Below are 57671 nucleotides of genomic sequence, written 5' to 3' on the forward strand. Positions count from 1 at the left end.
AAGCAAAGTTCATAAGAATTTATTCACAGACGACCGTTCGCGTAGCGTGCGGTCATTTGTACGTTATTAGAAAGAGAGGAAATATTGTAGTGGTTCATCAGTACAAAAACAACGGCTATAATATTGTTCTGGATGTAAACAGCGGAGCAATTCATGTTGTAGATGATGTGATGTATGATGTCATCGAGATGTTTGAAGGACATTCCGCAGAAGAGATTGTAACAGCATTATCAGGAAAATATAAGAAAACAGAGATAGAAGAAGCGATTGAGGAAGTGAATTCCTTAAAAGACGAAGGTGAGTTATTCACAAAAGACAGTTATGAGAACTACATCATGGACTTTAAGAAACGACCTACTGTCGTAAAAGCACTTTGCTTACATATTGCACATGACTGTAACTTAGCCTGTCGTTACTGCTTTGCAGAAGAGGGAGAGTATCATGGAAGAAGAGCGCTGATGTCTTATGAGACAGGAAAAGCAGCACTTGACTTTTTGATTGCAAACTCCGGTAACAGAAGAAACTTAGAGGTTGACTTTTTCGGAGGAGAGCCTCTTATGAACTGGCAGGTTGTAAAAGACCTTGTGGCATACGGAAGAGAGCAGGAGAAGATTCACGACAAGAATTTCCGTTTTACATTGACGACAAACGGTGTTCTTTTAGATGATGAGATCATGGAGTTTGCCAACAAAGAGATGGCAAATGTTGTCCTTAGTATCGACGGAAGAAAAGAAGTTCATGACCATATGAGACCATTCCGCAGAGGCGATGGAAGCTATGATCTGATTGTTCCGAAATTCCAGAAATTTGCCGAGAGCAGAAATCAGGAAAAATACTATGTGCGAGGAACGTTTACACATCATAATCTTGACTTTTCAGAGGATGTCCTTCATCTTGCAGATCTTGGATTCAAACAGATTTCAGTGGAGCCTGTTGTGGCACAGCCGGAAGAAGAGTATGCGCTTCGGGAAGAAGATTTGCCAAAGCTTTTCGAAGAATATGACAAGCTTGCAGCGCAGATGGTTGAGAGAAAGAAAGCGGGAGAAGATTTCAACTTTTTCCATTTCATGATAGATTTAGAGGGAGGTCCATGTGTGGCAAAACGTCTGTCCGGATGTGGTTCCGGTACGGAATACCTTGCAGTGACACCATGGGGAGACCTTTATCCATGTCATCAATTTGTCGGCAACGAGAAGTTTTTGATGGGAAATGTGAAGGATGGCATCACAAGAACTGACATCCGCGATGAGTTTAAATGTTGTAATGTCTATGCAAAAGAAAAATGCCGCAACTGTTTTGCAAAATTCTATTGCAGTGGTGGATGTGCAGCAAACTCATACAATTTCCACGGTGACATCAAAGATGCTTATGATCTTGGATGTGAGCTTCAGAAAAAACGTATCGAGTGCGCAATTATGATAAAAGCCGCAGAAGCGGAAGCATAACACAAAACGATATCAAAAGTTAGAAGGTTTTTTGACATCGGGAGTGGACAAGACGAAAAGAAACAGGAAGGAAGAAAAAAATGAAAAAGGGTAAAGCCGCAGTCATATTGATTGCAATTGTAGCTGCATTAGCAGGATTGATTTATTATGCATCCATTATTCTTTCATCCACTGGAGCGGGGGAGAATATGAACATTCCTCTTGGACTTGATTTGTCTGGTGGTGTTTCGATTACTTATCAGGTAATGGACGACGATCCAAGTGCAGAAGACATGAGTGACACAATCTACAAACTTCAGAAACGTGTGGAAAGTTACAGTACAGAATCTTCTGTCTATCAGGTCGGAGATGACCGTATCACAGTTGAAATCCCAGGTGTAACCGATGCAAACTCTATTTTAGAGGAACTTGGTAATCCGGGATCTTTGGAATTCCAGAAGGCAGACGGAACTGTTTATATGACAGGTGATCAGGTAGCAGACGCCAAAGCCGTAACCACACAGGATGATTATGGGAATAAGAAATTCGTCGTTCAGCTTACTTTAACAGACGAAGGAGCAAAGACATTCGCTGAGGTTACTTCTGAAAACGTTGGAAATTATCTTCCAATCGTTTACGATGGAGAGACCATCAGTTACCCAAGAGTTCAGAATGCAATCACAGGTGGAAACGCTGAGATTACCGGAATGAGCAGCTATGCAGAGGCAGAAGAACTTGCAACACAGATTCGTATCGGTTCTCTTTCCTTAGAGTTAAAAGAGTTAGAGTCTAACGTGGTTGGTGCACAGTTAGGAAGCCAGGCTCTTGCAACCAGTTTAAAAGCAGCCGTAATCGGTCTTGCAATTGTCATCATTTTTATGATTGTAATGTATGCAGTACCAGGTATTGCATCTGCAATTGGTCTTGCAGTTTATACTACACTTGTAGTTGCAATTATCTATTTATTTGAAATTACACTTACCCTGCCAGGTATCGCAGGTATTATCCTGGGTATTGGTATGGCGGTGGATGCGAACGTTATTATTTTCGCCCGTATCCGTGAAGAAATTGCAGCCGGAAAAAGTGTAAGAACTGCGATGCAGACAGGTTTCCAGAAGGCATTATCTGCAATCTTAGATGGTAACATTACAACCTTTATCGCAGCACTTGTACTTATGATGTTAGGTTCTGGTACAGTAAAAGGTTTTGCTTATACCTTAATGATTAGTATTTTGGTATCCATGTTCTCTGCACTTGCAGTTACAAGATGGGTATTATATTCTTTCTACGCACTTGGTATCCGCGATGAGAAATTCTACGGAAGAGCCAAAGAGAGAAAGAGCATCAACTTCATTGGAAAGAAAGCCGTATTCTTTACTGTTTCAGCAGCTGTTATTGCAGCAGGATTTATTACCATGGCAGTCAATAAGGCAAACGGAAAAGGTGCTTTAAACTTCGGTCTTGATTTCATGGGTGGTACCTCTACAACCGTTGATTTTGGAAAAGATTACACCATCGAAGAAATTGAAAAAGACATCGTTCCTTACGTTGCAGATGTTGTTGGCGATAATGACATCGTGGCAAGTAAAGTAGAAGGAACAACTCAGATTACAATTAAGACACGTACACTGAACTTAGATGAGCGTGAGTCACTCAACAGCATGTTTGTTGACCAGTTTGGAATCAAAGAAGATACCATCCAGTCACAGAGTATCAGTTCTACCATCAGTGGCGAAATGCGTTCGGATGCAATTATTGCGGTACTCATTTCTTCTATTTGTATGTTGATTTATATCTGGTTCAGATTTAAAGATATCCGTTTTGCAACAAGTGCGATCGCGGCATTGTTACATGACGTGTTAGTTGTTTTGACCGTGTATGCGGTACTGCGAATTTCAGTTGGTAATACGTTCATTGCATGTATGTTGACCATTATCGGTTACTCCATCAATGATACCATCGTTATCTTTGACCGTATCCGTGAGAACATGTCAAAAGTGAAGATTCAGAACAAAGACGACTTGAAAGAAGTGGCAAACAAGAGTTTGACCCAGACCTTGTCAAGAAGTATCAATACTTCCATCACAACCTTTGTCATGGTATTCTTACTCTACTTATTAGGAGTATCCAGCATCCGTGACTTTGCGCTGCCAATGATTGCAGGTCTTGTATGTGGTGCATATTCCTCAATCTGTATTGCAACACAGTTATGGTATGTCATGAAAGTACATTTAGGAAAACACAAAGTTCAGAATTAATGAAAAAGCGAAGAGGCTGCCGGGTGACTGGCAGCCTTTTTTGGATTTTGCTTGTATTGGAGGGAAAAGCAGCCGAAATCCCAAACGTTATCGAAAGGAAATCAGATGGAAAAAATAGTCGCAGCATATTTGATAATCATGAATATCACAGGAATTCTTGTGATGGGAATCGACAAACAAAAAGCAAGAATGCACCGGTGGAGAATCCCGGAAAAGGTTCTTTTTCTGGTGAGCCTGCTTGGTGGAAGTGCAGGAACATGGGCTGGAATGTATCTGTTTCGTCATAAGACAAAACACTGGTATTTTGTAGTTGGAATGCCGCTGATTTTCATTCTCCAGGTGCTGGTTATAATATTTATAAGAAAAAGTTATAGCTAAAACGATAAGTTATAATTGAAATTAATAAATCCATTCGCTATAATAGGCGATAACAAATGAGCCGCCGGATAAGATTTGACGGAAGAGGGAAAAGGAGAATACGATTATGTTCACAATAGGAGATATTAGAGCCGTTGACCCTGATGTGGCACAGGCGATTACAGAGGAATTTGATAGACAGAACAGTCATATTGAACTGATTGCATCCGAGAACTGGGTAAGTCCAGCTGTTATGTCTGCAATGGGAAGTGTTTTGACCAATAAATACGCAGAAGGATATCCTGGAAAAAGATATTATGGCGGATGTGAGTGCGTTGATGTTGTGGAAAATCTGGCAATTGAGCGTGCAAAAGAATTGTTTGGATGCGATTATGTAAATGTGCAGCCACATTCCGGCGCACAGGCAAACATGGCAGTACAGTTCGCAATCTTAAAACCAGGCGATACCGTAATGGGTATGAACCTTGACCATGGCGGACACTTAACACATGGTTCACCTGTAAACTTTTCCGGAACCTATTTCCACATTGTGCCATATGGCGTAAATGATGAGGGATTTATCGATTATGATGAAGTGATGAGAATTGCAATGGAATGTAAGCCCAAGATGATTATTGCAGGAGCTTCCGCTTATGCAAGAACCATAGATTTTAAAAAGTTCCGTGAGATTGCAGATGCATGTGGTGCTGTATTAATGGTAGATATGGCACATATCGCAGGTCTTGTTGCGGCAGGACTTCATCCAAGTCCAATTCCATATGCAGACGTTGTAACGACAACCACACATAAGACACTTCGCGGACCACGTGGTGGAATGATTTTGTGTAACAAAGAAGCAGCTGAGAAATACAACTTTAACAAAGCGATTTTCCCAGGAATTCAGGGTGGACCTCTGATGCATGTCATTGCAGCCAAGGCAGTCTGCTTTAAAGAAGCATTAGACCCAAGCTTTAAGGTTTACCAGAAGAATATCATCGACAATGCGCAGGCACTTTGCAAGGGACTGATGAACCGTGGTATCAAGATTGTATCCGGTGGAACTGACAATCACTTGATGTTAGTGGATTTAACAAACTATGATCAGACCGGTAAGGCAGTAGAGAAATTATTAGATTCCGTAAATATTACCTGTAACAAAAATACCATTCCAAACGATCCGAAATCTCCATTTGTCACAAGTGGTGTGCGTCTTGGAACCCCTGCGGTTACATCCCGCGGCATGAACACAGAGGATATGGATAAGATTGCAGATGCAATTGCAATGATGATTAAAGAGGGTGAACCTGCAGCTGAAAAAGCAAGAGCAATTGTGAAAGAATTAACAGAAAAATATCCTTTGAGATAATTGCAGTTTTTAAATTTAAAACGTCATACCCTTAATAGAAAATTAAGAAATGACGGTCAGAACAGTTATAGGAAAAAAGAATAAAAAATGATAGAATGAACGTAACTATGGTTACGTTCATTCTTTTTGAATAACCGCAAAAAAATGTTGGAGGAGATTTATGAGCAAGAAGAAAGCAGGAGTCATAATTGGGGTGATAGTAGTAGTGGTTGCAGCCGTATGTGTTGGAGGCTATTTTTTGAAAAATAAGCTTAGCAGCGGCGGTGGTTCATCCGAGGACAAGGTTTATGTGGAATCGGTTGCGGACATGATGAAACAGTACACAGGTATCTCGAATCGATACAATGGTGTTGTCGAGTCACAGGATACCTATGAAGTAAAAGTGGATTCTGAGAAAGCGGTGAAGGAAATCAACGTTGAGGTAGGAGATGAAGTGAAGAAGGGCGATGTACTTCTTACCTATGATACGAGTGATTTGTCAACACAGATTAAACAGGCAAAGTTAGAGTTAGAGGGAATGCAGGATGAGATTGACAATTATAACAGTCAGATTGCATCACTTTCTGCGGACCGTGATAAAGCGGCAGATGCTGATAAATTTGAATATACAACACAGATTCAGACCTTACAGAATAACATTCAGCAGAGCAAATACAATATGGAGAGCAAGCAGCTAGAGATTGAGAAATACCAGAAACAGATTGAGGATTCTTCAGTGGAGAGCAAGGTGGATGGTGTTGTCAAGACAATCAATGAAAAACAGGTAGACAGCAACGGTAATACAGTACCATTTATGACCGTCTTAGAGACTGGTGATTACCGTATCAAAGGAAGTGTGGATGAGCAGAATGTCTGGACATTATCGGAAGGACAGACCGTGATTATCCGTTCCAGAGTAGATGATACAACCTGGAGTGGAAGCATTTCCAAGATTGATACCGAGAACCCGGAGAGTGGCAACAATAATTCCATGTATGTCTCAAGTTCTTCTGACAGCAGCTCACAGAGTGCATCCAAATATCCGTTCTATGTACAGTTAGATTCTGCGGACGGTCTTATTTTAGGACAGCATGTTTATGTAGAACTGGATGAGGGGCAGGATGAGCCAAAAGAAGGAATCTGGTTATACAGCTATTATCTTGTGATGGACGATGGAGATCCTTATGTATGGGCTGACAATGGAAAAGGAAAACTAGAAAAACGTGTGGTAGAGCTTGGAGAGTATGATGAGAACCTCGATGAATACCAGATTGTGTCTGGACTTACCGAGGATGATTACATTGCATATCCAATGCCAGGTTTGTATGAGGGAGTTACAACTGTATATAATGCGGAAGAGGTTGACTATTCCTCTCCACTCTATTCGGAATCCGCAGATACCCAGATGTTAGAGGATGGTACACCGGTTTACGATGAAGGTACGTTAGGAGATGACACTATGTATCCGGCTACCGAGACGGGAATCGATGAGCATCTGGATGAAGATTTTGGTGTGGTTCCAGATACAGAATCAGAGGATGCGGAGGTGTCTGAATGATTTTAAATTTGCAGAATATTTTTAAAGATTATCAACAGGATAAACTGGTAGTACCAGTTTTAAAAGATGTGTCGTTTCAGGTGGAAGAAGGCGAATATGTGGCAATCATGGGACCATCCGGTTCCGGTAAAACAACCTTAATGAACATTATTGGATGTCTGGATAAGGCCACAAGTGGAACGTATGAGCTTGCAGGACAGGATGTTTCAAGTTTAAAAGATAAGGAGTTATCCGATTTACGACTCCGTGAAATCGGTTTTGTGTTCCAGAGCTTCCATCTGATGCCAAGGGAGAGTGCAGCCGAAAATGTTTCCCTCCCATTAAGCTATGCAGGCATAAAGAAAAAGGAGCGCCGGGAGCGTGCCAAGAAAGCGTTAGAGCGTGTGGGATTAGGAGAACGTATTGACTTTAAACCGACACAGCTGTCCGGTGGTCAGAAACAAAGAGTAGCGATTGCGAGAGCGATTGTGAACAATCCAAAGATTTTACTGGCAGATGAACCGACAGGAGCCCTGGATCAGAAATCAGGAGCGCAGGTCATGGAACTTTTTCAAAAATTAAATGACGAAGGTGTTACCATCGTGATGATTACCCATGATCCAAAGATAGCGGCGCATGCAAAGCGTGTCATCCGAATTATTGACGGCGTTATACATGAGGGCGACGGAGAGGAGGAAGCATCATGAAAATGAAAAAAGTGGTTGCGATTCTTCTTACCGTTGTGATTTTAGGCGGTGCCACGACGGGGGGAATCCTCGGATATAAATCTTATCAGAAAAAGAATGCAGTGGTAGAAGTACAGCAGGTTTCCAATCTTTCCTACGGATATTGGGGAGACGAGAACACAAGTTCAGGAATGGTCACGAATGATTCCTCACAGGAGATTTATCTGTCGGACTCCAAGACCGTGTCGGAAGTTTTTGTAAAAGAAGGAGATACGGTTGCAGTCGGAGATCCTCTGATGGCGTACGATACGGCAGAAGTTGGAATCCAGATAAAGCAAAAGGAACTGGATATCAGCACAATTGATAATGATATTGCAATTGCACAGCACAATCTGGATACGTTAAAAAATACGACTCCGGTCAACAAGACAAAACCGGCTGATACAAATACGAATGTAGTTCCAACGCCAGATGTGACGCCACAGCCAGACGTGACACCACAGCCGGATAACACACCGGCCGGACCGGAACAAAGTGAAACAGGGGCATTCCATTATGTGACGGAAAGCAGTGTGCCAAGTAATCAGGCAGATGCGCCGGATGGCGTGACAAAGCCTTACCAGTTCCTTTGCACACAGGATGCCTATGTGACAGGAAGTTATTTAAATGCGTTGATGCAGAATCATACAACAGCAGTTTTTGAGGTCAGACAAGGAGACATACCAACAGGAAATGTCATTACATCCTGGACGGTAAACGGTGCGTATCTGACAGCTTCCTATGATGCAGATGCCAAATATTACATTGCGACACATGATAAGGCAGAGGATACTGGGGATAGCACAGAATCCGGAAATGATGAAGTGCTGCCAGAGGAACCTGTCGTTGAGGAATGGGTAGAGCCGGAAGGCTATACGGCAGATGAGCTTGCAAAAGAGATTGCAAAACAGCAGGCAACCTTAAAAACGCTTGATATCAAGAAAAGAAAAGCACAGTTAGAATTAGAAAGTTTAAAACAGACATCGGATGATGGAACCATATATGCGACAGTTGCCGGTGTTGTAAAAACAGCTTCAGACCCGGATGAATATGTGAATGATGGAACCGCATTTTTAGTGGTATCCGGTTCCGATGGTCTCTATGTGACGGGAGCAGTCAGCGAATTATTACTTGATCAGGTAGGAGTTGGAACCGTTGTTACAGCAAGTTCCTGGGAGAGTGGCATGTCCTTTGAAGCAGTTATTACAGAAATTGCAGACTACCCACAGGAGAGTGATGGTTATTATGGGGATGGCAATTCCAATGCTTCCTATTACCAGTATACGGCATACATTGAAGATACCACCGGATTAAAAAATGGTGAATATCTGGATCTTTCCATTACGACAGGGGCGGATTCTTCGGATGCAATTTATATAGAAAAGGCTTATGTAAGAGAGGAAGACGGTAAGTCTTACGTGATGGTTGCAAATGAGGACGACAAGTTGGAAAAACGCTATGTGACAACCGGAAAAACGATTTATGGTTCCGCAGTAGAGATTACATCGGGCTTAAGTATGGATGACAGAATCGCTTTTCCATATGGCAAGAACGCAGTAGAGGGCGCGAGTGTAACAGAGGCGTCAAATATGTACTATTAATCAGAGGGGGAATACAATGTTTGAAAATATCAGATTGTCATTTCAGGGAATCTGGTCGCATAAGATGCGTTCTTTCCTGACAATGCTTGGAATTATTATCGGAATTGCAGCTATTATTGCAATTGTTTCTACAATAAAAGGAACAAACGAACAAATTAAACAGAATCTGGTTGGTTCCGGAGAAAACACAGTGGAAGTTTCCTTGTATCAGGGAGATTGGACGTATGAGATGGAATACAATGGAATTCCATCCGGTGTTCCACTTATTTCCGATGATGTGATGGAGGAGATTTCTAAGATTGATGCGGTAGAAAGCGTTTCCCGTTATCTATCCAGACAGGATTATGACGGTGTGTACCGCTTAAATACATCGTTATCCGGTGGCTACGTCAAAGGGATTGACACCAGTTATTTTTCCACCTGCAATTTCCTTGTGACAGAGGGAAGAGCGTTTGTGGAGGATGATTACACCAAATACCGCAAGGTAGCAATCTTAGACGAGGATTCGGCAAATGTCCTGTTTGACGGGGAAGACCCGGTCGGACAGACCATCGAGATTCAAAAAGAGCCATACACCGTGGTAGGAGTTGTAAAAAAGGCAAAAGAATTTCATCCGGTCATCAATTCGATAGAAGATTATTACACATACAGCCAGGATACAGCAGGAAGTGTTTATATTCCAGACGCAACCTGGTGCATTACCTATCAGTATGACGAACCTCAGAATGTTGTGCTAAAGGTGGCAAGCGCAGATGACATGACAAGCGCAGGAAAAGCTTGTGCAAACCTGTTAAATGGTTATCTGACGGTCAGTGATGATACCATTCAGTACAAAGCGCAGGATTTGATGGAGCAGGCACAGCAGATTCAGGAATTAAGCAGTTCCACGAACACAATGTTAATCTGGATTGCAGGAATTTCCCTGATTGTCGGAGGTATCGGTGTCATGAATATCATGCTGGTATCCGTGACAGAGCGTACACAGGAGATTGGCTTGAAAAAGGCAATCGGTGCAAGAAAGTCCAAAATTTTAAATCAGTTTCTGACAGAAGCAGCAGTTCTTACAAGTATGGGTGGACTTATCGGTGTAATCGTTGGTATTATTCTGGCAAAAATTATTTCCTATGTCAGCGCAACACCAGTTGCCATCAGTATTCCGGCAGCAGTAGGTGCCGTTGTATTTTCGATGGTAATCGGAATTGTCTTTGGAGTTTTCCCATCCTACAAGGCAGCAAACTTAAACCCAATCGATGCACTGCGACATGAATAAACTTGTGTTAACCACCGGCGGTGTTGAGACGCTCGAATATTTTGCAAAACAAATGGGAGCAGAGTTCGAGCGCCTCGGCTATGCGGTGTTTTACTTTGATTTAAAAAATGCACCTTCAAGTGCAAAAAAGGTTCGGAAATTCATAAAGACAGGGCAGACAGCGCTTGTGACGTTTAATTTTCAAGGACTTGAGCAGGAAGAGGGTGTTTACAAGGAAGGCATCGGGTATTTGTGGGAAGAATACCAGATGCCTTGTTATAATATTGCGGCGGATCATCCTTATTTTTACCATGAGAGATTACAGAATCTTCCGAAAAAATATTTTCATATCAGCATTGACAGAATGCATCAGGAATACTTTGAGAAGTTCTACCCGGAGTTTCGAAGCCTTGGATTTTTGCCGTTGGCGGGAAATCAGTTTGAGGGTTCAGAGGATGCCTGTGATAAAACTACGGATGTAATTATATTGGGAAATTACACGGAACTTCCGTTTTTTACACCTTATATTCACTGGATTAATGATGAATATGCAGCCTTTTATCAGGGAATCATAGATGAACTGCTTGTAAGAACAGATGCGACGGTGGAAGAAGTGGCACTTGAGCACTGCGAGCGTGAAATGGGGGAAAACACCATCTGGGATTTGCGCGGCGCACTTCATAAGATGATTTTCATTGACCTATATGTGCGTAATTACTGGCGTGGAAAGGCAGTTCAGACACTTGTGGATGCAGGCGTTACGGTGGATGTGGTTGGAAAAGGCTGGGAGAAGCTGCCGGTGAAATGCCCTGAAAATCTGGTGATTCATCCACAGACAGATTCGAAAACCTGCCTGGAACTGGTGAAAAAGGCAAAGGTTTCGCTTAATGTGATGCCGTGGTTTAAGGACGGTGCGCATGATCGTGTGTTTACTTCCATCTTAAATGGAACGGTCTGTGTGTCGGATGAAAGTAAATATCTCCTCGAGACACTGAAAGAACAAGAGGGTGTGTTTTACTACAAATTGCAGGAAATCGAACAATTGCCACAGCTGGTAAAGAGATTGCTCACCGAGGATGAACTTCGCGAAAAGGCAGTGACACGTGGAAAAGAGATTGTCGAAAAAGAGCATACCTGGGTGGCGAGAGCAAGAAAACTTGCAGAATGGATGCAAGACGAATAAGATACTTGCATTTTGGAAAAAATCAAGCTATAATGACAAAAGAGTGTAAGAGATTACACAGAGTTGACGTTGAGGAAAGCTACGATTGTAAGGCTGTGACAGAGAGCTGGTGGGTGGTGTGAACCGGCACAGAGGAGCAATTTTTCCACTTTCTTAGTCGGTGGTGAAAGCCACGAGGGTCGTACCCTTTATCGTACGTTTGAGAGGTCTTAAGTCTTTTGCGAAGGAGAATTTTTGCCGGAGGAGAAGAACAGGACAATATGGGTGGCAACGCGGAAGATACAGCCTTTCGTCCCATGTGTAGAACACACAGAGGGCGGAAGGCTTTTTGTGTATACAAAATTACGAAAGCAGTGTTTTAACACTGTCAAGGAAAGGTAAGGTTACGTATTATGATCGATTTGAAATTTTTAAGAGAAAATCCAGAAGTAGTAAAACAGAACATCAAAAACAAATTCCAGGATCAGAAATTACCATTAGTAGATGAGGTAATCGCATTAGATGCTGATGCAAGAAAAACAAAACAGGAAGCGGACGACCTCCGTGCAAGCCGTAACACATTATCCAAGCAGATTGGTATGTTAATGGGTCAGGGCAAGAAGGATGAGGCTGAGGAAGTAAAAGCACAGGTTAGTGCAAACGCAGCACGTCTTGCTGAATTAGAAGCAAAAGAGAAAGAATTACAGGAAAAAATCACAAAAATTATGATGACGATTCCAAACATCATCGATCCATCCGTTCCAATCGGAAAAGATGATTCCTGCAACGTGGAAATTGAAAAATTCGGTGAGCCGGCAGTGCCTGATTTTGAGGTTCCATATCACACCGATATTATGGAAAGATTCGACGGAATCGACCTTGACGCAGCAGGAAAAGTAGCAGGTAACGGATTCTACTACTTAATGGGTGACATCGCAAGACTTCATTCTGCAGTCATCTCCTATGCGAGAGATTTCATGATTGACCGTGGATTCACATACTGCATCCCACCGTTCATGATTCGTTCTAACGTGGTAACCGGCGTTATGAGTTTCGACGAGATGGATGCCATGATGTACAAAATCGAGGGCGAAGACCTCTACTTAATCGGTACATCCGAACATTCCATGATTGGTAAATTCATCGATACCATCCATGAAGAAGAAAAATTGCCATACACATTGACTTCCTACTCTCCATGTTTCCGTAAGGAAAAAGGTGCACACGGTATCGAGGAGCGTGGTGTATACCGTATCCACCAGTTCGAGAAACAGGAAATGATTGTTGTCTGCAAACCGGAAGAATCCAAGATGTGGTATGACAAATTATGGCAGAACACCGTAGATTTATTCAGAAGTTTAGACATCCCGGTTCGTACTTTAGAGTGCTGTTCCGGTGACCTTGCTGACTTAAAGGTAAAATCCTGTGATGTAGAAGCATGGTCTCCAAGACAGAAGAAATACTTCGAAGTTGGCAGCTGCTCTAACTTAGGGGATGCACAGGCAAGAAGATTAAAGATTCGTGTCAAAGGAAAAGATGGAAACAAATACTTTGCACACACCTTAAACAACACGGTTGTTGCACCACCTCGTATGTTAATCGCTTTCCTTGAGAACAACTTAAACGAGGATGGAAGTGTAAACATTCCAAAAGCACTTCAGCCATATATGGGTGGAAAAGAAAAATTAATCCCAAATAAATAAAAGGATTTGTGGATAAGGAAAGAAAATATTCCGATATCCGTGGATATCGCAGAAGAATATAACTATGTTTATAACTTGAAAGAGCTCTGGCATGCCAGAGCTTTTTCTTTTGTGTAATAGGAAACTTCGTTCCTATTACACAAAAAGCTTCGCGGGAATCTTTTTTATGTGGGAGAGAAAACGGAGGTTCGTTTCGTAATCGCCCACAGTTAAAAATTTTTTTAAAGCATGAGATTATTTTTCCATTTTCCGGGTCTAATAAGTGTAAGAGGAACAAAAAGGACGCTTTTTCGGAATCTTAGATGTGCGCGCACAGGAGGAATTGCATAAATGCAAAGTAGAGAAATAACAGCACTTGTAAAAAAGGCGAAGGGAAAAGACGCGGATGCTTTTTCAGAGCTGATTCACTTTTATAAGACAGATATGTATAAAGTAGCCTACGCGATTCTGCTAAACGATGAAGATGCGGCGGACGCTATTGGGGATACGATTTTAACTTGCTGGGAAAAAATAGATTCCCTGCGAAAGGATAAATACTTTAAGACCTGGATGACAAGGATTTTGATTAACCACTGCTATGATATCCGGAAATGGAAGATGCGGACGACGAACTTTGAGGAGTACGCCGAACCGGAAGCCTTACCGACGGATCAGTTAAATGTAAAGTGGAAAGAAATGTTATCTGTTTTAGAGGAACGATATCGGAATGTGCTGATTTTATTTTATGAGGGCGGTTATAAAACCGCGGAGATTGCGGCATTGTTACATATACCGGTGAGCACGGTGCAGACAAGGTTACAGCGTGGAAGAGAAAAACTGGCAGTTTTTTATGGAAAGTGAGGCAGGAAAACGGAAAAGAAAACAATTTTTTCAGAGGAAGTAGAGATTCCGGATATTGCGGAAAAAAGGATTGCGGATACCCTTTGCCAGATTCAGACGGAGGGAAAAACCATGAGAAAACAAAAAAAGATTTGGCAGAATAAGGCAGCGGTAGCAGCATGTGTCTGTGTTGTGGCAGCAGGAACAGTCACAGCGGGGGCAGCCGTACATTATCACTGGGGCAGAGGAACGCAGGGAGCCATTCAGGCAGACGATACCCAGCAGCAGAACCTGACAGCACAGGGGGTTGCCGAGGTTTACAATGCCAAGGAGGACTATGAGAGCCTTGCAGTGACAGAAAGCGGCATTACGGTAAAACCGGATACCGTGATTACCGATGGAAATATGGTTTACCTGTCATTTCTGGTGGAAGGATATCCGATTGCAGAAGATGCAGAGCCGGGATTTGAAAGTGTGGACGTTTATCTGGATGGAGAGGATGAGAATGCTTTGAACATGGACGGTGGCTTCTATGACGGAATTGTGTCAAATGAAAATGCGGAGCCGGTTTACGAAGACGGAAGCGAGTTAGCGTATACCGATGATGGAAACTTAATTTCACATTATGTCGATGAGGATGGAAACTTAGAATATGTGATTCGTGCATTTTCTTCTGAGATAGGTGACAGCTTACTTGGTAAAAAATTACATGTTGATTTTACAAACATGGGTACGGTTGAAAAAGCAGACTATGCAGAGGGTGTTGCAGGAAGTTGGAATTTTATATTGACACTGCCAGACCAGAAGGCATCTGAAGAGATTACATTAGACAGCCGGATTGCAGATTCCGTATTTACGGTAGATTCTGTGGAACTTTCTCCTGTTTCTATCGAAATTCATTATTCGGTAAATGGAGAGGTGGAGACATCCGGGGATGAAAATGGCGTGCCGGCATTTTGCGGCGTTGTCTTGAAAGACGGAACCAGACTTCCCTATCTTGGAGATGGCGGAATGAGTTCTTATACGGACGAGAGTAGAACAGCAGCTTATGTCATAAGTGCATTTGACCGTGTGATAGAGCCGGACGAGGTGCAGGCACTGTTACTCCGGGTGACACCGGGAGCAGAGTTTGTGACGGTGGAATTACCATAAAAAAATGTCTCTTCAAGTATTTGGTTTTTGAGTCTGGACTTTGGAGAAACCATAAGAAGGCTAGAATTTCTTATGAAAAAGAGTTATACTGTCTGCATAAGGAAGAAAACAGGAGAAAACCAAATGATACGAAATGCAGCGCAGGAAGATTTCCAGCAGATTTTACGCATTTATGAATATGCCAGAAATTTTATGAAACAGACGGGAAACCCGACACAGTGGGGAGACCATTCACCGGCAGTTGATGTCTTAAAGAAAGATATGGAAAAAGGACAACTGTATGTGGTGGAAGAGAATGGTCAGGTCTGCGGTGTGTTTGCTTTTATAATAGAAAAAGACCCGACCTATGAACGTATCGAAAACGGTGCGTGGAAGTCTGAGACGGAGTATGGAACCATTCATCGCGTGGCGACAGACGGCACAAAGCATGGCGTGTTTCACCAGATTGTCTCATTTTGTGAGAAAAAGAGAAACCATCTTCGAATTGATACGCATGAGAATAACAAAATTATGCGCCATCTCATTCAAAAGAATGGTTTCTTAGAATGTGGAACCATCTATGTTGCAGACGGTTCACCGCGGGTCGCCTACGAAAAGGCTGGGACAACCCGCACTGAAATTTCGGTAACGTAAGAAGAGATATCTTTGGCAGTAAAGTTATCTGCCACATAATATTCCAGGTAATCCCCATCGGTTACGAGGTGGTGATTTTTCTTGCACTAAAAGCGATGCATTGTCGTTCATTGAAAGAGCGCTCTCCAGGGAAGCCTGAATGCTTCTAGGGGGAACGCTCTTTTTCAATAGGAAACACAAAAAGTTCCCTGAAACATTGTTAGAAAATTAACATTTCTCTGGTTCTGGATATTCCACACCGAAAGTCTCAACAGTTACTTTTTTCATCACCTGAGGAACGACTGGACGGTCAGAGTAATCCGTTGTGGTCTCTGCGATTTTGTTGACAACGTCCATTCCGTCTGTGATTTTTCCGAATGCTGCATAAGCACCGTCTAAGTGTGGAGAGTTCTTATGCATGATAAAGAACTGGCTTCCTGCAGAATCAGGATGCATTGCTCTTGCCATAGACAACACACCTTCGGTATGTTTTAAATCATTCTGGAAACCATTCTGGTTGAATTCACCCTTGATATCATAGCCAGGGCCGCCCATTCCGGTTCCATCCGGACATCCGCCCTGAATCATAAAGCCTTTGATGACACGGTGGAAGATTAATCCATCGTAAAAGCCCTTGTTTACTAAGCTGATAAAGTTGTTTACTGTATTTGGTGCGATTTCAGGATAAAGTTCAGCCTTCATCACATCGCCATTTTCCATTTCAATTGTAATAACTGGATTCTGTGCCATATTGTTACCTCTTTCTATCTTGATTTTACAGAAAATATTCTGCATTTCACTATTGTATCGGAAAAATGGGAACTCGTAAAGTATCTAGCCCTTATTTTAGAAAAATTTTCGAATGTTCCGTTTTTAAGGTCGCAATATTTCTGAAAGGCAGGCTGGCGATAAGAAAAGCAGTGCTTGTCCCTTTTGCCTCATATCAATTAGCAAAAATTAAGAAATTTTCCAGGAGAAGATACTTGATGAAACAGGAAACAGATGGTAGCATAGAAAAAGGTAAAGATAAGGTACACGTAGCGAGAAAGGGTTATAGAATGAGGAAAAAGAACATTCGAAGCGCGATACTTTTAGGCTTGGCCTTTTGTATTCTTTTCCAGGGGGCGAGAATGCAGCAGGCAAAGTTTGATAAACAGAATGTAACTACAAATATAAATAAATTGGAGACAGGTCTTTATGCGGGAGCCTGTGCGGAATTTGAACGGACAGAGCTTGCGACGGTAAAAGCGAACCAGAAGCTTTTGGTGGCAGCAGCATTAGAATCCGAAAATGCGTTGCAAGAGGAGGACGTCTATTCTTTTTTACAGGGGCCGAAATCCTGGGAGAGCAGACTGCCGTGGTCTGGTGAATGGTGTTTAAAATATGTGAAAGGTCATTATTTTGGAGGCTTTGGCTGTGGACTTGTCTGTATGGCGAATATTTACAGCACGCTGACCGATTATACCTGTTCTCCGTACGATATGTTTGAGTATGCGACACAGGTGACCGGTTATTATCCAAGCAAGAAAAGCGGTGCAATCGGCTGGGGTGAGATGAAGGTGACCTTGCAAAAATGTGGGTTTGACTGTGACCTGTACTACAAACCGGAAACATATGAAGCGTTTCAGAGTCAGATCAAAGAGGCGCAGACGGCAATTGTGCTGGTCAGCAGTTACAATGATGATACGTTTTGGAAAAAGACAAGCGGTCATTATGTCAACATCTGGCTTTATAATGAAGAAACGGATGAAGTCTTTTTGACGGAGCCTGGCGGCCCGGAGAAAAACAGAACCTGGGTGCCGCTGCGTTATATTTATGATGCATTGAAAACGTCAAGCCAGTACCAGTATCTGCGTGTAGACAGCTATGATGAGGCGAACAATACCTGGTTACACAATGGAATTGAAAATGAATGGGTTGCTCCGTAAGGGGGGCTCATTTTTTTGCTTTATAGGAAATGGCTATGCAATATTTCTTTTTATAAAAGGCATGGAAATAATATTTTTTGTGTAAAAATAAAGTAAAATTTATGTAAAATCATGGAATCGCAATAGAAATTCTCGGCAAAATAAATCCCATTTTCGAAGAAAATCTTGAATCAGAATCACAGAGATGTTACAAAAAAGTGATATATTGACAAAAACGCAGGAGATGATGCATATGAAAAAAATTTCAACAAAATTACTTAGTATGATTTTGCCGGTTATGGTTTTGGGGCTGCTATGTCTGGTGGCAATCTGCAGTTTCTTTTCGGTAAGAACAATTGGTGATGAGATATCAGAGCGGATGATGCAGACATTGAAGGCAAATTCGAATGAGATTTGTGCAAGCATGGAGACTTATGAGAGAGACACGAAGGATGTAGCACTTGCAATCGGACAGACTATTGGAGATGCGCAGGATCTTAGCAAATATGACAACATTATGGAACAGGAAATCACAAACAATGAACTGATTTCCGCAATGGGATTTTTTATTGAACCAGGATACTTTCAGGGAGAACAGAGTGTTTTTTCATACATGGGAGAGTCCGATGGAAAAGTAAGCAAAGTGGAACTTGGAGATTTTGAATATACAGGGACAGAATGGTACGTTGCAGTAAAGGACACAAATACGTACTATTATACAGACCCATATGTGGATGAAACCTATGGAAAACTCATGATTTCCTATGTAGAACCAATTTATGACCATTCTGGTAAATTTATTGGTGCGGTAAACACTGATGTGGATATGAGTGGAATCCAGTCACTTGTAGACAATGTCAAGATAGGAGATACCGGAAAAGCGGTATTAATCAATGAGGAAGGTGTTTATTTAACCAATAGTGATCCGGATAAAGTAACAACGACGAATATTGCAGAAGAAAAGGGAGGTCTCTATAAAGCGGATGCCAAACAGATTCTTGCAAACGATTTCGGCAGTTTTTTAAGTAAGAAAGATGGGGTAGCCTACCGAACTTATTTTGAAAAAATACCGGAGTACAACTGGATTTTACTTGTCAGTATGGAACGAAGTGAAGTTTCACAATCAATGGAAGGACTTGTGAAATCTTCTATTGTAGTAAGTATTATCACGATTATCGTCTGTGCACTTGTGATTTTCCTTTCAGCGAAAAAGATTGCAAATTCGATTGCAGAAGTAAAAGATATGTCAAGAAAGATGGCTGGCGGAGATTTCTCCATAGAGCCGATGAAAGTAAAAGGCAAAGATGAAGTCGCACAGATGACAGAGGCATTAAATGAAATGCTTTTGTCAAATCGTGATGAGATGCAGCAGATTTCTTACAATTCCAAGACAGTTGGTTTTAACTGTGATACGTTAAAACAGGCAGTATCTGAATTGGAGGAAAGCTTTGATGAGATTAACCATTCCATTCAGATTATCAGCAGTGCAATGATGGATAACAGTGCGACAACGGAAGAATTGACCGCTTCTGTCACAGAGGTAAAAGAAACGGTTACCAATCTTGCCAGAAAGGCATCTGAAAGTGAAGAAATGTCTAAGGAAATCATGGAACGTGCAAGGATGATTGGAAAAGAGTCGAATGAAAATTTTGACAAGGCAATGGATTTAAGCAAGCAATATGAGAAACGTCTCGAATCAAGTATCGAGAATTCCAAGGTTGTAAACGAAATCGGAACTATGGCAGATGCTATTTCAGAAATTGCGGAGCAGATTAACCTTTTATCCTTAAATGCGTCCATTGAGGCTGCAAGAGCAGGAGAACAAGGAAAAGGCTTTGCGGTTGTAGCAGGTGAGATTGGAAATCTTGCAAATCAGACCAGCAATACGGTAACAAGTATTCAGGCTACGGTTGCAAAAGTAAAAGAATCGGTGGAAGTATTGTCTTCAGATTCCAAGGCACTGATTGATTTTATTTCCCAAAATGTTACACCGGATTACCGTGCATTTGTTGATACGTCCAATCAGTATGAAAATGATGCCAAGAGCATCCAGGACCTTGCAAGTTATCTTGCCGATATTGCTTCCCAGTTAAAGGCAACAATGGAAGATGTCAATCTTGCAATTCAAAATATTGCGAGTGCCTCCCAGGATGCAGCAGAAAAGAGTACTACTATTTTAGAGAATGTCGATACAGTATCCGACCATGTTGAAAATGTAGGGGATATCTCAGAACAGCAAAAAGAGGTTTCCCATACGCTAGATGATGTTGTTGGACGATACAAATTAGAATAGGAAACAGGATTTAAGAAATTAGAATATTTTAGGTCAGTTGTCTGTGTTGTAGGAAGACATGTTTCCTGAATTTTGAAAAGTTAAAAGTTAAAAGTGTGAGAAGACCGCCAGAGTGTGTAAGCTGCTGTTGGACTGTTAACATATTTTCAGTTTTGCAGGAATAGCACATTGCTGGCGGTTTTGCAGTTAAAAAATATCAAATTTTTAGTAATATCAAAAATCATATCTGGTTGGAAGAAGCATCAAAACTCAGGAAATATCACGAATGATATCTGGTTGGAAGAAGCATCAAAACTCAGGAAATATCAAAAATCATACCTAGTTGGACAAAGTATCAAAACCCAGGAAATATCACGAATGATATCTGGTTGGAAAAAGTATCAAATTTCAGGAAATATCACGAATGATATCTAGTTGGAAGAAGCATCAAAACCCAGGAAATATTACGAATGATATCTGGTTAGCAAAAGTATCAAAACTCAGGAAATATCACGAATGATATCTGGTTAGCAAAAATATCAAATTCTAGGAAGTATCACAAATTATATCTGATTGGACAATAGGAACCTATATTTTCAAAATTATCCAAAATGGCATGAAAAACATGTTGTTATGTAAACCAATATAATCGTTTTTTACAAGGACATTGCATTCATTAAAAATTTGTAAAAAATTTCTTGAAAAAGGAGTCTATTTTGGACAATTTCTTAATTATTTTCTTCTATTGTAAAATGATGCATATTATGTAAACTAAGAGCAATCAAAATCAAGGGAAATTGGATAAAAAATCACAAATTAGATTCATTTATCCAAACCATGTCAAGATTAGTAATATAGTCCTATTAGATGAAGTGCCAGGCTCAAAGTGGAAATTGAAAAAGCGGGAGATAGGAAGCAAGGTTCATAAAAAAGATATTTAAGAAAAAACGCATGGGAAAAGGTATCAAAATAGGCTCATAAGGGATATCTAGAAAAACGATATAAGAAATGACACAAAAAAATGCCCCAAAAGAAAAAGACACAAAAAAATGCCCCAAAAGAAAAAGACACAAAAAATGACACACAAGAAAATGACATAAAAAATCCCTTGACAAAAAGACAATTCTTGACAGATAATAAAGTATCATTTCAAGAAAGTTCAATGGAATCATTCATGTAGCAATACATGGTCAAATTTATCCCAAGTCAAATTATGTTTTACACGAAAGCCAGCCAGGTCACAGGTTTAGAAATTTGTAAGACAAATCCAATTTAGAAAATTATAAGACAAATCCAGCCAGAAATCCAATTTAGAAAATTATAAGACAAAATCAGCCAGGAACCAGGTTGAGAAAATTGTAAGACAAATCCAGCCTCCAAACCACCTAAGAAAGTATATAAGACGAAAACAATCGTGCTCCGCCAAGAGAGTTACAGTACAAAAGCCAGCAACAGCTATCCATCATCTATAAGAAAAAGGAGGTACTTGTATACGGTATACAATAATTTGAAAAAGGAGCTTGCTGTACTAGAGCAGGAAATCCAAAGCTTGCAACAGGAAATAGAGAAGCTTCCAGAAGGAAAGTTACTTTGTGTGCAAAATGGAGCCTATGTGAAGTGGTATAAGAGCAATGGCGCACATCCAATTTATATTAAGAAAAGTGAAGAAGAATATGCGAAAAAACTGGCAATCAAAAAATATAACAGTTATCGCCTGGAAGAATTGAAAGGGAAGTATTTATTACTGAAAAAATATGCTGACCTCTATGAAAAGGAAAAAGAAAAATCAAAAGATTTGGTGGAACAGAATCCGGCATATGCTTCTCTTTTAGCGGATTATTTTAAGGATACGCAGGATCAATCAAATAGCTGGCAGGAGGAGCCGTATCCACACAACACGAAATATAAGGAAAATATAATATATAAGACGCTTGCAGGGCATATGGTTCGTTCCAAATCCGAGGTTTTAATTGCAAATGCCTTATTTTTAAATGGGATTCCATATCGTTATGAGTGTGCATTACGACTTGAGGGATTTACATTGTACCCGGATTTTACGATTAGACATCCAAAAACGAAACAGATATATTATTGGGAGCATTTTGGAATGGCAGACAAATTGGAGTATCAGGACAGGATGACAGAGAAACTAAAGCTCTATCTGCGAAATGGAATCATTCCAACGATTGACCTTATTTTAAGTTATGAGACGTCGAAGACCCCGCTTGATATCGAAAAAATAGAATGGTTGATACGAGAATACTTTTAAATAATATTTCTTAGACAAAAAACGCCAGGGTTCCCATAGAAACCCTGGCGCCATGTATTACCACCGGGGGGATGGTGGTAAAAAGAGAGGAAGTATGTGTAAGAGTTTTTAACCCATTACAACCTTAACTTGAACAGAATCTTTACCATGATTTAATGGAATCATGTTGCCGGCTACTTCTTTGCCATCAACGGTCATGGAAGCAACGCCTTTTTCCACATGGTTTGGATTCTCAACGGTGATGTGGTAAGTGACACCACGGAAATCACGTTTTGCAGTAAATCCATCTAAAGTGGATGGAATACATGGATCAATGACAAGACCATCGTAGTCCGGGCGGATTCCTAAGATGTACTGTGAAACATCAAGGAAAGTCCATGCTGCAGTACCGGTTAACCAGCTGTTTTTCGCTTCACCGAAGTTTGGAGCATCTTTTCCGGCAATCATCTGTGAGTATACATAAGGTTCTGTACGGTGAATTTCGCTAATATCCTCGATATAAGCAGGACAAGTTCTGGTGTATACCTGCCAAGCACGGTTTCCGCGTCCGACAACAGTCTCTGCGATAGAAATCCATGGGTTGTTGTGGCAGAAGATACCGGCATTTTCCTTATATCCAGGTGGATAAGAGGAGATTTCACCAAGTTCAACGTGATATTTATGATAAGGTGGCTGTAATAATACAATGCCGTACTTGGTATCTAAGTATTTTTCGACAGACTGTAAAGCCTGTAAACATTTGCCTTCTTTTAAACCAATCTCTGCGATAACACAGAATCCCTGAGGTTCGATAAAAATCTTACCGTCTTCACATTCCTTAGAACCAATTTTGTGTTTGTAGTGGTCGTAAGCACGTAAATACCATTCGCCATCCCAGCCGGCATCCAATACCGTTTTTTCCATGGAAGCGATTGCTTTTTCCGCTTCTTCGGCTTCCTCGTTCAATCCGCGGTGTCTGCAAATTGCTGCGTAATCTTTTCCATATTTTACAAACATACCTGCAATGAATACGGACTCAGCATTTGGTCCCTCGGATGGACCGAAAGTCTGGAAAGATTCACCCGGTTCTTCGGAGAAGCAGTTTAGGTTCAGACAGTCATTCCAGTCAGCACGACCGATTAATGGAAGTCCGTGAGGTCCAAGATGTTCGATGGTGTAACGGAAAGAACGTCTTAGGTGTTCCATAAAATCAGTAGCTTTGCTCATATCGCTGTCGTATGCAGTCATTTCATCTAAGATGGTGTAATCGCCGGTCTCTTTGATATAGGCAGCAGCAGCGGCAATCAGCCACAATGGATCATCGTTAAAACCACTTCCGATATCGGAGTTTCCTTTTTTGGTCAGTGGCTGGTACTGGTGATAAGCACTGCCATCCTCAAACTGGGTTGCGGCAATATCTAAGATACGTTCACGTGCACGGTCAGGAATCAAATGAACAAATCCTAATAAATCCTGACAAGAGTCACGGAATCCCATTCCACGTCCGATTCCAGATTCAAAATAAGAAGCAGAACGGCTCATGTTAAAGGTAACCATACACTGGTACTGGTGCCATACATTTACCATACGGTCCAGTTTCTTTTCGGAAGAGGAGATGGTAAAGTGATTTAATAAAGAATCCCAATATTCTTTTAAGTCTGCAAGAGCTTTGTCTGTTTTCTCAACCGTGTCAAACTGTGCAAGCATTTTTTTTGCAGGAGCACGGTTGATGACGCCATTTTCAGCAGGGCCAACCCATTTTTCTTCGACTGGATTTTCGACATAACCCAATACGAAAATATAGGTTTTGGATTCTCCCGGTGCAAGAGAAACTTCCAAATGGTGGGAACCGATAGGAGCCCATCCACTTGCAACCGAGTTTTTGGATGTTCCGGTTGTCACAACTTCCGGTGCAGAGTTCTCACCGTAAGCACCCAGGAAGGAATCGCGGTCTGTATCAAATCCTGCAACCGATGCGTTCACCGCATAAACGGCATAATGGTTACGGCGCTCTCTGTATTCGGTTTTATGGTAAAGTTCAGAACCGTCTGCATGAATCTCAACTTCCCCTGTTGAAAAGTTTCTCTGGAAGTTGGTCATATCGTCCATTGCATTCCAGAGACAGAACTCTACATAGGAAAAAACAGAGAAGTTCTTTTCTGTGTCGCTCTCATTGGTGAGGGTTAATTTGTTGACCTCACAGGTAGAACCCATAGGAACAAAATCAGTAAGGGATGCTTTTAATCCATTTTTGCTTCCTGTAAAAACGGAATATCCCATACCATGACGGCATTCGTAGGAATCCAGTTCAGTTTTAGAAGGCATCCAGCCAGGATTCCAGACGGTATTTCCATCTTTAATATAGTAGTAATGTCCGTTACTGTCATAAGGCACGTTGTTGTAACGGTATCTGGTCAGACGCAATAATTTTGCATCCTTATAAAAGCTGTATCCGCCACAGGTATTTGAAACGAGTGAGAAGAAGTTCTCGCATCCCAAATAGTTAATCCATGGCAATGGTGTTTTTGGTGATGTGATGACATATTCCTTGTTGGCATCATCAAAGTATCCAAATTTCATGTTTCCTCCATTCTGTCACAGTGATGTGACAAATCATATATGTTTTTGCTAAACCAATCGTTACGAAAACGATTAAGTTAAGTTTTCTTAACTGAAAGTATAGACGCAATAGTATTAAAATGCAAGGGAAAACGCCTTGAAAATAGCATTTTTAGCACATTGAACAAAAAAAGGAATAGAATATAGAAGAAAGCAACAAAAACAGTTTAGCAGCATTGAAAATGATAAATTACGAAAACGAATAAGTTATAAAAGAATAAAAACGAATACTAAGAAAAGAATGAAAAATATAAAGTAAAAATGCACAAAAAATGATTTGGAAAAATGTAAAAACGGACGAATTGCTAAAAAACGGTTGCAATCAGGATACAGAAAGGGTATAGTAAAGGTACGAAAACGATTAAGTGTTTTGCACGAAATAGGAAGCTGGAGGAGCCTATGGTATCTTTGAAAACAATTGCTGAGAAATGTGGTGTTTCCACTGCGACAGTCAGCAAGGCATTGAATGATCAAAAAGATATCGGGGAAGAGACAAAGAACCGCATCAAACAGACCGCAGAGGCGATGGGATATTTTCCAAATGCGGCAGCCAGATCACTGAAAACAAAACGTTCTTATAATATAGGTGTTCTGTTTGAGGAAGAAGCAGGAAGTGGTCTGACACATGAATATTTTTCAGGCGTGTTAAATGGTTTGAAGGTTCAGGCTGAGAAGCAGGGGTATGATATTACATTTATCAATACATGTTTTGAAAACCGCAAGATGTCCTATTACGAACATTGCAAATACCGGAACTTTTCCGGAGTCGCAATCGTATGTGCGGATTTCAATGATCCGGACGTCATGGAGCTTATGAACAGTGATTTACCGGTTGTGACAATCGACTATGTGCATCACAATTGCACAGCAGTCAGTTCCAATAATATACAGGGCATCGAAGATCTTGTGAAGTACATTGCTTCACAGGGACACCAAAAGATAGCATATATTCACGGACAGGATAGTTCCTCCGTAACCAAAGACCGCCTGGCAAGCTTTTACCGGACGATGGATGGTTTGGGACTGAATGTGCCGGATGAGTATATAAGAGCTGCAGATTACCTTGAAACAAAGGAGGCAGCTAGGCAGACGAAGGCACTTTTGAATTTAGAGGAGCCGCCGACCTGCATTTTATATCCTGATGACACCTCTTTAATAGGAGGAAGAAATGTCATCATAGAGATGGGACTAAGGATTCCCAATGATATATCTGTTGCAGGATATGATGGAATCCGCATGTCGCAGCTGCTTCATCCGAAGTTGACGACGATTCGACAGAATACAGAGTTAATTGGAAAAGAAGCGGCAAAGAGACTGATTAGTACCATCGAGAAACCAAAGACAACGCTCATTGAGAGAGTTGTCATTGAAGGAATCCTGATAAAAGGACAGTCTGTTGGGAAACTTTCCGAATGATTTAGTTGTTGCAGTATAAAATGGGAAGGTAAGGCAGTTAAGGGTTCGTTCAAAAACAATTTGCCCAAAAGGGCACAAATTAAGAAGGAGGGTTTTCTATGAAAAAGAAAATCGTAAGCGTACTTTTATGTGTGTCAATGGTAGCAACAATGGCAGCAGGATGTGGTTCATCGGGGGATGATACAACAACTACAGACAGCAACAGTGCATCTGGAACAACAGAGTCAGCAGACGCTTCTGGTTCTGATGCAGCAACAGGTGGTCTTGCTTACACAGGCGATCTTGAGATTATGCACTTCTCTACAGAAGAAGAATCACAGGGGAATGGTGGTTCTGATGGTATGAGAACTGTATTACAGCAGTGGGCAGACAACAACACAGGAATCAATTTAACACAGACAGTTCTTGCAAATGCAGATTACAAGACACAGATTCAGACTCTTGCAAATGCAGACGATCTTCCAGATGTTTTCCTGATTCAGGGTATGAACGTAAAACAGTGGGCAGAGCAGGGATTGATTCTTGACTTAACAGATTACATTAAGAGTTCTCCATACTCAGCAGATTACAACGAATCATACTTTACACCATTTAAAGATGAAGCTGGAAATATCTACGGTTTCCCAGCATTGACAGGTGGTACTTGTACCGTTGTAGTTTATGATTCCAAAGCATGGGCAGATGCAGGATATGATACATTCCCATCTACATGGGAAGATGTAGAAGCTGCGATTCCAAAGCTTCAGGAAGCAGGATATCAGGAAGCAATTGCTTTTGGTAACCAGGGACAGTGGAACATGAACTCTGATTTCTTATCAACATTAGGCGACAGATATACCGGAAAAGACTGGTTCCAGTCCATGATTGATAAGAAGGGTGCAGCATTTACAGATGATGAATTTGTTGCAGCATTAACAGAAACACAGAGATTATTCAAAGATACGGATATCTTTAACAAAGACTTTAACGCAATCACAAACGAAGATGCGCGTGAATACTACATTGGTCAGGATGCAGCAGCATTCATCGGTGGTAACTGGGATGTTTCTTATATCCAGGCTTCCTTAGAGGGAACAGATTTATATGACACAACCAAATTTGCAGTATTACCACAGCCAAAAGATGCAAAATATGATGCAGACAGCCAGAACATTGGTTTAGGATATGCGGTAGCAATCAACTCCAAATTAGCAGATGATCCAGATAAATTAGCAGCAGCAATTGACCTTGCTGAGTACATTACCGGACCAGAATTCGCAAACTTTGTATGCGACAAATATGCTTTAGGTGGATTAACAAAAGTTAACGATGTTGATTTAAGCAAATTCGACCAGTTTACACAGGATTTCTACAACTACTCTTATGTAGATACAACTCCTTGTGAAATCTACGATTCTTACCTTTCAAGTGATGTATGGAGCGTAGTAAATACAGATCTTCAGTCTATGGTAAATGGTGATATGACACCAGAAGAAGTTGCAAAGGATGCTCAGGAAGCATACGAAGCAAATTACTAAAAAATGACTAGATAGTATGACAGGGCTGTTTCAAGACAATCTTGGTTTTGGGGCAGCCCTTTTATACAAAAAGTATTACGTGTAAAGGGAGGTAGATTGTCTTATGATGCCGAAATCAATGCAATCGAACAAAAAGGTGATAGCGGCGTATTTGAGTATTCCGATTATCGTCTATGTATTTTCCGTGTTTGTTCCATTAATTACAGCTTTTATAGACAGTTTTTACAATTGGAGAAGTGGTCCGCATAAGACATTTGGTGGTCTTACGAACTACATACAATTATTCCATGATCAGACATTCTGGGAGTCTTTTGGACACAATATTTATTTGGTAGCAGTGTGTATTGTTGGACAGATTGGTATTGCATTCATTTTTGTTTTAATGATTGATTCAAAGTTAGTGAAATTAAAAGGAATTCATCGTACATTTGGTTTCTTCCCAAGTACAATCTCTGCGGTATGCATTGGTTTTATTTGGAAAATGATTTACGACTATAATCGAGGAATATTGAACTGGTTCTTGAATTTAATTGGCAAATCAGATGCGACAAAGGTATGGTTAAATGAGCCGAGTCTGGTAATGCTATTGGTATCCATCCCACTTATCTGGCAGTATATTGGATACTACATGGTCATCCTGTTATCTGGTGTTTCTGCGATTGATAAGGAAATCTTTGAGAGTGCAGAAATCGATGGCGCAAATGCTTTCCAGAGAGCATGGTATATTGTATTTCCATTGATTAAGAATACCGTATTGATTTGTATTACACTTTGTATCGCCGGTAACATGAAAGCATTTGATAATATCTATGTTATGACATCTGGTGGACCGGGAACAAAATCCATGGTTATGGCGTTATATGGATATACCGTTTCCTTCAAACAGAACAATATGGGATATGGATGTTGTATTTCCGTTGCAATCTTCGTCTTAAGCTTGATTGTAATTATGGGATCACAGAAATTATTCAACTTCTTGTTGAGAGATAAGGGGGTAGAATAAGATGACAGAACTTAGAACCGCAGGAAAAGATTCCACAGGAAAGAAAGTTGGAAAAGGTATTCTGGCAGTGGTAATGAATGCAATTTTAATTATTTTCTCTGCCACCTGTATTTTCCCGCTTGTGTGGATGTTAAACTCCGCATTGAAATTAAAAAGAGATTTTAACTCAGATATTATTGGAATTGTAAAGCATCCTGTATTATCAAACTTTAAAGATATTTTAAGCAATGCAAACTACCATTTGGGACAGTCCATCTGGAACAGTACAAGAACAACAGTTCTTTCGGTGTTCTTCATTGTATTATTCGGATTTATCGTAGGATATATTCTTGCGAGAATCCAGTTTAAAGGAAACCGTTTGTTATACACAATGTTTTTGATGGGTATGTTAATTCCACAGCATTCTTTATTAGTACCTATCTATGTGGTATTTAAGACATGTGGCTTATCAAACACCTGGTTTACCCTGATTATTCCGTATGTTGCATTCGGTTTGCCAATTTCCATTTTCTTAGTGGAAGGCTTTGTAAAATCGATTCCAACAGAGTTAGAGCAGGCAGCCGCAATCGATGGCTGCAGCTTCAGTCAGACTATGTTCCAGATTATTATGCCGGTCTGCCGTCCAATCATGGTAACCGTTGCAATCATCCAGTCTTTTGGATGCTGGAACGAGTTCTCGTTTGCGTTAGTTTTGATCAAAGATCAGGCATTGCAGACAGTACCACTTGCGCTGACACAGTTTACCGGACAGTTCAATTCCGACTATCCGAAGATTATGGCAGCAATGTTAATTACAATGGCACCAATCGTAATCCTTTACTTTGCGTTTAGTAAAGAGATTATCAAGGGTATGGTTGCCGGAGCAGTAAAAGGTTAATCTTTTTCAATTTCCTCATAATATATAAAAAAGGGTCATGTGGTTGCTACATGGCTCTTTTTGTGTAATAGGAAATTTCGTTCCTATTACACAAAAAATTTCTCTTTTCAATAAAAAATGAATATGATATACTTAATATATCGTAAGAAATTCGGACAAACTCATGGAGAAGAAGTGAATCATTATATTAGGAGATGAGAGTATGACAGAGGGTGGATTACTAATTTTTCTTGGCATCTTATTGCTGCTGGTTGTAATTGTAGCGGTTGTAGCAGTGGTTGCATCGGTAGCAGGGGCAGCAGCTGCAATTGTAGATGATGAAGATGGCGAAGACCAATAGCGCAGGAAAAGAAGAAAAGGCGTGCGAATCAGAAAAGAAAATCTGGTTGGCACGCTTTTTTCTTGATAAGATGCTCCCCAAAATTCTATAAAGATTTTCTAAAATAATCGCCGGAACACTTGAAAATACAGGCGGACGAGATATACTGAAAGAAAACCGACCGGTCGGTCGGAATGCGAAGGAAAAAGTGGAGGAGACGAGATTGATTTCAAAGTTTAGTGTAAAAAAACCATATACGGTATTAGTATGCGTGGTTTTGGTTCTGGTTCTTGGCGTAGTATCGTTAACGCGAATGACAACGGACCTGCTTCCGAGCATGAGTTTACCGTATGCACTTGTTATCACAACAGATGTAGGAGCAAGCCCGGAAGAGGTGGAAAGTGATGTGACGGCTCCGATTGAGGCTGCAATGGCTACGACATCGAATATCAAAAATGTAACATCGATGTCTTACAATAGCTATTCCATCGTAACATTGGAGTACGAGCAGTCTACCAATATGGATTCCACGATTATCGAGATTCAGCAAAAGCTGGATCAGCTCAAAGGCAACTGGGCAGATACGGTTGGAAGTCCGATGATTATGCAGATTAATCCAGATATGATGCCGGTGCTTATGGCTTCGGTTGATGTGGATGGAATGTCACAGGAAGAGATTTCAGATTATGTAAACCAGGAGCTTTCTGCCAGTCTGGAAAGTATTGAAGGTGTAGCATCTGTCACAACGACAGGCGCATTGGAAGAAAATGTTCAGGTTACGCTGGATCAGGACAAAATTGATGCACTAAACGAGAAGATTCAGGACAAAATCAAAGAACAGTTTGCGGATGCTCAGAGTCAACTGGATGATGCAAAAGGTCAGGTGGAGTCCGGACAAAAGGCAATCGAAGAAGGTTCTGGTCAGCTTACCGGTGCGGTGGATGAAGTTTTATCCAAAAAATCAGAATTATATCAGACACAGAAAGATTTGGAGTCGAATCTGACACAGCTTCAGACCCAAAAAGAGATGCTTGAGAATGCAATCTCACAGTTAAAGCAGGCGTATGACGGAGCCGTGCAGATTCAGCAGGCAATCGATGCACTGAATCAGATAAAACAATCTGGAAATATAGAGGGACAGACAGGTGAAATTCCATCGAATGGTGAGATGGACGCACAGACTTCGGAGCAGATTCAGGCAATTTTGCAGGGCTTGATGCAAAATCAAAGTCCGGCTGTCTCGGAACAGCTTGCGAATCTGATGGAACAGTTTAACGGAAATATTGATCAGCAGATTGCGGCATTGCAGGCGCAGTTAGATACCATCAATGCAACCATTTCCTCACAGGGGGCAGCGTTTGCAGCGATGGGTGTGACGTTAAATACATACCAGGATATTCCGGCAGCAATCACAACGTTAACAGACCTTTTGACGCAGGTGAATACCGGAATCAGCACGATTCAGAACGCACTGACACAGATTGAAGCCGGAAAAGTGACGATGGATGATGCGATTACAACGCTCAATTCCAACGCAGTCTTAGCATCCCTTAAGATGAGCAGTTCCCTTGCACAGCTTGAGACAGCAAACGCCTCCTTGCAGCAGGCGCAGACCTCTTTGGACAGTGCAAAAGATCAGGCACTTGACTCTGCGGATATGAACACGGTATTGTCGATTGATACGTTAAGCGGATTGTTAGTGGCACAGAACTTTTCCATGCCGGCAGGCTATGTAGCGGATGGGGAGGAAAACTATCTGGTGCGTGTCGGGGATAAAGTGGAGTCCATCGACGATTTGAAAAATCTTGTGTTAATTGACCTTGGAATGGATGGAATTGAACCGATTACATTAGCGGATGTTGCAGAAGTTGAAATTGCCGACAATGCATCAGAAAGCTATTCGAAGGTAAATGGAAATCCGGCAGTCATGATTTCCATGGAAAAACAGACCGGATATTCCACAGGTGATGTAACCAACCGTTTGCTGGCTAAGTTTAAATCTTTGGAAAAGAGCACAGATGGTTTACACCTGACTGTGCTGATGAACCAGGGTGTTTATATTGACATGATTGTAGATTCTGTTGTGCAAAATATGATTTTGGGAGCAATTCTTGCAATTTTTGTCCTGATTTTGTTTTTAAAAGATTTCAGACCGACTTTAGTCATCACATGTTCGATTCCACTAAGTGTTATTTTTGCAGTAGTATTGATGTATTTTTCCAATATCAGCTTAAATATCATTTCCATGTCGGGACTTGCGCTTGGAATCGGTATGCTGGTGGATAACTCAATTGTTGTAATTGAGAATATTTATCGTTTGAGAAATGAGGGCTATTCCATCCGAAAAGCGGCTGTCGAGGGAGCAAGCCAGGTAACGGGTGCGATTATTGCGTCAACCCTTACCACGGTATGTGTGTTTGCCCCGATTATTTTTACAGAAGGAATCACAAGACAGCTCTTTACCGATATGGCGCTAACGATTGCCTTTACATTAGGCGCAAGCCTTCTGGTGGCGTTGACATTAGTTCCTGCGATGGCAGCAGGCTTGTTGAAAAATACCAAAGAAATCAAGCATGGATTTTTGGATAAGGTAAAAGCGGGATACGCAAAACTTTTACGGGTAGCATTGCATTTTAAACCTGTGGTATTTTTGCTGGCGATTGTTCTTTTAATTGGAAGCACACTTGCAGCTTTTTCTAGAGGAATGTCCTTTATCGATATGGACATGGAGACCGACCAGATGACGGTTACGGTCGAGGCAAAAGAGGACGAGACGCTTACATTCGAGGAACTTAAGGCGATATCGGATGAAGTTGCAGATAAAATTTCAACAATTGATGGAATTGACACAATTGGTGCAATGGCGGGTGGAAACAGCACTTTTAGCCTGATGGGAAGCGGTTCCACCGATTCTGTGAGTATGTACCTGATTTTGGATGAGAATCGTAAGAATACCACAAAAGAGATTGCAAAAGAAATCGAAAAACGAACAAAAGACCTTGATTGTGCCATCAGCACAGACAACTCTTCGATGGATATGACCGCAATGTTTGGAAGCGGTGTGACAGTCCAGATTAAGGGAAGCGATATTGATAAATTACAGGAAATTGCAAAACAGGTAACTGATGTTGTGGAAAAAACAGAGGGAACCTGTGATGTCGAGAATGGATTGGACGATAACACACCGGTATTTACCATTTCCGTGGACAAAGAAAAAGCAGCGGAATATGGAATGACGGTTGCACAGGTTTACCAGCTGGTTTATGCAAAGATGGCATCGAATACCTCTGCAACGACAATTACAACCGACATCAAGAACTATGATGTGTTTATCAAGACACAGGAGCAGGATGAGGTAACGCTTGACGATATCAAGAACATGACGTTTACCTACACACCAAAGAGTGCAAGCATGGATGCGGGCACAGGTTTATCTTTGGGGGATGAGCCTGTGCAAGGCGAAGGTGAAGATACAAAAGAGACAGAGGAATCAGAAGAGAATGAGGATGGAACACAAGAGATTCCGCTGAGTGAGATTGCAACGTTTACAGAGGGAAGCACCTTAAGTACCATCTACCGTGATTCCCAGACCAGATATATCAATGTGACGGCAGGAATCGATGAGACACACAATGTTACGTTGGTAAGTAATGAAATTCAAAAAGAATTAGACAAATTAGAGCTGCCGGAAGGTTATTCCATTAAGATGACAGGTGAGGATGAGACAATTGCGGAATCTATGAACCAGGTGTATTTAATGCTGTTGTTGGCGGTTATCTTTATTTATCTGATTATGGTAGCACAGTTTCAGTCCCTGCTCTCGCCATTTATCATTATGTTTACCATTCCGCTTGCATTCACCGGAGGATTTTTTGCACTGTTTATCACCGGAAATGAAGTCAGTGTCATCGGTATGATTGGATTTGTAATGCTTGCCGGAATCATTGTAAACAATGGTATCGTGCTGATAGATTACATCAATCAGTTGCGACGTGGCGGAATGGACAAAAAGGAAGCAATCATAGAGGCAGGACAGACAAGACTCCGTCCAATTTTAATGACAGCACTCACCACCATTATCTCCATGTCCACGATGGCAGTTGGGGTCGGAAGTGGTTCTGAGATGATGCAGCCAATGGCGATTGTAACAGTAGGTGGTCTGATTTACGGAACACTGTTGACACTGTTTGTCGTGCCTTGTATTTACGATGCATTTTTCAGAAATAAAAGCATGGTAGAGGAGGAACTTTAGATGACAATGGAGGGCGAAAAACTTCCGGAAAAAGTCATTTTGATGTATGATGCGGTCATCGGGATGTTAGAAGATGGAATCGACTTAAATCGGATGAAGGTCATCGACATTACAAAGCGTGCCGGAATTGGAAAAGGAACGGCGTATGAGTATGTTTCTTCCAAGGAAGAACTGATTGTAGGGGCACTTTTATACGATATCCAAAAGCAGTTTGAGCGGATTATAGGCGCCATTACGGCCATAGACGGATTTCAGCCAAAAGTAGAGCGGATCTTAGACTGGATTCTCGATAACTTCAGGGAATGTAAGACGTTTGCACTGTTTGCACGAATCGGAATGGGAACCTATGATATCTCGGAACATCTGAAAAATGAGATGCGAAAAGCGCGCGCAAAGGAGTGCTGCGTTACCAGCATACTAGAACAGGTCGTGGATGAAATCATGGAGTGCGGTGTAAAAGAAGGAATTTTAAAACCTGCCAAAAAGGAGTTGCAGCGCATGGCATTCGGCTCCCAGATTTTGATTTTCAGTATGTATCTGGCGGATTTAGAGCATCGGAAGCAAAGTGAACTTTCTATGGAAGAGGTAAAACGTTTTACCTATGAGAGCATTGTAAAAGCATTAAATTAACAAAAATACGCTTGACTTTTGAGGAAAGGGAATTTAAGATAAGAAAAGAAACAGTTCTGCAAAAAGCAGAAGAAAAAGGTAGTGAGAAAGAGGAGTACACATAGGCATTTTGAAAGAGAAGGACATTCACCGGCTGAAAGATGTCCGCAGAATAAGCATGTGGAAGGTAGCTTTTGAACCGGAATACCCAGAAACGCATCCGATTGCGATAAGTATTCCCGCATTGTTCCCGTTAGCGAACAGAAGAGATTGCGAAAGAGATTGTGAAATTTCTCACAATTGCTTTTGTGAACAAAGGTGGTACCGCGATAACACGCCCTTTGCATCCGAGTGGATGCAAAGGGCTTTTTTAATGAAAGGAAAGAGATATGAGCAAAGAATTAGCAAAGACTTATGACCCGAAGGGCATTGAAGGCCGCTTATATGAAAAGTGGGAACAGAATGGATATTTTCATGCAGAAGTAGATAGAAGCAAGAAACCTTTTACCATTGTGATGCCACCTCCAAACATTACAGGACAGCTTCACATGGGACACGCATTGGATAACACAATGCAGGATATTTTAATCCGTTACAAGAAAATGCAAGGTTACAATGCACTCTGGCAGCCTGGTACTGACCATGCAGCAATTGCGACAGAGGTAAAAGTTATCCAGAATTTAAAGAAACAGGGCATTGACAAGCATGACCTTGGACGTGAAGGTTTCCTGGAGAAATGTTATGAATGGAAGGATGAATACGGCAACCGTATCATCAACCAGTTAAAGAAAATGGGTTCCGCTGCCGACTGGGAGAGAGAACGTTTTACCATGGATAAAGGCTGTTCCGATGCAGTACAGGAAGTTTTCATCAAGTTATATGAAAAAGGATTGATTTACAAAGGTAGTCGAATTGTAAACTGGTGTCCAATCTGTAAAACCTCCATTTCCGATGCTGAGGTTGAGCACGAAGAGCAGGATGGATTTTTCTGGCACATCAATTATCCGGTTGTAGGCGAGGAAGGCAGATTTGTGGAAATCGCAACCACACGTCCTGAGACTCTGTTTGGTGATACAGCCGTTGCTGTTAACCCGGATGACGAAAGATATCAGGATATTATTGGAAAGACATTGAAACTTCCAATGACAGACCGTGAAATTCCGGTAATTGCAGATGCTTATGTCGATAAAGAATTTGGTACCGGCTGTGTAAAAATCACACCGGCACATGACCCGAACGACTTTGAGGTTGGAAAACGTCATAACTTAGAAGAAATCGTTGTTATCAATGATGATGCGACCATGAATGCTTTGGCTGGAAAATACGAAGGTATGGACCGCTACGAATGTAGAAAAGCACTTGTTGCAGATTTGGAAAAAGAAGGACTTCTTGTAAAAGTTGTGCCACATTCCCATAACGTAGGTACACATGACCGCTGTGGTACGACCGTAGAGCCAATGGTAAAACAGCAGTGGTTTGTAAAAATGGATGAACTCATCAAACCAGCCGTAGAAGCCGTAAAAAATGGTGACATCCAGCTTCTTCCAAAACGTATGGAAAAAACATACTTCAACTGGACAGACAACATCCGTGACTGGTGTATTTCCCGTCAGTTATGGTGGGGACACAGAATCCCGGCTTACTACTGCCCGGATTGCGGTGAGATGGTAGTTGCAAAAGAAGCACCACACAAGTGTCCGAAATGTGGATGTGACCACATGGAGCAGGACCCGGATACCTTGGATACCTGGTTCTCATCCGCACTCTGGCCATTCTCTACACTCGGCTGGCCGGAAAAAACAGAAGATTTGGATTATTTCTTCCCGACAGATGTCCTTGTAACCGGATATGATATTATCTTCTTCTGGGTAATCCGTATGATTTTCTCAAGTTACGAGCAGACCGGAAAAGCACCATTCCACACCGTATTGTTCCACGGACTGGTTCGTGATTCCCAGGGACGTAAGATGAGTAAATCCTTAGGAAACGGTATCGACCCATTGGAGGTTATTGATAAATACGGCGCTGATGCACTTCGTCTGACTTTGATTACCGGTAATGCACCTGGAAACGATATGCGTTTCTACTGGGAGAGAGTAGAAGCTTCCCGTAACTTTGCAAACAAAGTATGGAATGCTTCCCGTTTCATCATGATGAACCTTGAGGACGCTGCGATTGAGACACCATCTTACGATGAGTTAAAACCTGCAGATAAATGGATTCTCTCAAAAGTCAACACACTTGCAAAAGATGTGACAGAGAACATGGATAAATACGAGATGGGTATCGCAGTACAGAAAGTTTACGATTTCATCTGGGATGAATTCTGTGACTGGTACATCGAGATTACCAAAGTCCGTACTTACAACAAAGAAAAAGATCCAAAATCCGCAAATGCAGCATTCTGGACTTTAAAGACAGTATTGACAGAGGGATTAAAGCTGTTGCATCCATTCATGCCATTTATCACAGAAGAGATTTTCTGTACCCTTCATCCGGAAGAGGAAACAATTATGTTAGCAAAATGGCCGGAATACAAAGATGAGTGGAATTTTGCAGCAGAAGAAGAAATGATTGAGCATTGCAAAGACCTTGTAAAAGGTGTTCGTAATGTCCGCACCGAGATGGATGTTCCACCATCAAGAAAAGCAAAGATGTTTGTAGTTTCTGATGATGCCGCTTTAAGAGAGACATTTGAGATAACAAAAGAAGTATACATGAATCTTGCATCTGCCAGCGAAGCAGCCGTACAGGCAGACAAAGCCGGAATCGGTGAAGATGCAGTATCCGTTGTGATTCCTGGCGCAACCATCTACCTTCCATTAGAAGATCTGGTTGATTTTGAAAAAGAAAAAGAACGTCTCTTAAAAGAACAGGCACGTCTGGAAAAAGAGCTGGCACGTTCTAAGGGAATGCTTTCAAATGAAAAATTCTTAAGCAAAGCACCGGAAGCAAAAGTAAATGAAGAAAAAGAAAAACTTGCCGGATATGAAAAAATGATGGAACAGGTCAAAGAAAGACTTGCACAAATGAAATAAAGACGAAAATAAGCAGAATCGTACGAAAATGGTAGGCGCTTCTGCTTGTTTTATATGGTAAAATAAAAAATAATAGGTTGGATTTTTATTCCATAAATGATAGAATCATGTTAGTAAGTGTGAAGTAGTATCTGAAATTTCCGATTGGAGCTGTATGGGGTATGGGAGACGAGAAAACAGAAGTTAGAATCTCTTCTGATGAGATGGAAGCATATATAACATTACATGAAGATGCTGAAACAGAATATGGTCTAAAGTCTATTTTGGAGTCGCTCGAGAAGGCGGGAGTAAGAGCTGGAATTGATGAGCAGAAGATACAAAGTGTGATTGATAGACAGATATACGATCGAGAGGTTGTAATTGCAAAGGGCGTTCCTGCAAAAGATGGCAAGGAAGGCTATTTCGATTACAATTTTGATTGTAATTTTGACAATAAACCGAAGATATTGCCGGACGGCAGTGTAGATTACTGGAGCATTCATAACATTGAGACTGTCGTGGAGGGACAGGTGATTGCAGTGTATCACCCGGCAACAATGGGTGAGAATGGCTTTACCGTCAAAGGAAAGACGTTGATTGGAAAGAAGGGACGTGAGCTTCCTCCGTTAAAAGGAAAGGGATTTGAGCGGAGCGAGGATAACGTGACCTACACCGCAACCTTGACCGGCAAGATTGAAAAACAGGGAGAGCGTATTGCCGTTCTTCCGGTTTATGAGATTTTTGGAAATGCAGAGCTGGTGAACGGAGTCATTGATTTTAAAGGGGATTTGATTATCCATGGTGGTGTGGAGGCAGGAATGAAGATTTCTGCAACCGGGAATATCACAATTGATGGAGTCGTAGAACCAAGTGAGATAACCGCGCGGAAGAACGTCATTTTGCGAAGTGGAATGCTAGGAGGTTCCATTGTTGCAAAAGGAGATTTGAGTGCCAAGTTCTTAGAAAATGTTAATGCCAGAATAGATGGGAATATTGAAGCCGATGTTTTTATGAATTCTGACATCAGCTGCCGTGGCAAGGTACATCTGAATGGAACGCGTGGAAGAATTATTGGCGGACAGACTTATGGTGTGGAAGGCATTATTGCATCCGACATTGGAAATTCCGCAGAGATAAAGACGAATGTGGCAGTCGGAATGGATTTGGAATCCGCGGAGAAGATTCGTGAACTGGAGAAGAGAATCCAGGAGAACGAAGATTATTCGGTTAAGATTGAATTAGGATTAGCAAAATTCGCGGAGATGGAGAGAACACAGGGAGTCAGTATGAGAGAGGACCCTAGAAGAGTTGCGCTTTTGCGTGAAAAAGTAAAATGCAGTGCGACGCTTGCAACCGACCAGAGCCAGCTTAAGGTATTAAAGCGTGAGTCGGAGCTTTCAAAAGGGGCATTTGTCCGTGTGTTCCGGAATTTATATCCGGGGGTTTGCGTCTGCATTGATGAGACGAGAATCTACAACAGACAGCAGCAGGAATGTGTGGATGTCATCCGCAGGGGCGATAAAATCGTTTTGTGCCGTATCGAGGAGGATGCGGTCAGTTAAAGACGAAGATTGCGCTAAAAATTAGAAAAACTTAATAGAAAATCTCTTGATTATTATCATCACTATATTATAATGGAAAAGAAAATAATATAGTGATGTTTTTTTTGATGAAGCTTGAAACAGAACTCATGTAAAATAGAAGTTGAAAGAAAGTTAGAGGAAAGAAAGAGTATGATTAACTTTGAAGAAGAATTAAAGAATTTTCAGCCAAGTCTTGAAGTAGAAGAGGCAGAGGAGGCTATTTATAATCACAAATTAACAGACATGACCGACGTATTAGAAGAGATGATGAAAGAAATGAAACGTAACATGTAATGTTTTTTTGAGAGGGATAGAAGAAAAATGAAATGTTTTAATTGTGGAACCAAGCTTGGCAAGGAGAATGTCTGCCCAAATTGTGGTGTAAATGTAAAAGTATACAAGAAGATTATCATGGCGTCGAATGCCCACTATAACGAAGGATTGGCGAAAGCAAATGTAAGAGACCTTTCCGGTGCGATTGACAGCTTAAAATTAAGTCTTCGTTTTAATAAGATGAATACCAATGCAAGAAACTTGTTAGGTCTTGTTTATTTTGAGATGGGAGAAGTTGTAGATGCGTTATCCGAATGGGTCATCAGCAAGAATTTCCAGCCAAAAGATAACGATGCGAGCCGTTATTTAGAGGAGATTCAGCAGAATCAGGCAAGGTTAGATTCCGTCAACCAGACGATTAAAAAATACAATCAGGCGTTGCTTTACTGCAGACAGGAGAGCAGGGATCTTGCGATTATCCAGTTGAAGAAAGTAATTTCCCTGAATCCGAAGATGGTAAAGGCACATCAGCTTTTAGCATTGCTTTATATTCAGAACGAGAATTACGAGCAGGCAAAGAAATACCTTCGCAATGCAGGAAAGATTGATGCAAATAACACCATCACACTCCGCTATCTGAAAGAAGCAAATGCAGGTATCCGTGAGACAAAACCAAGCAAAAAGAAGCAGGATGACCTCGTATCATATCAGAGTGGTAACGATACCATTATCCAGCCAACACATTTTAAAGATACCTCTGCAATGACCACCATTATCAATATGGTAATCGGAGTTGCCATTGGTGTCGCGATTACCTGTTTTTTGATTGTACCGGGTGTAAAACATACCATTCAAAACAATGCCAAGCAGGAAGTAAAAACTGCAAATGACACCATTTCAGACCGCAACCAGACCATCTCTTCCCTGGAAGATCAGATTGATGAGTTAAACAACAAGGTGAAGAAGGCAGAGAACGGTCAGGAAGATAACGATAATAAGATTACAAGTTATGAGCAGCTGTTGTTAGCATATTCCAAATATATCCAGAATGATGTGGAAGCTGCAGGAACAGCAATGGAGAATGTAAATGCAGATTACTTAGATGCCGACAGCAAGGCAGTCTATGATGAAATCAATGAAAAAGTAAATGCAGAGTACATTGCAACGATGTATGCAGAAGGATATCAGGCATACAACAGTCAGAACTATCAGGATGCAGCAACAGATTTACAGAAGGTAGTGGATATCGACGAAAATTACCAGGATGGAAATGCCCTGTATTATCTGGCGCAGTCCTATCGTAAGAACGAAGATATTGAGAAGGCGACCCAGTATTATCAGAAGATGGTAGAGCTTTATCCAAATACAGAGCGTGCTGCAAATTCACAGAATTACCTGGATGAATTCCAGAATCAGACAGCAGAATAGAGTGTGAAACACATTTTGTGCCAGACACAGAAGTTTGAACAAAAAGTTTTTTGGGATACAAAAGAGACGTAAGGAGAAAATTCTTTCGTCTCTTTTTTTGTATTTTTATGGGATTTTGCGGGAAAAGGGTGAAAGTATTTTCCGAAAATCCCGGCACGAAAAGGAAAGGAGAAGAGACATGGAATGTAAGTATGAACTAAAGGGGGGCAATCTCACGATTCGGATGCCAAAGGAGCTAGACCATCACTGTGCATCCCAGATTCAGGTGGAGGCAGATTTACTTTTACAATCGTACCTGGTGAAGCGGCTGGTCTTTGATTTTTCTGAGACAGAGTTTATGGACAGCTCCGGTATAGGGGTGATTATTGGCAGATATCAAAATCTGCGTTACGCGGGAGGGGAAGTCGTGGCAAGTCATCTGAATGCCAGAATGAGCAAGATTTTTGTGATATCAGGTTTACATAAAATTGTCAAAATAGAAAAGGAAGAGGATGGAAGCGAGAGTGGAGATGAAAAATAAGAATGAAATGAGTCTGGAGTTTGATGCGTTATCCGTGAACGAAGCATTTGCAAGAACAGTTGTGGCAGCATTTGTGGCACAGTTAAATCCAACTTTGGACGAGCTTTCCGATGTTAAGACGGCGGTGTCGGAGGCAGTTACCAACAGCATTATTCACGGCTATGAAATGGAGCCTGGAAAAATCGTACTTTCCTGTCAGACGAAGGAAAATGAAGTCCAGATTGTTGTGGAAGATTCTGGCAAGGGAATCGAGGATGTGGAAAAGGCGAAGGAGCCTTTTTTTTCGACAAAACCGGAACTGGAGCGCTCTGGAATGGGCTTCGCATTTATGGAGGCGTTCATGGATGAGGTCGAGGTCTTCTCGAAGAAAGGTCAGGGAACGAAGGTAACCATGCGAAAAAAAATAGGACAGGCACTGTCAGGCGAGGCATCGTTTTAAATGGAAGAAATGGCCAGACGAATGGAAAAAGCGCACAGAGGGGATAAGGTGGCAAGAGACAGTCTTGTCACGGAAAATTTAGGGCTGGTGCATGCCGTGATTCGCAGATTTGAAAACAGAGGACATGACAGGGAAGAACTTTTTCAGATTGGGTGCATTGGCCTGATGAAGTCGGTTGATAAGTTTGACACCTCGCTTGGGCTGGCATTTTCGACCTATGCGGTTCCGATGATTATGGGGGAAATCCGTCGTTTCCTGCGGGATGACGGTATGGTAAAAGTCAGCCGGAGCCTGAAAGAAAATGGCTATAAAATAAGAAAGGCGAAAGACATTTTAGGGACAGAGCTTGGAAGGGAGCCGACACTTTTGGAGATTGCGGCACTGACGGAACTCTCAACCGAAGATGTGGTGCTTGCACTAGAGGCAAATTCACAGGTAGAATCCATTTACCGGCCTCTGTTCCAGTCCGACGGGGAGGAATTGCTTTTGATTGACCAGTTAAACGGGGCACAGGGCATGTATGAGGTGCACGGCGGCAAGAGCGAGCAGGAGCAGTTGTTAAATGAAATCCTGATTGGTCAGCTGCTAGAGTCCTTAGAGAAGCGGGAACGTCAGCTGATACAGTATCGCTATTTTGAAAACCTGACGCAGACAGAGGTGGCGCGCCGGCTGGATATGAATCAGGTTCAGGTTTCCAGACTGGAAAAAAAGATTTTACGGAAACTGCGAATAGAACTACAAAAGTAGTAGAGTTGGAAAAAATTGTCGGAAATATGACGAAAATAGTCAGTTTTGCTTGAAACATCGGAAAAATTTTGATATGGTATCAAAAGAGAAAAAGTATGGAATCCAAAAAGTAGGAAACGCCTGGAGTTAGAACTGGGCAGTAACAAAGTAACTGGAGAGAAAAAATATGGAGAAAAAGAATATTTCAGAAGTGGCGAGGAGTAACGGACTTGGTTTTTGGGCACATGGAATCATGGCAGGCATTATTTCCCTGTTTTATGTAAAAGAATGTGTTGCAGGACAGCGAGGAGTCGGATATGTGGCACTTGTCATTGTGCTTGCATTAACGCCAGTCCTTGCAGAGGCATATTTCTATAGAAGAGATAAAGAAACACCCATGATTAAGCATCTGGTAGGAATTGGATTTGCAATTACCTATACGTTTATAATGTTTACGGCGACGACAAATAAGATATATGTGTTTGTCATCCCAATGATTCTGGCAATCACGGTGTTTAATGATTTCAAATATTGTATCGAGATTAATATAGGCTGTGTTATCGTAAATACAATTGCAATTATAGCAGGTGCATTTACTGGAAAAATGGGATATGATGATTTGGACGCTGCAATTATTCAGTTTATCCTGATGGTTGCGGTTGGAATCTATTCTGTTGTAACAGCAAAGATTTCTGCCGCAAACAGCAACCAGAAGCTGCAGATTATCGAGGAGGAGCACGGAAAAACAGAAAGTGTTTTAAAAGGTGTGATGTCCGTTTCAGAGGGAATGACAAAGGGAATCGGCATTATTTATGAGAAACTGGATCATTTGAAAGAGGCAGCGGATATTACGAAGCAGGCAATGCAGGAAGTCAATATGGGTTCCACAGATACGGCTGAGGCTGTACAAAAGCAGTTAACAGAGACCAACCAGATTCAGGAAAAGGTCGAACAGGTGGCAGAGGCATCCCGCATCATCAGTGAGAATATGGAACAGACATTAAAAGTTCTAGAAGCTGGAAACGAAAATGTAAGCCGTCTGGTGACACAGGTGGAGAATTCGGTAGAGTCCGGTGCAGATGTTGCTGCAAAGTTAGAGACATTAGACAGTTATATGTCAGAAATGAATTCTATCGTAGAGCTGATTGGTGGAATCACCTCACAGACCAGTCTTCTTGCGCTCAATGCAAGCATCGAGGCAGCAAGAGCAGGAGATGCAGGTCGTGGATTTGCAGTGGTAGCATCTGAGATTTCCGGTATGGCAACACAGACAAAGGATGCAACCGTACATATTACCAAGCTGATTCAGGATGTGTCCGAGGCAATTTCCCAGGTGGTTACTGTGGTGCGTGAGATGATTGCGGAAATCAATGAGGAGAAGACATCAACAGCAACGACAGCAGAAAGTTTTGGCAAGATTGAGAAAAATACAACCGTGATTGAAAGCCACGTAAAAAATCTTTCTGCATGCGTGGAAGAGTTACAGACGGCAAACGAACAGATTGGACAGTCTATCCAGACCATTTCCGCCATTTCAGAAGAAGTGTCGGCTCATTCGAATGAGACCTACGAGTCAGAGGTAAAGAATGCAGGTATTCTAGAAGAGATTGCAAGCGTTGCAGACGAATTAAAGGAACTGACAAAACAGATTTAAGGGGACACATTAGGATGAAAAATTACATTTTTGATTTATATGGAACACTTGTGGATATCCATACCGATGAAGGAAAAGAAGAATTATGGGAAAAGCTTGCCCTCTTTTATGGATATTACAATGCAAGATATGAGGCGAAGGAACTTGAAAAAAGATTCCGGGAGCTGATTTCGAATAAGGAGCAGTCACGTAAAGAAGAGCTTGAGAAAAAGGATGCCATCCAAAAGCAGGATGATGTGCATGAGGCTCACCCGGAAATCCACATTGAGGACGTGTTTGCTGCCCTTTACCGGGAAAAGGGAGTAGAGCCGGACGAGGCGTTAAGTGTACATACCGGTCAGTTTTTCCGGGTACTCTCAACCGAGTATGTCCGCTTATACGATGGTGTGGTAGAGTTGCTGCAGGCATTAAAAGACCAGGGCAAAAAGGTTTACCTGCTTTCGAATGCACAGCGTATTTTTACGGAATACGAAATGCATACACTTGATATTGCAAAATATTTTGATGATATTTTCATTTCATCGGTATGCGGCGTGAAAAAGCCGGATGAACGTTTTTACCAGATGTTGTTAGACAAACACCAGTTAGACCCGAAGGAATCCATTATGATTGGAAATGATGCAGTTTCGGATATTGCGGGAGCAAAGGCGGTTGGTTTATCTACATTTTATATTCATTCCAATATTTCACCAAAGTTAAAAACACACGTTAAGAAAGATGAGAATGGAAACCAGGTAGAAGTGGAAGAGATTCCAGATGCTGATTACGTACTGCTTCATATGGATTTAAAAGAAGTAAAAAGAATCTTGTTAGAACTTTAATAAAATAAAAAAGCAGCCATGTGAGATGAGAACCTGCCTCATGCCACATGGCTGTTTTTCTAAACTTAATTTTGAAAAAATCATTTCTTCCAAATTGTTTTTATAGATACTGTTTCTTTGGTTTTTTGTGATGCTTTGGTGCGTGAAGGGTTGATGTTGTTCCTTCTGTTTCATTTAATGCTGCGCTTACGCTTGATGTTTTTGTAGCTTTTTTGTTTTTCATATTTATCCATCCTTTCTATATCTAAAAAGTGTAAATAGAAGTTCTCTACGGTCTTTATTGTAGTCTTTTTCCAATAGAAAACAAGAGAAAAATTCACTAAAAAAGGCGCGCACAATTGAGAAAAAACCGTCAAAATAAAAGAATTGTATTAAATTAACTGATAATTCAAAAAATATTAAGGAGATAAATATTGACAAGGGGGTGTAAGAAAGCTATTCTTAATACTCGGAGAAGGATGGGAAGAATTTGAAAGTTTAGATGGGGTTGTTGGATTTATGGAGGAAATAAAAATGCAACAGACACGACTAAATTTCTGGGAGCGTGGACTTGCGAAGAAAGTGACGAAGAGGCGTTTCCAGTTTTTCTTGGCATATACGATTTGCTATCTGATTTTAGCATATGCTATCTTTTACGTATTCTTAACGGAGCAAAAGAGCTTTGTGTGGGTGCCGGATGGATTGCAGCAGCATTTCAACGCCCTGCTTTATTATAGAAGGTGGCTGCGTGAAATTGTACATACGCTCTTTGTGGAGCATCAATTTAGCGTAAAATTATGGGATATTCACATCGGGATGGGTTCCGATGTCCTGACAACGTTACATTATTATGTGATTGGAGATCCGCTGAATCTTTTGTCTGTGTTTGTGACAGATGAATCTTATATGGAACTTTTTTATGACGGCATGATTTTACTCCGTATCTATCTTGCCGGACTTGCATTTGCAGCGTATTGCAGATTCCACGGACAAAGACCGTATCCAACGCTGCTTGGTTCTATCGTCTATGCATTTTGCTACTGGGTTATCATTGCGATTCGTCATCCATATTTTTTAAATCCGATGATTTATCTGCCTTTGATTTTAATCGGGGTCGATAAGATTTATCAGAAAAAGAAACCGTGGCTTTACATTGCGATGTTAGCAATTGCAACCATCAGCAGTTTTTACTTTGCATACATGATCTGCATTTTTATTGTGATTTACGTTACCCTTCGTTATTTTATGCAGTATCACCATTTTGTGATAAAAAAAGATGTGTTTGGCTGGGTTGGAAAGTTTTTGCTTTATTCCGTGATAGCGCTTCTCATCGCATCGGTCATTTTACTTCCGGTTGTGATGATGACACTGTCGACGGGGCGGGCGAATACATCTACCTATTTGCCGGTTTTATATCCGATTTCCTATTATAAGCAGTTGTTTGTCGGATTTTTAATTGGTGGTTCTTCCTATTGGAGTGAGCTTGGATATACCGGACTCCAGATAATTACAGTTGTAGTTCTATTGATGAACCGGAATCGTTTCAAAGGGTTAAAGGCAGGCGTTCTTTTTATGACCCTTCTGTTGTTGGTGCCATTTGCCGGACATATGTTAAACGGCGGAAGCTATGTCATCAACCGCTTTATGTGGGCATACTCGATGTTAATTGCCTTTGTCGCAGTAAAAATGTATCCGGCAATCGTTGACATCAGGAGAAAAAAGAAGGCGGTTCTCCTTTTGGTCTGTCTTGCATACTGCTATGTCTGTTACCGGATTTATCAGACAACAGAAAAGACGTATATTTTATTTGCGTTAATCATGCTGCTTATGATGCTTACGATGATTGTTCTGACATCAAAGCCGGAAAAAGAGACCATCTGGTTTCGCACGATGTTTCTATTTTTAATCATGGGACAGCTTACCTATCAGGGACGTATGACCTATGAGCCGGTTGGAAAAGACTATGTCTCTGAATTTGCAGGAAAAGGAGAAGCACTTGAACTTCTTAGCACGCAGACGGCGGGAAGCCTCGTACAAAAAATGAACCCGGAAAACAATTACCGCTACGAGTCTTCCAGGGAGGCAGAATTAAAGAATACAGCAATGCAGCTTGGAATCAATGGTGTTTCCTATTATTTTAGCCTTGCAAATCCTTATATCAACCAATTCCAGCGTGAGATGTATATCAATCAGACCAGAGATTTCTGTTACAGTGGATTTGATGGAAGAACGATTTTAGATGAGCTTGCGGGCGTCCGTTATTATGTGGTAAAAGAGAGCGAGAGTGCACTCTGCCCTTACCAATATGACGAGCTTGTCGATACGGATACCTTAGGTACCAACGATGAGAACGAGGAGCAGTATATCGCATTTGAAAATAAGAATGCGCTTTCGATTGGCTTTTCTTCCAACCGCTATATTTTGCGCAGTGATTATGACAAAATGACAGTGACACAGAAACAGCAGGCACTTTTGCAGGGAATCGTGCTTGAGGATGAGGCGGCAGCAGGTCTTTCTCTAAAAAAGGCAGACGTCACATTTACGGATGAAGATATGCCGTATACGGTTGCGAAGGAAGAAGGATTGACGGTAAAAGGAAATACCATCGAAGTGACAGATAATAATGCGGTACTCACATTAAAATTCAAAGGGACTGCAGAGAGTGAAGTCTATCTGATTTTAGAGGGACTTGATTACGAAAACGAGGACAATAATACTAGCAGAGTCCACATATTTAGTTATTGTGGCGGTGTGAAAAAAGAAATTGCGTTCTTAAGCAAGAAAAATAAGTTTTACAGTGGTGTCGATAATATTTTATCCAATATGGGATATCATGAAGAGGGAGTAAAGAAACTTAAGATTCGCTTCAAAGAGCCAGGAACCTATTCTTTTGACAGTATGAAGATTGTCTGCCAGCCGGTATCAAATTTAAAGGAACAGGAAGCAGCGCTTCGTGCAGACGAAATCCAAAATCTTACATTTGCAGACAATGAGGTGAGCGGAACCATCACAACGAGTGAGGCAAAGCTGTTTTGCATGTCACTTCCATATAGTGACGGATTTACTGCATATGTGGATGGTAAAAAGACGGATATCCTTCGTGCGGACAGTATGTATATGGCTGTCTATCTCCCGGCGGGGACACATCAGATAAGTTTTGTATACTGTACACCGTATTTGAAAGAGGGAATTTTGATGACATGCATTGGAATTCTACTGTTACTAGGACTCATTGTGTGGGAGCGGAGAAGAGGGCATGGGGAATCGTGAGAAAAATGGCGTAGGAGTGGAACATAAAATGTCAAAAAAAAATTATATTCAGATGGATTATGCAAAATTTTTTGCCGCAATTCTTGTGGTGGCAATCCATATTCCACCTTTGCAGGATGTGAACGAAACGGCATCGCTTGTGCTGCAACAGGTAATCTGTCGTCTGGCAGTGCCATTCTTTTTCCTGTGCAGCGGATTTTTCCTTGGGAAAAAGTTAGAACGGAAGGCTGATACAATGCGTTATGCAAAACGGATTGCGACGATGTATCTGCTTTGGAGTGCGCTCTATCTTCCGGCAATTCTTGAACGTTTTTGGAAACAGGATAAAACATTAGGGGAGAACTTAGGCGAGCTGTTGCGCAGATTTTTCCTGATTGGCTCCTACATCCAGCTTTGGTATCTTCTGGGGACGTTGTATGGAGTTCTGGTGCTTTATCTTTTGTTGCAGGTAAAAGGGATGACGAAGAAGCGTCTCGCGGTGCTTGCACTTGTGGTGTACCTTCTTGGCGTTGCAGGGAATTCCTATCGCCATCTGTGGGATGGCATGCCTGGCATCGTGGCAGTATTGGACAGGTACCGGGACTGGTTTGCAACTACAAGAAATGGATTTTTCTTTGCATTTCCATTTCTTACGATGGGCTATCTGTTTTCCGGGAAGCAGGATAAGGTAAAAAATACGGTCAAGTGGACAGGTGCATCGCTTTTTTCTTTGCTGGCGCTCTTTTTGGAATTTTTTGCATTGGAACGTTGGGGAAACATCGCCTCTTTTGATATGTATCTGATGACACCGGTTGCCGTCGGATGCCTGTTTTGCCTGTTACTAACGGTCCAAGTCTCGGAAAAAAGACAGGCAGCGGGGCAGATGTTAAGAGGAATTTCTACCTATATCTTCTTACTTCATATGATGGTCAACTTTTATTTTAAGAAGATTCCATTTTTGAAAAAAGGCTGGATGTCTCATAGTTTCAGCCATTTTTTACTGGTTTTACTGGCAAGTATTCTAATTGCAATGGTGCTGCAAAAGAGAAAAATGAAAAAATTTTAAAAAATTAGCACTCACCTCTTTACAGTGCTAACAAAACGTGCTATATTGCATTTAGAAACAAAGAAAACAACATCCCAAAGAACGCAGAAACATTTTTACGAAAGGTAAGGATGTGTGATTCTTTGGGATATTTTTAGATAGTGTGAAAAGGAGGGATACAGTATGAATATTCAGAAATTCACGCAAAAATCAGTAGAAGCAATCAACGATTGTGAAAAATTAGCTTATGAATATGGCAATCAGGAAATCGAACAGGAACATCTGCTTGTTGCATTGCTTGAGCAGGAAGATGGACTGATTTTAAAACTGATTGAGAAAATGGAAATTTTGAAAGAGCATTTTGTGGATAACGCAAAGCGTCATCTCGAAGCCCGTGTAAAAGTCTCCGGTGGTCAGGTTTATGTGGGACAGGATTTGAACAAGGTCCTGATTCACGCAGAGGACGAAGCAAAGCAGATGGGAGATGAGTATGTCTCGGTAGAGCATCTGTTCCTATCCTTGTTAAAATACCCGAACAAGGCGATGAAAGAGATTTTCAAGGAATATGGCATCACAAGAGAGCGTTTCTTGCAGGCACTTTCTACCGTGCGGGGCAATCAGCGTGTGACATCGGATAACCCGGAAGCAACCTATGATACCCTTGAAAAATATGGATACGATATGGTACAGCGTGCCAAAGACCAGAAGATGGACCCGGTCATCGGTCGAGATGCCGAGATTCGAAACGTGGTTCGTATTTTGTCAAGAAAGACGAAAAACAACCCGGTTTTAATCGGTGAACCTGGTGTTGGTAAGACCGCAGTTGTAGAGGGATTGGCACAGCGTATTGTGCGTGGCGATGTCCCGGAAGGATTAAAAGATAAGAAACTATTTGCCCTTGATATGGGAGCGCTTGTTGCAGGTGCAAAATATAGAGGCGAGTTTGAGGAACGTTTAAAAGCCGTTTTGGATGAGGTAAAAGGTTCCGATGGACAGATAATTTTGTTTATCGATGAGCTTCATACCATTGTCGGAGCCGGTAAGACGGATGGTGCGATGGATGCCGGACAGTTGTTAAAACCAATGCTTGCGCGTGGTGAACTTCACTGTATCGGTGCCACAACACTCGATGAGTACCGGGAATACATTGAAAAGGATGCAGCGTTAGAGCGAAGATTCCAGCCGGTTCAGGTTGATGAGCCAACGGTGGAAGATACCATTTCAATCCTGCGTGGTTTGAAGGAACGTTATGAGGTGTTCCACGGAGTTAAGATTACCGACGGTGCATTGGTTTCGGCAGCAGTCTTATCCAACCGTTATATCTCAGACCGTTTCCTTCCAGATAAGGCAATCGACCTTGTCGATGAGGCTTGTGCTTTGATTAAGACAGAGTTAGATTCCATGCCGACAGAACTAGACGAGCTGAACCGTCGTGTGATGCAGATGGAAATCGAGGAGACTGCGCTTAAGAAAGAGACAGACCGCTTAAGTCAGGATCGTCTGACAACCTTACAGAAAGAACTTGCAGAATTAAAAGCAGAGTTCACAACGAAGAAAGCACAGTGGGAGAATGAGAAGAGTTCTGTTGAAAAAGTCCAAAAACTCCGTGAAGAGTTAGAAAGCTTACGAAACGAGATTAAGTTAGCCCAGCAAAACTATGATTTGGAAAAGGCAGCAGAATTGCAGTATGGCAAACTTCCACAACTCGAAAAACAGCTTGAAATTGAGGAAGAGCAGGTTAAGAAAAAGGATTTATCCCTGGTTCATGAAAATGTCAGTGAAGAGGAAATCGCAAGAATTATCTCCCGCTGGACCGGAATCCCGGTTGCAAAATTGACCGAGAGTGAACGTAATAAGACCTTACACCTCGATGAAGAGCTTCATAAACGTGTCATTGGACAGGATGAGGGTGTTACGAAGGTAACTGAGGCAATCATCCGTTCCAAAGCAGGAATCAAAGATCCAAGCAAACCAATCGGTTCCTTCTTATTCTTAGGACCAACCGGTGTAGGTAAGACAGAGCTTGCAAAAGCTTTGGCAGCAAGCCTGTTTGATGATGAAGCAAATATGGTTCGACTCGATATGAGTGAGTACATGGAGAAATATTCCGTGTCCCGTCTGATTGGAGCGCCTCCAGGATATGTTGGATACGACGAAGGTGGACAGCTGACCGAGGCCGTCAGAAGAAAACCATATTCGGTTGTCTTGTTTGATGAGGTAGAAAAGGCACATCCAGATGTGTTCAACGTACTGCTTCAGGTGTTGGATGATGGCCGGATTACGGACTCACAGGGACGTACCGTCGACTTTAAGAACACGATTATCATTATGACTTCAAACCTTGGTTCCGCACACCTGCTGGAGGGAATCGATGAAAATGGTGACATCAACCCACAGTGTGAAGAAGCGGTTATGGCAGAGCTACGTGGTCATTTCAGACCGGAATTTTTAAACCGTCTTGATGAAATCATCATGTTCAAGCCATTGACCAAGGACAACATCGGCAACATCATTACCTTGTTGATGAAAGAATTGAACGACCGTCTGGTTGACCGTGAGATTTCCGTGGAACTTACAGATGCAGCCAAAGCTTACATTGTAGAACACGGATATGATCCAATCTACGGTGCAAGACCTCTGAAACGATTCTTGCAAAAACACGTAGAGACACTTTCTGCGAAGATGATTCTGGCAGATAGAGTAGGCGCCGGAGATGTCATTTTGATTGATGTCGTAGATGGAGAACTCAGTGCCCGTGTGAAGGCATGAGGGTAATATAGAAGGGAGTTGCCGCACGAAGTTTTCGTGCGGCAACTCCCTTTTTGTCATTTTACTACATATTGGACTTACTCATATCGTAGATTTTCAAATTTAATCATGCATCTTCCAGTAAGCGGCACTGTAACCCGGCAGATCACTTCCACCGGCAAATTCATGTGTCGTATCGGTCAAAAGCTCCGTTGCAGTGGCACATCCGGCATCAAATTCTGCATGGAATGGATTCTCGTCTGCATTGATGGCGACCAGGATTCGATCAGAGTCTGTTTTCCGTTCAAAGATGCATTGACGGTTGGTTAACAAAACAGAGCGGAAATCACCGTAATTTAAAGCGTTTGATAATTTTTTCACAGAGGCAAGCTTGGCAATGAAATCGGTAAGAAAATTCCACTCCGGTGTCAAAAAGCTGGCGCGCAGAGCAGGGTCACCGTCCTCTTTTCTTGCTTTAGCGCCCCATTCACTTCCATAGTAGACGCATGGGATTCCAGGCATACCAAAGGCGAGCGCATAAATGAGTGGAAGGTGATGCTCATTGGTTAGGATGCTGGCAATTCTTGTGACGTCATGGTTGTCTACAAAGGAAAGCAGGTGTTTTCCCTTGTAAAGTGTCCACTGGTCCGGTCCAAACTGGCGGAGCAGGGAGTGATTAATCTCAAACATATTCATGCTGTTAAAGCTAGAATAAAGTCCCTTGTAACATTCATAGTTGGTAACGGAATGCAGCATGGAATCATTCATCCATTGGTTATAATTGCCGTGCAAGGTTTCACCAACCAGGAAGAAATCCGGTTTCAATCCATCACACAGGGTGCGCAGACGGCGCAGGAAATCATGATCCAGACAGTAAGCAACGTCAAGCCGCAATCCGTCGATATCAAATTCGTTCACCCATCCTTTGATGCACTGAAAAAGATAGGAGATAACGTCTTCATTTCGAAGATTTAATTTTACAAGGTCAAAATTTCCTTCCCAGCCTTCGTACCACAGGCCGTCATTGTAATTGGAATTTCCACCAAAGTTTAAGAAAAACCAATCCTTATAAGGAGAATTTTCGCGATTTTTTAATACATCTTCAAAAGCGAAAAATCCACGTCCAACGTGATTAAAAACACCATCTAATACAACACGGATGCCTTCTTTGTGAAGATTTTCACAAACAGTCTTAAAATCCTCGTTCGTGCCAAGCCGGACATCAATTTTTGCATAATCTCTTGTATTATAGCCGTGTGTATCAGACTCGAACACAGGCGAAAAATAGATGGCGTTTGCACCAAGTTTTTTGATGTGTGGAATCCATTCATTTACTTTTAAAATGCGATGCTTCAACTGTCCATCATTTTCAAAAGGAGCCCCACAAAATCCCAAAGGGTAAATCTGATAAAAAACGCTTTCATATGCCCACATAATGCTGCCTCCAATCTTTTTGTGAAAAATTATCATAGGATTCAGATGTAAAAATCTGTTTCTTTCATTATTTTAAAACTTTATTTGCTCATATCTTTTGATTTCTGTACGCAGGCACGTTGCGCTGCGATAACGGTGTTGCGAAGTCCGTTTTCTTCCAAAGATGCAACTGCCTCAATCGTGGTTCCGCCAGGGGAGCAAACGGCATCTTTTAATTCTCCAGGATGTTTTCCCGTCTCCAATACCATTTTTGCAGAACCAAGGACTGACTGCGCCGCAAATTTGTATGCCTGTGCACGTGGCATGCCATCGGCAACAGCAGCATCCGCCATAGCCTCGATAAACAGATAAACATAGGCAGGGGAAGAACCGGAAACACCGATTACGGCATCCATCAGTTTTTCTGCAACCACCTCACATTTTCCGAAGCTGTTAAAAATAGAAACAACATCTGCAAGTTCAGCATCGGTAATCGTTTCATTTTTACACAAAGCGCTCATGGCTTCCCCGACAAGAGCAGGTGTATTTGGCATTGCACGAACCAGCTTAATTGGACGGTCAAAAGCATCTTCAATGGCGCGGATGGTTTTGCCGGCGGCGATGGAGACGATGACACAGTCTGATTTTACATGGTCGCGAATCTGAGGAATAACCTCATCAAATTTATCCGGCTTCACTGCAAGAAATAAGATATCAGCCTGCTCGGCAACCTTTGTGTTGTCCGGTGTCGTCTCAATTGCAAATTTGTTACGAATCTTTTCCAAGGTAGCAGTAGAATGAGCGCTTGCAATAATCTGGCTCGTAGTTGCAAGGGAAGAATCCAGAATTCCGCCGATAATTGCACTGCCCATATTTCCTGCACCGATAAAACCAATCATTTTGTCAAACATAAAATCCTCCTTGTTTTGCGGAGCAAAATGCGACTGCCCATGCAGGAGCAGAGGATTTTCCTCCTTGTTTTGCGGAGTAAAATGCGATTTCCTGCTTTACCCCACTAAAATATTCCTGCTTCTATCGTAGTTCATTTTGGCTAAAAGGTCAATGCACAAAAAAGCCACAGAGAATGAAAATTGTGGTAATCACCCAGGAAACAGGAAATGCTCGGTACAGAGTTTCTAGTTGCGGGGAAAACTGAAAAACGGTGTAAATCCATAAAATGCGGAAGGCACATGTTCCAATCACCGTCGCAATAGCGGGAAAAAGCGAGCGCCCCATGCCTCTTAACACACCGGCGGGTATTTCGTAGAAACTGCAGACTGGTTCAAAGAGCAAGATGCACATCATGCGGATACAGGCATTTTCAATGACTGCAGGTTCCGTGGAAAAGAATCCGGCAAAGCGGTTACGAAACAGGATGATAGGCACAATCAAAAACAGACTGAAGAAAAAAGAAAACGTGATACAAAGCCAAAGAATCTGACGACACCGTTTCTTTTGACCGGCAGCATAGTTTTGGCTGACAAATGTGGTAGCAGTTTGTCCGAAGGCAGTAATAACATAATAGGAAAAATATTCAAAATTCATGGCAATGGTACTTCCGGCAATTGTCTGTGCACCAAAACGGTTGACGGAAGCCTGGATGAAAATATTCGCAAAGCAAAAGACAGCACCCTGAATGGCAGCAGGAATTCCATTTTTTAGAATTTGGATAAGATAGGAAGAACGCATGCGGCAAGGAAAGAAGGAAACGTGAGATAGGGATGAGTCATTCCAAAGCCGTAACAGAATAATAATTGCCGAAAATGCGGTGGATAGAACTGTTGCAAGTGCGACTCCGGCAACGCCAATGTGGAATACAAGGACAAAAAACAGATTCAGCAGTACATTAAGAATCCCGGCAATTGTAAGTATAAGGAAGGGATACCGGCTGTCTCCTTTTGCACGAAGGATTGCAGAACCAAAATCAAATAGCAGTAAAAAAGGGTATCCTAGAAAATAAATTCTAAGATATAATTTTGCCGGAGCCATGACGTCGCCGGGTGTTTTAATCAGAAGAAGCAGCGGGTTTGTGATACACTGTCTGAGAAGCAGCCCAATGATGCCAAAGATTCCCGCAAATAGGAGGGCGGTTTTTAGGATGCCGGACAGGTGTTCCTTTTTTTGTTGACCGATTTGTTGTGCAATCAAGATATTAGCACCGATGGATAAACCGGAAGATAAGGAAACAATCAAGGCGATGATTTCTCCGTTTGTTCCGACCGCTGCAAGAGAAGTGGCGGTATCAAAATATCCGACAATGGAGGTATCTGCGGCGTGGAAGAGCTGTTGCAGCATGCTGCTAAGCGCAATGGGGAGTGTAAAAAGCAGGATTTTTTTCGGAAGTGCGCCGTGAAGCATATCAATTGTGGTGGTTGTCTGTTTCATTTTTTTCTGTCCTTTCAAAAGATTCTTGCAATATTGTACGCGTTTTATTACAATATAAAAAGTGAATAAAAATGATTTATTATATCGAAAAAAGGAATAAACATGGATCATAATATTTTAAAATATCTTGCTTTTGTGAAAACCGTTGAAAAAGGGAGCTTTACAAAAGCTGCAGAAGATTTGAATTATGCGCAGTCGTCCATCAGTAAAATGATTGCGGATTTGGAGGAAGAATGGGGAGTTACCTTATTGCAGCGCAGCAAGAATGGAGTGGTGCTGACTTCCGCAGGGGAGCAGATACTTCCTTCTATAAGGAAAATATTAAGTGATTTTGGGAAACTTGAGGAACAGATCAACCAAATGAATGGTGTACAAAGCGGTATCGTGAGGATTGGCACCTTTTCAAGTGTGGCAATTCACTGGCTGCCGAACATATTTGCTGAATTTCAAAAGGATTATCCTGGAATTGATTATGAAATGCTTTTGGGCGATTATGGAGAGGTAGAACGCTGGATTGATGAGGGGCGTGTAGACTGTGGATTTTTAAGGCTGCCGACTGCGGTAAAGTTCGATGTGATGCCGCTCAAAAAGGATGAGTATAAGGTGGTACTTCCGAAGAAGCATCCTCTGGCACAAAAAGAGAAGATAAAGGTAACGGATCTGGATGGGCAGCCATTTTTATTGTTAGAACATGGAGGAAAAACGGAGGTTTCGGATTTCTTAGAAAAAAATGGTGTACATCCTAAGGTGCGGTTCACGACGTGGGAAGATTTTGCTATTATGTCAATGGTTGAAAAAGGGTTGGGTATCGGAGTTTTGCCAGATATGATTTTAAAACGGATTCCGTATCAGATTGAGGTTCGCCCATTAGAAGCGCCCTATTACAGAGAAATTGGCATCGCAATGAAAAACAGGCAACGCTTGAGTGCTGCAACGCAAAAGTTTATGGAATATTTAAAGTACAGGGAGAGTGATTCCCTAAGATAGAAGGATGGTTATTGAAATGAAGAAGAAAAAAGTATGGGTTGCAGATTTTTTATGTGTACTGGTTGCTGCAATCTGGGGAACTGGATTTATCGCAAGCCAGGTGGCGATTGATGCGAAACTGAGTGCGTCTTTGATTATGGCGCTTCGCTTTTTGATTGCGGCAGCAGTGATGCTGGTGGCATGCCTGCCAAGATTAAAACAGCTTAACTTATCCGTAGTAAAAGCAGGAATGATTCCTGGATTTTTCCTTTTTGGAGGGTTCTATACGCAGATTTTGGGACAGCAGAGAACGACGGTATCACACTGTGCATTTTTGACGGCAACAAATGTTGTGATGACTCCATTTCTTGTCTGGCTGTTTGAAAGACGACGTCCACCGGTCCGCACATTTGTCATAACCGTGTTTACGTTAATTGGAATT

The 57671-nt window shown here is 41.6% G+C and carries 43 protein-coding genes (1 of these 43 cut by a window edge); 37 read left to right on the top strand and 6 right to left on the bottom strand.

The genetic code is table 11. The annotated features are described in order from the left end of the window. Nucleotides 1-89: 89 nt before the first annotated feature. The 13 genes from scfB (at nucleotide 90) to BIV16_RS01620 (ending at nucleotide 15965) form a co-directional block, all read left to right on the top strand. A complete protein-coding gene (gene scfB, locus BIV16_RS01560) occupies nucleotides 90-1445 on the top strand; it encodes a thioether cross-link-forming SCIFF peptide maturase (protein ID WP_075679651.1) in 1356 nt (451 codons plus the stop codon). Between the two features lie 80 nt (nucleotides 1446-1525). Further along, nucleotides 1526-3682, top strand: coding sequence for a protein translocase subunit SecDF (locus BIV16_RS01565; protein WP_075679650.1), 2157 nt, complete (start codon nucleotides 1526-1528; stop codon nucleotides 3680-3682). A gap of 105 nt (nucleotides 3683-3787) precedes the next feature. After that, nucleotides 3788-4060 carry a DUF1294 domain-containing protein gene (locus BIV16_RS01570; protein WP_075679649.1) on the top strand — a complete coding sequence of 91 codons (273 nt, stop codon included), beginning with the start codon at nucleotides 3788-3790 and terminating at the stop codon, nucleotides 4058-4060. 106 nt (nucleotides 4061-4166) lie between these two features. Continuing rightward, nucleotides 4167-5405 (top strand): serine hydroxymethyltransferase, encoded by a 1239-nt coding sequence (glyA, locus tag BIV16_RS01575; RefSeq protein ID WP_075679648.1) that lies wholly within the window; start codon nucleotides 4167-4169, stop codon nucleotides 5403-5405. A 160-nt stretch (nucleotides 5406-5565) separates the two neighbouring features. Continuing rightward, on the top strand, nucleotides 5566-6942 hold the full coding sequence (locus BIV16_RS01580) for an efflux RND transporter periplasmic adaptor subunit (protein WP_075679647.1): 1377 nt from the start codon (nucleotides 5566-5568) through the stop codon (nucleotides 6940-6942). Then, nucleotides 6939-7628: an ABC transporter ATP-binding protein gene (locus BIV16_RS01585; RefSeq protein ID WP_075679646.1), complete on the top strand. Its 690-nt coding sequence runs from the start codon at nucleotides 6939-6941 to the stop codon at nucleotides 7626-7628. The genes BIV16_RS01580 and BIV16_RS01585 overlap by 4 nt, the downstream gene beginning before the upstream one ends. After that, nucleotides 7625-9247 carry a biotin/lipoyl-binding protein gene (locus BIV16_RS01590; RefSeq protein WP_075679645.1) on the top strand — a complete coding sequence of 541 codons (1623 nt, stop codon included), beginning with the start codon at nucleotides 7625-7627 and terminating at the stop codon, nucleotides 9245-9247. The genes BIV16_RS01585 and BIV16_RS01590 overlap by 4 nt, the downstream gene beginning before the upstream one ends. A 16-nt stretch (nucleotides 9248-9263) precedes the next feature. Continuing rightward, entirely contained in the window at nucleotides 9264-10517 is a 1254-nt protein-coding gene (locus tag BIV16_RS01595) for an ABC transporter permease (protein WP_075679644.1), read from the top strand. Continuing rightward, nucleotides 10510-11679 carry a glycosyltransferase gene (locus BIV16_RS01600; protein ID WP_242940331.1) on the top strand — a complete coding sequence of 390 codons (1170 nt, stop codon included), beginning with the start codon at nucleotides 10510-10512 and terminating at the stop codon, nucleotides 11677-11679. Before BIV16_RS01595 ends, BIV16_RS01600 begins: the two co-directional genes overlap by 8 nt. 392 nt (nucleotides 11680-12071) lie before the next feature. After that, nucleotides 12072-13361, top strand: coding sequence for a serine--tRNA ligase (serS, locus tag BIV16_RS01605; RefSeq protein ID WP_075679642.1), 1290 nt, complete (start codon nucleotides 12072-12074; stop codon nucleotides 13359-13361). 330 nt (nucleotides 13362-13691) lie between these two features. Then, entirely contained in the window at nucleotides 13692-14201 is a 510-nt protein-coding gene (locus BIV16_RS01610; RefSeq protein WP_075679641.1) for an RNA polymerase sigma factor, read from the top strand. A 111-nt stretch (nucleotides 14202-14312) separates the two neighbouring features. Next, complete coding sequence (locus tag BIV16_RS01615; RefSeq protein ID WP_083625066.1) at nucleotides 14313-15332, top strand: DUF4179 domain-containing protein; 1020 nt, start codon at nucleotides 14313-14315, stop codon at nucleotides 15330-15332. Between the two features lie 123 nt (nucleotides 15333-15455). Continuing rightward, the gene (locus BIV16_RS01620) at nucleotides 15456-15965 is read left to right on the top strand and encodes an N-acetyltransferase (RefSeq protein WP_075679639.1); all 510 of its coding nucleotides are present in this window, start codon (nucleotides 15456-15458) and stop codon (nucleotides 15963-15965) included. 207 nt (nucleotides 15966-16172) lie between these two features. Here the strand turns inward: BIV16_RS01620 and BIV16_RS01625 are convergent, their stop codons facing one another. Then, nucleotides 16173-16694 (bottom strand): peptidylprolyl isomerase, encoded by a 522-nt coding sequence (locus tag BIV16_RS01625; protein WP_075679638.1) that lies wholly within the window; start codon nucleotides 16692-16694, stop codon nucleotides 16173-16175. Between the two features lie 236 nt (nucleotides 16695-16930). On the opposite strand from BIV16_RS01625, the gene BIV16_RS01630 reads away from it, so the two are divergent. The 3 genes from BIV16_RS01630 (at nucleotide 16931) to BIV16_RS01640 (ending at nucleotide 22392) form a co-directional block, all read left to right on the top strand. Continuing rightward, nucleotides 16931-17872, top strand: coding sequence for a phytochelatin synthase family protein (locus BIV16_RS01630; RefSeq protein ID WP_075679637.1), 942 nt, complete (start codon nucleotides 16931-16933; stop codon nucleotides 17870-17872). A gap of 232 nt (nucleotides 17873-18104) precedes the next feature. Continuing rightward, on the top strand, nucleotides 18105-20144 hold the full coding sequence (locus BIV16_RS01635; RefSeq protein ID WP_075679636.1) for a methyl-accepting chemotaxis protein: 2040 nt from the start codon (nucleotides 18105-18107) through the stop codon (nucleotides 20142-20144). A gap of 1465 nt (nucleotides 20145-21609) precedes the next feature. After that, the gene (locus BIV16_RS01640; protein WP_083625062.1) at nucleotides 21610-22392 is read left to right on the top strand and encodes a hypothetical protein; all 783 of its coding nucleotides are present in this window, start codon (nucleotides 21610-21612) and stop codon (nucleotides 22390-22392) included. 108 nt (nucleotides 22393-22500) lie between these two features. Here BIV16_RS01640 and BIV16_RS01645 read toward each other — a convergent pair whose 3' ends face one another. Next, nucleotides 22501-24951, bottom strand: coding sequence for a GH36-type glycosyl hydrolase domain-containing protein (locus BIV16_RS01645; RefSeq protein WP_075679634.1), 2451 nt, complete (start codon nucleotides 24949-24951; stop codon nucleotides 22501-22503). A 438-nt stretch (nucleotides 24952-25389) separates the two neighbouring features. Here BIV16_RS01645 and BIV16_RS01650 point away from each other — a divergent pair, with 438 nt between their 5' ends. From BIV16_RS01650 to BIV16_RS01725, 16 genes are all read left to right on the top strand, one after another. Further along, on the top strand, nucleotides 25390-26406 hold the full coding sequence (locus BIV16_RS01650; protein ID WP_075679633.1) for a LacI family DNA-binding transcriptional regulator: 1017 nt from the start codon (nucleotides 25390-25392) through the stop codon (nucleotides 26404-26406). A 98-nt stretch (nucleotides 26407-26504) separates the two neighbouring features. Continuing rightward, nucleotides 26505-27923 (top strand): ABC transporter substrate-binding protein, encoded by a 1419-nt coding sequence (locus BIV16_RS01655; protein ID WP_075679632.1) that lies wholly within the window; start codon nucleotides 26505-26507, stop codon nucleotides 27921-27923. A gap of 103 nt (nucleotides 27924-28026) precedes the next feature. Beyond that, the gene (locus tag BIV16_RS01660; RefSeq protein WP_075679631.1) at nucleotides 28027-28926 is read left to right on the top strand and encodes a carbohydrate ABC transporter permease; all 900 of its coding nucleotides are present in this window, start codon (nucleotides 28027-28029) and stop codon (nucleotides 28924-28926) included. 1 nt (nucleotide 28927) lies between these two features. Next, nucleotides 28928-29803: a carbohydrate ABC transporter permease gene (locus tag BIV16_RS01665; RefSeq protein ID WP_075679630.1), complete on the top strand. Its 876-nt coding sequence runs from the start codon at nucleotides 28928-28930 to the stop codon at nucleotides 29801-29803. 202 nt (nucleotides 29804-30005) lie between these two features. Further along, on the top strand, nucleotides 30006-30143 hold the full coding sequence (locus tag BIV16_RS01670) for a hypothetical protein (RefSeq protein WP_173664536.1): 138 nt from the start codon (nucleotides 30006-30008) through the stop codon (nucleotides 30141-30143). Nucleotides 30144-30345: 202 nt separating this feature from the next. Beyond that, on the top strand, nucleotides 30346-34374 hold the full coding sequence (locus BIV16_RS01675) for an efflux RND transporter permease subunit (RefSeq protein ID WP_075679629.1): 4029 nt from the start codon (nucleotides 30346-30348) through the stop codon (nucleotides 34372-34374). Then, nucleotides 34375-35004: a TetR/AcrR family transcriptional regulator gene (locus BIV16_RS01680; RefSeq protein ID WP_075679628.1), complete on the top strand. Its 630-nt coding sequence runs from the start codon at nucleotides 34375-34377 to the stop codon at nucleotides 35002-35004. It begins immediately after the preceding gene. A 368-nt stretch (nucleotides 35005-35372) separates the two neighbouring features. After that, entirely contained in the window at nucleotides 35373-38021 is a 2649-nt protein-coding gene (locus tag BIV16_RS01685; protein ID WP_075679626.1) for a valine--tRNA ligase, read from the top strand. Between the two features lie 161 nt (nucleotides 38022-38182). Beyond that, a complete protein-coding gene (locus BIV16_RS01690) occupies nucleotides 38183-39562 on the top strand; it encodes a DUF342 domain-containing protein (protein WP_075679625.1) in 1380 nt (459 codons plus the stop codon). A gap of 171 nt (nucleotides 39563-39733) precedes the next feature. Then, a complete protein-coding gene (locus BIV16_RS01695) occupies nucleotides 39734-39877 on the top strand; it encodes a hypothetical protein (RefSeq protein WP_173664535.1) in 144 nt (47 codons plus the stop codon). Between the two features lie 27 nt (nucleotides 39878-39904). Further along, nucleotides 39905-41284 (top strand): tetratricopeptide repeat protein, encoded by a 1380-nt coding sequence (locus BIV16_RS01700; protein ID WP_075679624.1) that lies wholly within the window; start codon nucleotides 39905-39907, stop codon nucleotides 41282-41284. A 178-nt stretch (nucleotides 41285-41462) separates the two neighbouring features. Then, complete coding sequence (locus BIV16_RS01705; RefSeq protein WP_075679623.1) at nucleotides 41463-41804, top strand: STAS domain-containing protein; 342 nt, start codon at nucleotides 41463-41465, stop codon at nucleotides 41802-41804. After that, on the top strand, nucleotides 41794-42243 hold the full coding sequence (spoIIAB, locus tag BIV16_RS01710; protein ID WP_083625060.1) for an anti-sigma F factor: 450 nt from the start codon (nucleotides 41794-41796) through the stop codon (nucleotides 42241-42243). Before BIV16_RS01705 ends, spoIIAB begins: the two co-directional genes overlap by 11 nt. Continuing rightward, nucleotides 42244-42990 (top strand): SigB/SigF/SigG family RNA polymerase sigma factor, encoded by a 747-nt coding sequence (locus tag BIV16_RS01715; protein ID WP_075679621.1) that lies wholly within the window; start codon nucleotides 42244-42246, stop codon nucleotides 42988-42990. Between the two features lie 166 nt (nucleotides 42991-43156). Continuing rightward, nucleotides 43157-44623 (top strand): methyl-accepting chemotaxis protein, encoded by a 1467-nt coding sequence (locus BIV16_RS01720; protein ID WP_075679620.1) that lies wholly within the window; start codon nucleotides 43157-43159, stop codon nucleotides 44621-44623. Nucleotides 44624-44637: 14 nt separating this feature from the next. Next, nucleotides 44638-45444 (top strand): HAD family hydrolase, encoded by an 807-nt coding sequence (locus tag BIV16_RS01725; protein ID WP_173664534.1) that lies wholly within the window; start codon nucleotides 44638-44640, stop codon nucleotides 45442-45444. Between the two features lie 100 nt (nucleotides 45445-45544). On the opposite strand, the gene BIV16_RS01730 is transcribed toward BIV16_RS01725, so the two are convergent. Beyond that, complete coding sequence (locus BIV16_RS01730) at nucleotides 45545-45667, bottom strand: hypothetical protein (protein ID WP_278335600.1); 123 nt, start codon at nucleotides 45665-45667, stop codon at nucleotides 45545-45547. 290 nt (nucleotides 45668-45957) lie between these two features. Between BIV16_RS01730 and BIV16_RS01735 the strand changes: the two genes are divergently transcribed. From BIV16_RS01735 to clpB, 3 genes are all read left to right on the top strand, one after another. Further along, a complete protein-coding gene (locus BIV16_RS01735; RefSeq protein ID WP_075679618.1) occupies nucleotides 45958-48693 on the top strand; it encodes a YfhO family protein in 2736 nt (911 codons plus the stop codon). A gap of 28 nt (nucleotides 48694-48721) precedes the next feature. After that, nucleotides 48722-49738, top strand: coding sequence for an acyltransferase family protein (locus tag BIV16_RS01740; RefSeq protein ID WP_075679771.1), 1017 nt, complete (start codon nucleotides 48722-48724; stop codon nucleotides 49736-49738). 162 nt (nucleotides 49739-49900) lie between these two features. Beyond that, nucleotides 49901-52486, top strand: a complete 2586-nt coding sequence (gene clpB, locus BIV16_RS01745; RefSeq protein ID WP_075679617.1) for an ATP-dependent chaperone ClpB — start codon at nucleotides 49901-49903, stop codon at nucleotides 52484-52486. Nucleotides 52487-52588: 102 nt separating this feature from the next. Here the strand turns inward: clpB and BIV16_RS01750 are convergent, their stop codons facing one another. The 3 genes from BIV16_RS01750 to BIV16_RS01760 all read right to left on the bottom strand — a co-directional run bounded on the left by BIV16_RS01750 (nucleotide 52589) and on the right by BIV16_RS01760 (nucleotide 56263). Beyond that, a complete protein-coding gene (locus BIV16_RS01750; protein WP_075679616.1) occupies nucleotides 52589-53899 on the bottom strand; it encodes an alpha-amylase family glycosyl hydrolase in 1311 nt (436 codons plus the stop codon). A gap of 80 nt (nucleotides 53900-53979) precedes the next feature. After that, entirely contained in the window at nucleotides 53980-54789 is an 810-nt protein-coding gene (proC, locus tag BIV16_RS01755; protein ID WP_075679615.1) for a pyrroline-5-carboxylate reductase, read from the bottom strand. 148 nt (nucleotides 54790-54937) lie between these two features. Further along, entirely contained in the window at nucleotides 54938-56263 is a 1326-nt protein-coding gene (locus tag BIV16_RS01760) for an MATE family efflux transporter (protein WP_159435921.1), read from the bottom strand. 102 nt (nucleotides 56264-56365) lie between these two features. Here BIV16_RS01760 and BIV16_RS01765 point away from each other — a divergent pair, with 102 nt between their 5' ends. Next, a complete protein-coding gene (locus BIV16_RS01765; protein WP_075679614.1) occupies nucleotides 56366-57250 on the top strand; it encodes a LysR family transcriptional regulator in 885 nt (294 codons plus the stop codon). A gap of 16 nt (nucleotides 57251-57266) precedes the next feature. Then, nucleotides 57267-57671 carry the start of a DMT family transporter gene (locus tag BIV16_RS01770; protein WP_075679613.1) on the top strand. It continues 483 nt past the right edge of the window, so the window shows 405 of its 888 coding nt (coding positions 1-405); its start codon is at nucleotides 57267-57269; its stop codon lies off the right edge, out of view.

Origin of the sequence: Roseburia sp. 831b (assembly GCF_001940165.2) — a bacterium.
Classification (GTDB): domain Bacteria; phylum Bacillota; class Clostridia; order Lachnospirales; family Lachnospiraceae; genus Roseburia.

Bases quoted from the DNA above. Each gene is read 5' to 3' on its own strand.
- BIV16_RS01565 (WP_075679650.1), top strand. From the start codon at position 1,526: ATGAAAAAGGGTAAAGCCGCAGTCATATTGATTGCAATTGTAGCTGCA.
- BIV16_RS01570 (WP_075679649.1), top strand. From the start codon at position 3,788: ATGGAAAAAATAGTCGCAGCATATTTGATAATCATGAATATCACAGGA.
- glyA (WP_075679648.1), top strand. From the start codon at position 4,167: ATGTTCACAATAGGAGATATTAGAGCCGTTGACCCTGATGTGGCACAG.
- BIV16_RS01580 (WP_075679647.1), top strand. From the start codon at position 5,566: ATGAGCAAGAAGAAAGCAGGAGTCATAATTGGGGTGATAGTAGTAGTG.
- BIV16_RS01585 (WP_075679646.1), top strand. From the start codon at position 6,939: ATGATTTTAAATTTGCAGAATATTTTTAAAGATTATCAACAGGATAAA.
- BIV16_RS01590 (WP_075679645.1), top strand. From the start codon at position 7,625: ATGAAAATGAAAAAAGTGGTTGCGATTCTTCTTACCGTTGTGATTTTA.
- BIV16_RS01595 (WP_075679644.1), top strand. From the start codon at position 9,264: ATGTTTGAAAATATCAGATTGTCATTTCAGGGAATCTGGTCGCATAAG.
- BIV16_RS01600 (WP_242940331.1), top strand. From the start codon at position 10,510: ATGAATAAACTTGTGTTAACCACCGGCGGTGTTGAGACGCTCGAATAT.
- serS (WP_075679642.1), top strand. From the start codon at position 12,072: ATGATCGATTTGAAATTTTTAAGAGAAAATCCAGAAGTAGTAAAACAG.
- BIV16_RS01610 (WP_075679641.1), top strand. From the start codon at position 13,692: ATGCAAAGTAGAGAAATAACAGCACTTGTAAAAAAGGCGAAGGGAAAA.
- BIV16_RS01615 (WP_083625066.1), top strand. From the start codon at position 14,313: ATGAGAAAACAAAAAAAGATTTGGCAGAATAAGGCAGCGGTAGCAGCA.
- BIV16_RS01620 (WP_075679639.1), top strand. From the start codon at position 15,456: ATGATACGAAATGCAGCGCAGGAAGATTTCCAGCAGATTTTACGCATT.
- BIV16_RS01625 (WP_075679638.1), bottom strand. From the start codon at position 16,694: ATGGCACAGAATCCAGTTATTACAATTGAAATGGAAAATGGCGATGTG.
- BIV16_RS01630 (WP_075679637.1), top strand. From the start codon at position 16,931: ATGAAACAGGAAACAGATGGTAGCATAGAAAAAGGTAAAGATAAGGTA.
- BIV16_RS01635 (WP_075679636.1), top strand. From the start codon at position 18,105: ATGAAAAAAATTTCAACAAAATTACTTAGTATGATTTTGCCGGTTATG.
- BIV16_RS01645 (WP_075679634.1), bottom strand. From the start codon at position 24,951: ATGAAATTTGGATACTTTGATGATGCCAACAAGGAATATGTCATCACA.
- BIV16_RS01650 (WP_075679633.1), top strand. From the start codon at position 25,390: ATGGTATCTTTGAAAACAATTGCTGAGAAATGTGGTGTTTCCACTGCG.
- BIV16_RS01655 (WP_075679632.1), top strand. From the start codon at position 26,505: ATGAAAAAGAAAATCGTAAGCGTACTTTTATGTGTGTCAATGGTAGCA.
- BIV16_RS01660 (WP_075679631.1), top strand. From the start codon at position 28,027: ATGATGCCGAAATCAATGCAATCGAACAAAAAGGTGATAGCGGCGTAT.
- BIV16_RS01665 (WP_075679630.1), top strand. From the start codon at position 28,928: ATGACAGAACTTAGAACCGCAGGAAAAGATTCCACAGGAAAGAAAGTT.
- BIV16_RS01670 (WP_173664536.1), top strand. From the start codon at position 30,006: ATGACAGAGGGTGGATTACTAATTTTTCTTGGCATCTTATTGCTGCTG.
- BIV16_RS01680 (WP_075679628.1), top strand. From the start codon at position 34,375: ATGACAATGGAGGGCGAAAAACTTCCGGAAAAAGTCATTTTGATGTAT.
- BIV16_RS01685 (WP_075679626.1), top strand. From the start codon at position 35,373: ATGAGCAAAGAATTAGCAAAGACTTATGACCCGAAGGGCATTGAAGGC.
- BIV16_RS01690 (WP_075679625.1), top strand. From the start codon at position 38,183: ATGGGAGACGAGAAAACAGAAGTTAGAATCTCTTCTGATGAGATGGAA.
- BIV16_RS01695 (WP_173664535.1), top strand. From the start codon at position 39,734: ATGATTAACTTTGAAGAAGAATTAAAGAATTTTCAGCCAAGTCTTGAA.
- BIV16_RS01700 (WP_075679624.1), top strand. From the start codon at position 39,905: ATGAAATGTTTTAATTGTGGAACCAAGCTTGGCAAGGAGAATGTCTGC.
- BIV16_RS01705 (WP_075679623.1), top strand. From the start codon at position 41,463: ATGGAATGTAAGTATGAACTAAAGGGGGGCAATCTCACGATTCGGATG.
- spoIIAB (WP_083625060.1), top strand. From the start codon at position 41,794: ATGAAAAATAAGAATGAAATGAGTCTGGAGTTTGATGCGTTATCCGTG.
- BIV16_RS01715 (WP_075679621.1), top strand. From the start codon at position 42,244: ATGGAAGAAATGGCCAGACGAATGGAAAAAGCGCACAGAGGGGATAAG.
- BIV16_RS01720 (WP_075679620.1), top strand. From the start codon at position 43,157: ATGGAGAAAAAGAATATTTCAGAAGTGGCGAGGAGTAACGGACTTGGT.
- BIV16_RS01725 (WP_173664534.1), top strand. From the start codon at position 44,638: ATGAAAAATTACATTTTTGATTTATATGGAACACTTGTGGATATCCAT.
- BIV16_RS01730 (WP_278335600.1), bottom strand. From the start codon at position 45,667: ATGAAAAACAAAAAAGCTACAAAAACATCAAGCGTAAGCGCAGCATTA.
- BIV16_RS01735 (WP_075679618.1), top strand. From the start codon at position 45,958: ATGCAACAGACACGACTAAATTTCTGGGAGCGTGGACTTGCGAAGAAA.
- BIV16_RS01740 (WP_075679771.1), top strand. From the start codon at position 48,722: ATGTCAAAAAAAAATTATATTCAGATGGATTATGCAAAATTTTTTGCC.
- clpB (WP_075679617.1), top strand. From the start codon at position 49,901: ATGAATATTCAGAAATTCACGCAAAAATCAGTAGAAGCAATCAACGAT.
- BIV16_RS01750 (WP_075679616.1), bottom strand. From the start codon at position 53,899: ATGTGGGCATATGAAAGCGTTTTTTATCAGATTTACCCTTTGGGATTT.
- proC (WP_075679615.1), bottom strand. From the start codon at position 54,789: ATGTTTGACAAAATGATTGGTTTTATCGGTGCAGGAAATATGGGCAGT.
- BIV16_RS01760 (WP_159435921.1), bottom strand. From the start codon at position 56,263: ATGAAACAGACAACCACCACAATTGATATGCTTCACGGCGCACTTCCG.
- BIV16_RS01765 (WP_075679614.1), top strand. From the start codon at position 56,366: ATGGATCATAATATTTTAAAATATCTTGCTTTTGTGAAAACCGTTGAA.